The sequence below is a fragment of the Shewanella corallii genome, assembly GCF_023349125.1.
Taxonomy (GTDB): Bacteria; Pseudomonadota; Gammaproteobacteria; order Enterobacterales; family Shewanellaceae; genus Shewanella; species Shewanella corallii.
Map to the genome: position 1 here is coordinate 1 of NZ_JAKIKT010000016.1, position 54,972 is coordinate 54,972.

Genomic DNA, 54,972 nt, shown 5'->3' on the forward strand with positions numbered 1-54,972 from the left:
TTTCTCTTTTTTAGAGAGGCAAAGCAAGCTTTCGGCAGTTTCAGATTTCATAAGGCAATCATAAGTATTGAGTTGCCCAATATTAGATCAGACTTCAATGCGGATTGGTATTATTCAAAAAAGAGCTCGTTGCTGATGCAACGGGCTTTTTTGTTTTGGTGTTTATTAGGCCACTTGATCTTTCACTGTCTTGTTATCGTAGCTATCCAGTAGATCTATTTATCCCCCAATCTCCGACAATTGTTTGGATTTCCCGAGTGGCGTTGCTGTAACGTATGGGGTTTAGCTGTATAATCTTGCGCCTGTTTTTATCGGGTATCAGACTGAACAGAGGTTGTTATGCAGTGTAGATTGGGGTGTGGTGCCTGTTGTATCGCGCCATCTATCAGTAGCCCAATTCCGGGAATGCCTCAGGGCAAGCCTGCTGGCGAACGCTGTATTCAACTTTCTGCAGAGAATCTTTGCATGATTTTTGGCCGTAGTGACAGGCCTTTGGTTTGCAGTGAATTTGACGCGACGCCTGATGTTTGTGGTAAAACGAATCAGGAAGCCTTGTGGCTAATCACTTCCCTGGAACAAGCAACCGGACAGTAAAATGCAATTAACCCGATATACAGATTATGGCCTTAGAACCTTGATGTATGTGGCCATGTACCCTGAGAGAACTCAGTTGTTCCGTATTGCAGAAATTACAGAAGTGTTTGACCTGTCTGCCAATCACGTATCCAAGGTAGTGCATCATCTGGGCAAGCTGGGGTATCTGGAAACGATACGCGGCAAGAGTGGTGGTTTCAGGTTGGGCATGCCAGCTGACCAGATCAATGTTGGTAAGGTTGTGCGCCAGTTGGAGAATACGCTGGCACCGATTGATTGTAACAAGCCCTACTGTGTATTGACTCCTGGCTGTCAGCTTAAGGGTATTTTAAACGAGGCGGTTAAAGCCTATATGGCTGTGCTGGATAATTACACCCTGCAAGATGTCATTACCAACGCCCAAGAGCTGAGAACACTTATTCCCGGCGTTGCTGCTACAGTGGTATCTCTGGACTGATCCCCTGTTTTCTTGCCAACTCATAAGGCAGGAGTGATGAAGCCGGCACCAGGCTGATACCCTCCTGCTCCAATCTTGAAAGGTTTGCCCTCAAATAAGCAATAGTGTCCGGGTGAGGGTGGGCAATTGCCACTAAATGTCCCAATTGATGAGCTTTGGCAATCATACGATTAAATTGCTTTTCCAGTGCAGCTTCCCGGGTATCGTTGTCCAGAAACAACTGCCGCGTCAGAAGCGGTACACCGATAACATCCGCTTGTTTTCCTGCTCTGGTGTACTTGGTCGTTACACTGTCTACAAAATAAAGCTGGTGCTGCTTTAACGCTTCCATTACCCAGTTCATTGGCTGCTCTATCTGGGTCAACAGGCTCCCCATATGATTATTAGCGCCTTTGACATAGGGAATACTGGCCAGCGCAGATGAGATCTCTTGTTTGATCTTCACTTCATCCATCTGATTGGTTAATCCCCCGGGCCCCAGCTTTTTGCCATTAAGCGCCTGCATGGGCAGATGCAGCATAATCTCGTGGCCTTTCGCATGGGCTTGTTTCGCCAGCTCGGCACCTATGGGAGTGTGGGGAAGAACGGAGAGGGTTACGCCGGCGGGGAGAGAAAGCACCGCCTTATCGGTAGGCCTGTAGCCTATATCATCAATTATCAGGGCGACTTGAGCCCCAAAAGCAGATGCCATCCCTGACATCAGCAGAATCAGTATTAATATGTAGCGCACGGAACCCGGATATTAGTCTTGTTGTGTTATCCAGCTGATTGCCAACTGCAAATCGGAATCTACAGCATGCCCGGCATCAGCCGCTTGTGTTCCGATTATATGCACATTGTTTTGCTCAGCGACACCCTCAGCGGGAAATAATATGTCTGGCTGTATTCCTTTGGCGTGAATATCCTCACCTTTTGGGGTGGTATATCGGGCTATGGTGAGTTTAACTGCATTGCCTGAGTAGAGAGTTGGGATAAGGCTTTGGACTGTACCTTTTCCAAAACTCTGCTCACCCATAATGGTCGCTCTGGTATTGTCTTGCAGTGCGCCTGCCAGTACCTCTGCTGCAGATGCGGACCCTTTATTGATCAACACCAATATGGGTAGCTCTCCAAGATAGTGTTCGGGAGCGGCAAAGTAGTCAGAGTTGGCATCGAAGAAGCGGCCCTCTGTCGACACTATTCTGCCGCCATCGAGGAAGAGATCGGCAATCTGGATTGCCTGTTCCAACAAGCCTCCGGGGTTATTACGAAGGTCCAGCACTATCCCCTGCAAGGGCGTTGTCTGCCACTGCTGCACGACAGCTTTCATCTCTGCTGCTGAGGTATCCTGGAAGCTGGACAGTCGTATATAGCCAATCTGCTCATCCAATATTTCACTGCTTACCGATTGCACCTGGATGACTTCCGGCGTCAGTGTTACCTGATAAGCAGAACCGGTTCCCTGATGCTTAAGTTCCATATTTATGGTCCGTCTCTGTAGACTGGCGTCCCGGATCTCCTCCAGCAACCCATTAAGGTCCCCGGTGTTTCTTGGTTTGCTGTTGAGGCTGACTATAGTATCGCCCGCCTTGATTCCTGCACGTTCTGCAGGGGAGCTGGGGAAGGGGGTGACGATGCGGATGCTGTCATCCTCGGTGGCGATTTCGAAGCCGAAGCCGAAATATTCTCCCCGATTAGATTCCCGCAGAGTGACCAGATCCTGATGCTCAAGAAAGGTTGAGTAAGGATCCAGTTTGCTGAAAATGCCTTCTATGGCAGCGTCGATCAGCTCTTCTCTGTCTATCTGATCAACATAGTAAGTTTCAACCGTTTCAATAACATCCATCAGCAATGGGAAGTTATAGTGGTTGCTCGGGGTGGCGTGTTCCTTGCCAGCCAGGGTGATGGATAACCCCAGCATGAGTCCAAATACGATACAGCTGATATAGCGAAGTATTGGTAACATGCAGGCCCCCATTTGAGTGAAGGGGACCTGCAATCATCAGCGACAATATCTTGCCGGATTGATCGCTTGCCCCTTGTGCCTTATCTCAAAGTATAGGCCAGGCTCGGACTGTCCACCTGAACGCCCTACAAGCGCGATGGTGTCTCCCGTGTTGACTTGCTCTCCTACTGACTTGAGCAGAGCCTGGGCGTGACCGTAAAGGCTCATGTAACCTTTGCCGTGGTCAACTACCATCACCATACCAAAACCACGTAACCAGTCAGCATAGATAATCTTACCCGGAGCCACAGGTTTAACTTCGCGGCCTTCCGGCGCTGAGAGAATGACGCCCTTCCAGGTGATTCCCCCTGAGCGTTGGCTGCCGTATCTGTGGCGTACCTTGCCCTTGGTGGGCCAGCTGAGTTTACCCCGGCTTTTGGCCAGTCCATTAAGGGATGCGCTTTGTTTAACGGCGCGTTTGGCTTCGTCCAGCACGCGTTTCAGGCTGGCTTCTTCAATCTGCAACTGTTCCAGATGCGCGCCTTTATCCTGCAATACACGCTGCAACTGAGCCAGTGTCTGTTCTCTCTGGTCCTGCTCTTTTGCCAGCTCATCCGCCTGCTTTTGTTGATCCAGCATCAGCGCATTGAGCTTGGTCTTACGTTCCTGTTCCCTTTCCTCAAGCGAGGTCAGCTCTTCCATGGTGATCTTGAGGTTGGTGATCGCCTGGATTCTTGCGTCATTAAGGTACTGGTAATAGGCCAGCATACGTTCGATGGTGGCTGGGTTTTGCTGATTAAGCAGCATCTTGGTGTAGTCGTGGTTTCCCGCAAGGTAGGCACTGGCGAGCTGTTTGGACAGGGTGTCCTGCTGAGTATCTCTCAGCTTATTTAATTGGATTTTACGACTGGCGATATCTGCAAGTTCTTTGTCTATACCCTTCAGTGCTTTGCGGGTCTCATTGGCTTTTTGGGCAACCCGGGCGACAGCTTTTTCATCCTGTTTAAGCAAAGACAGTAATTGCTCTCTTTGTTTACTGGTACTTTGCAATGAGCTTTGTTGCTTGCTGATTTGTGATTGCAGACGCTTAAGCTCCGCCTGACGATCCTGCAGATCGGCGGCGTGCAGTCCAGATGAGAACATGAGAAAGCCTGCCATCAGGCAGGCTTTGGCTAACGTATGTTTTTGCACAGGTAACAGGTTACTCTTCAACTGTGATTAATGGGCGACCTGTCATTTCTGCCGGAACCGGTTGTCCCATCAGCGTCAACATAGTTGGCGCGATATCGCTGAGACGTCCACCGCTTTGAATGCTGGCATTACGGCCGACATAAATAAAGGGAACCAGTTCGCTGGTATGAGCGGTATGGGGCTGACCGGTAGAGGTGTCTACCATCTGCTCTGCGTTACCGTGGTCTGCAGTAATCAAACACTCACCGCCCACTTTCTGCAGCGCTTCAACCACTCTGCCAATGCTACTGTCTACCGCTTCACAGGCTTTGACTGCGGCATCAAAGTTGCCCGTATGCCCCACCATGTCGCCGTTGGGGTAGTTACAGATAATCACATCATACTTAGCCGATTCAATGGCTTTCACCAATTTGTCAGTCAGCTCTCCTGAACTCATCTCCGGCTGCAGGTCATAGGTGGCCACTTTGGGGGAGTTGATCAGGGTACGCTCTTCGCCCTCGAAGGTCTGTTCTTTACCGCCGTTGAAGAAGAAGGTGACGTGGGCGTACTTTTCTGTTTCTGAAATACGTAGCTGAGTTTTACCGCTGTTTTGCAGTACTTCACCCAGAGTGTTCACCAGCTGTGATGGCGGGAAAGCCACGGGCGCATCGATATCAGCGGCATACTCGGTCAACATGACGAACCTGGCCGACGGGTGAACCTTACGTTCGAAACCATCGAAGTCGCTATTGATAAAGGCGCGGGTAATCTGGCGGGCACGGTCGGCGCGGAAGTTCATAAAGATCAGCGTATCATTGTCCTGCAGTTGCGCACCCTCATTGTCACTATCAAGAATGGCTGATGCCGCCACGAACTCATCGTTTTCATCTCTGGCGTAGGCAGCTTCAAGGGCGTCGACAGCGTTGGTATAGCTGTACTTGCCGATGCCTTGAGTGATCAGCTCATAGGCTTGCTCAACGCGATCCCAGCGGTTGTCTCTGTCCATTGCGTAGTAGCGGCCAACAACAGAAGCGATTCGACCCTGGCCCAGTTCAGCAAACAGCTGATTAAAGTGCTCCAGGCTGCCTTTGGCGCTGCGGGGAGGCGTGTCGCGGCCATCGAGGAAGGCGTGCAGGTACACTTTGGAAGCACCGCGTTTTACCGCCAGCCGGCACATGGCTTCGATATGTTCCTCATGGCTGTGAACACCACCGGGAGACAGCAAGCCCATGATATGTACGGCGCCACCGGCGTTAACAGCGTCATCGACAGCTTTGGTCAGCGCCGGGTTGTCATCGAACTCACCATCCTGAATCGATTTGCCGATACGGGTCAGCTCCTGATAAACAATGCGACCTGAGCCAATATTGATATGACCCACTTCAGAGTTACCCATCTGACCATCAGGCAGACCTACATCCAGGCCGGAGCCAGAGATCAGTGAGTGCGGATACTCCTGATACAGTTTGTCCAATACCGGAGTGTTGGCATGATACACGGCGTTCTGATGAGTATCTTCGCGATAACCCCATCCATCCAGTATCAAAAGCGCCAGCGGACGTTTTGCTGTTGTCATTGAACTTCCTTACATAAGCTAAAGCGTGAAATTGAATCTGAAATTGCTCAAATACTACTATGGTTTGGCAGGTGGGAAAACGTCAGTCCCTGCGATTGCCGTTATCGCACCGGCCTGATAACTGATTTGCTGGCACCAGTGGGGGCAACCGGGTTTGTTGAGCATTATTCATAGCTGAAACAAAGCATTCGGCTGCAAAACCCTTAGTTTGCTGCATTCTGCCATATCAGTAGGTATACTCTGTGCCTTCGGAATGTCTCTCGCCCTTATTACAGGCACTGAATCATGCAAGAATACATCGAGTTTTTTAAAGCCAACCCAATGCTGAGTCTGGCGTGGGTAGGTTTGTTGGTGGCAGTTATTGTTACTACGGTTAAGGCCGCGGTCTCCGGCATCAAAAACATTGGTAATCAGGAGTTGTCCATTCTGGTCAACCGCGAAAACGCCAAGGTCGTTGATGTGCGCTCTAAAGAAGAGTTCAAGAAGGGCCATATCGTTGACGCGATCAACGTGCCAATGGCGGATATTAAAAACAACCAGCTGTCAGCGGTTGAAAAGTTTAAATCCACCCCCATTATCTTGGTATGCAACACTGGCATGACCTCGTCACAGGCTGCTCAGCTTTTGGCCAAGCAAGGTTTTGAGAACCTGCTGAATCTGAAAGGCGGTATGGGTGACTGGCAGGCAGCTAATTTGCCTGTTAAGAAAAGCAAGCGATAAGGTTGGCAGACGGCTCGCTGTAGCCGTCCAGCATAAATAACAGTCGATTAATATCCTTGGTGTGTTTTTTTGACTGATGTACCGTTATAACCGGGAAGGAATTGGGAGAATGACCTCCCTGAGCCCAATACGGCTTTAATCGCGAAGCCGCAACAAAGATAGGATAGGTAGGAAACTATGGCTGAAGCAGTAAATAACGAACAACAAGCCCCACAATTCAACATTCAGCGCATCTTCACCAAAGATGTGTCTTTTGAAACTCCAAACAGCCCAGGCGTTTTCCAGAAAGAGTGGAACCCAGAGGTGAAGCTGGATCTGGACACCCGCAGCAACAAGCTGGCTGATGATGTATATGAAGTTATCCTGTCTCTGACTGTAACCGCTCAAAACGGCGAAGAAACTGCTTTCCTGTGTGAAGTACAGCAAGCCGGTATCTTCTCTATCTCTGGCCTGAGCGAGCCTCAGCTGGCCCACTCTCTGGGTGCTTACTGCCCGAACGTACTGTTCCCATATGCCCGCGAACTGGTTGGCAGCCTGGTGAACCGTGGTACTTTCCCACAGCTGAACCTGGCTCCTGTCAACTTCGATGCCCTGTTTGCCCAGTATGTGCAGCAGCGTCAGGCCGAAGCTCAGGTAGCTCAATCTGAAGAAGCCAACGCGTAATTTTCTATGAACAACACTGCCGATATTACGGTACTGGGGGCGGGCTCATACGGCACCGCCCTGGCGATCTCTTTGGCCAGCAATGGTCACAAGACAGTGCTGTGGGGCCATGAGCCCGCACATATTGCCAATCTCAAGCGTGATGGTGAGAACCAGGAGTTCCTGCCGGGTATAAAGTTGCCTGAGCAACTGACTCCTGAAGCCGATCTGGCCACTGCACTGGCTGCCAGTCGCAATGTGCTTGTGGTGGTTCCCAGCCATGTGTTTGGACTGGTATTGAGCCAGGCCAAACCGCTGCTGCGTGAAGACGCGCGTATCGTCTGGGCCACTAAAGGCCTGGAGCCGGAAACCGGCCGTCTGCTGCAGGATGTCGCCCGCGATGAGCTGGGTGAAGGCTATCCATTGGCAGTGTTGTCCGGTCCTACCTTTGCCAAAGAACTGGCCGCCGGTTTGCCGACGGCTATTTCTGTCGCCGGTACTGACCAGCAATTTACCGATGATCTGGTTGAATTGCTGCACAGCCCCAAACGTTTGCGCGTATATGCCAACGATGACTTTATCGGTCTGCAGTTGGGTGGCGCGGTGAAGAACGTTATCGCTATTGGCGCCGGTATGTCCGATGGTATTGGCTTTGGTGCCAACGCCAGAACGGCATTGATTACCCGTGGTCTGGTTGAACTCTCCCGTTTGGGTGAGGCTCTGGGCGCCAAAGGCAGTACCTTTATGGGTATGGCAGGCTTGGGTGATCTGGTATTGACCTGTACTGATAACCAGTCCCGTAACCGTCGTTTCGGATTGGCGCTGGGTAAGGGTTGTGATGTGGATACTGCACAGGCTGAAATTGGCCAGGTGGTTGAAGGTTATCGCAACACCAAAGAGGTTTATACCCTGGCTGAGCGTTTGGGTGTTGAGATGCCGATTACCGAGCAGATCTACCAGGTGCTGTATGAGGACAAATCTCCGTTTGAAGCTGCAGCTCAGCTGTTGGCACGCGAGAAAAAGTCCGAAACATCAGGCAGTTAATACGGCTGAAAATTTCACGAAAAAGGGTGCTAAAATAGCACCCTTTTTTATTTCCAGAAGTAGGCGAAAGGCGCAATGCAGAAGTTTGATGTCATCATTATCGGAGCCGGTGCGGCAGGGATGATGTGTGCCCTGACGGCAGGATATCGGGGCCGTAGTGTGTTGTTGCTGGACAATGCCAAACAGCTGGGGCGCAAGATACTGATCAGTGGCGGTGGCCGCTGTAACTTCACCAACCAGAACATTGAAACCAGTGCTTACCTTTGCCGCAACAGCCATTTCGTCAAGTCCGCGCTGGCTCGTTATACCCAATGGGACTTTATTGGCATGGTGGAGCGCCATGGCATCGAGTTTCATGAAAAGACCCTGGGTCAGCTGTTCTGCAACGAATCCGCCAAGGATATCGTCAGCATGCTTACCACTGAATGCGACTGGGCGGGAGTAACTACTCAGCTGCGTACCGAAATCCTGAATATCGACAGGTTGGAGCAGGGCTTTGCGCTGGAAACCTCCGAGGGCCGTTATCAGTGTGACTCTTTGGTGATTGCTACTGGCGGACTGTCTATGCCGAAACTGGGGGCGACCCCATTTGGTTATAAGGTGGCAGAGCAGTTTGGCCTTAAGTTGCTGCCAACCACAGCAGGTTTGGTGCCCTTTACCCTGCAGCCGGAAGATAAAGAAAAGTATGAAGAGCTGTCGGGTATTGCCCTGCCCGTGACTGCTACTGCTGAATGCGGCAAGCAGTTCAAAGAGGCTATGCTGTTTACTCACAGAGGCCTCAGTGGTCCTGCAGTATTGCAGATCTCCTCCTACTGGAAGCCGGGTGAGAAGATCAGCTTTAACCTGCTGCCTGAACTGGATTTTGTTGAGTGGTGCAAAACAATCACTCATGAATCACCAAAACTGTCATTTAAGAATGCATTGAGTCGACTGCTGCCCAAGCGTTTAGTGGAACGTTTGATGGAGTTGGGCGCGCTGCCGGACAAGAATCTGAACCAGTTGGGGAAGGGCGAAGTTCAGCAGCTTGCAGACTATCTGCATCATTGGCAAATCGCTCCCAATGGTACCGAAGGCTACCGCACTGCCGAGGTCACTCTGGGTGGGGTGGACACCGACGAACTGTCTTCCAAAACCATGGAAGCCAAGAAGGTGCCCGGACTTTACTTTATCGGCGAAGTGATGGACGTCAGTGGCTGGTTGGGAGGCTATAATTTCCAATGGGCCTGGAGCTCAGGTTATGCGGCGGGTGAGATGGTGTAAATCTATCTCATCAAACCAAAGTTAGACCTGATGCTCGCTATGGAAGATAGTGCAGCACTAACACCCCCTAATAAAATGAATATTGACTGACCAGAAGTGAGTGCGAGTCCAATTACAGCCATCAAGATCAACAGAGTAAATGGGAGGCGGAAGTTTTTCCATGTCCCTGCCTCTGCGCGGCGAATTAATGCTTCGAAAACCTCTTTAGACTCAGCATTACGTACAAAAATTTTGAATGTGTTATTAATTAACTTCAGATCTATGTCATTAGCATCAAGGGCTATCAATCCTTTTTGTCCGAGTAAGCTGATTAAATGCTTATTTTGTGGGTTGATCTGTTTGCCCTGAGTAAGGTAGTAGAGCGCCAGCTTCTCTTTATCATTACAGTTTTCCCATTTGTATCTGTAAGTGGCTTCAAAACAGTGGAGCAGATAACTGTATGTATGTGCTGTTGAGCTTTTTGTCACTGTACCCTTAAATAGCTCAGTTTTGATATCAAGTGCGGCTAACTCAGGTAAGGCGTCCTGTTCGTCCTGAGCTATTTGTTTGTTTAGTCCATGGTAAAAACCTTCTATCCCTTCATCTAGTTCAAGGTTAAAGTCCATTAAACACTCAGACCATGCAAGCATATCATGATGCCCAACGGCGTTATCATATTCCGATGGAGCAGCACGTAATTGCTCGGTGAGCAGTTCATCGTACCATTTTAACTTGTGAAACGTGGAGCTTGAACAATGTAATACCACCTTAAGATTATATGTGTCGTTAAGTTCTTTAAGGTACTCGATCAGTGAAAGTAATTGATTACGATTCGGTTGGGTTTCTAAACAAATCTCCATATCCCACAAATCGAACTGGTGACTATCCTTTGTATAAGTTGCCTTAAGATTTGGAAGTGTTAAGCCTGTGACGTCCTTATGGTCATTGAGGTATTTAGCAATCAAATTATATGGATATGCCGTATTAGTTCTTAGTTTTACAGTAAGCAGTCCTCCATCTCGTTTGGTTAAACCTAATTTCAAGACTAGGCCATTACAGAGGTTTTGGGCCTTATTCTTCTCATGCTGGCTAGCGCCAGTATTTATTTGCTTTAGCGTGTGTAGATACTTCTTAATATCACGAGTTAGATGTAATCTAGGTCTGACCCAAGTTATAAATATTAACAACCAAAAGCCTATAATCCCAAGGCTAATTAAAATCTGCAGTAATGACCCGTAGCTTTTAGCAGTGTTATTGCCATTTGGACAGCTTTGAAATTTAATAAAACATACAAACTGCTTTATCGATGAGCTGAGCATGTTATCCAGATAATTTTTGTATAGGCTTAGTCTTGTATGTATCGTTAAATCGCCGGCTTCGGTTGGTGATTGCTGTTGAAGATCTTTTAACCATCCACAGTTATCTTGGCTGATACAGTGGGCTAAGCTGTTAGGATAGAACTCTCTGAAAAAGCCAAGAATTTCGGTTCTATTCTGTTGATTGTTCTGTACGGCTAGCGTCTCTTGATGGCCTTGAAAGATAATCTGTGAGCTTTTATAGCTTGGTAGAATAATAGCTGTAAATAATAAACAGGTTAAAACGAAAGAGGTGCCTGATATTTGTGAGGTTAAGTCTGACTTCAGGTTATCTAGTACTTGTTTTCCGCCTCTCTTCTTTATTGAAAAAGATAAGCAAATCATAATAAATATGATTGACATGAGAAAAAATGCTAACCAGACACCCCAATGAAGCTGGTAGAAAGCTTCAAGTAAAATAAAAAGTATTAAGCTGGTAATCACAGGTAACTGCACGAGGTAAAGCCAGCTATCACCATTAACTCGTTTAAGTAATTTATTACCTATAGTTGTATGCCCCATATTACAAAGTCTTAAAGCACTCAATTTTATTATCCAGGCAAGTAGTTGTGTCCCAACCACAAGGATAACAATAGATACTAACAGGTAGATATAATGGTTGGTGGCAAAGGCATTGACATTGGTATTCGGTAGGAAGGCTACCAAGGTAAAAGGGCTAGGGTATTTATTATCTTCAGATAATGCGAATTTATGTTGGAGGTAGTAACCACTATACCCATGGTAGTAACCAGCAAGCGGCTGTGGGTTTTGACCAGTCAACCAACTTGAGAATAGATGTGTAGTCGTATTGTTAAGGGTTAGCAGATTCTCTTTTAGACTGCGATTATTATCGCTGTGAAAAAGCACTTCGCCTGTATATTGGTTAACTAATATTATGCTGGCATCAGAGATAATACTATTGTTATCACTATTAAGGTTAAACGTAGTTGGCAGATATATATCGGCTCCTATAACATAGCCTGAGGTTTCTGCATTAGTGCTTATGGTCGTGCCTAAACTCCCATCGCCGATATTGTATAAGCGTTGCAAGTAGACTTTCTGTCCTTCGCTGGCAAGTTGCCAACCATTACCTCTCTGTATCTCTTTGAAATAATCTCGATGAGAAACAAAAATATTAGTTGTGAGTGGTTTTTCATGACGGTTTATGGATATCAGACTCTTTCCTTCATTATTAGCTAAAAAGCTAGTGATTAGTATGGGGTATTCTGAGAGGTGCCTTTTATTACTGTTTATGGATTTAAGACTCCTTCCTTCGTCATTATCAAAAAAACTATAGGTTAGTATGGGTTTTTCGTTGGACAACTTCTCAACATGTTTTGAAATGTATATAGTTTTATTTATTTCTTTATCATTGGTAGTTTCCTTAAGTGTGATTTCCTTTCCCACGAGTGCAATGCTTTTTTTATGTGAGTTTTTAATGCTATTCGAGATGTTATTTTGATCTTCTATTCTGTTTTTGTTGTCTCCTTGTACTCTATAAACTAACGGGTTGTAAGGGGTTTTACTATTTGGATCGTCATAAAAATCCTTGTCACTAAGTAATATCTCTATTGATTTAGATAACTCATTTCTGAGACCGTTATTTAAGCTTTCTAACAGTTTCTCAGCCTGCGATTGTCGCTGTTCAATGAGCCTTAACTTGGCGCTTTGGGTTAGTGTGAAGCACACAGAAGTGATGAGGAGTGAATACAATATAAAAGTTGCAGCTCTTCGTAATGGCTTAGGCATACTTTTGTTTATTTCATAGAGCCACAATTGAGTAAACACCCATATAGCTGCCAGAATAAATATTCCACTAATCATTAACGGAAGATTATGCTCCAAGGGGTCCCGACTTTTCAATTGGCTGTGGGTAAGTGTGGCGATTAAAAAGTACTTTTGCTCGCCTGAAATTTCACCTAATTTTACCGGGTGAAAAAAGACTCGAGTTTTTTGGCCGCCAAGAAGAGTATCGGTAAAACCTGTTTGCTCTATAGAGTAATCTTCTTCCCCTTTTTTTGATGGGGGGCTTGAAAATAGAGAAGCCAAGGAGCCAGTGTTATGGTTTTCTTCTTTCTGTTTTATTAAGTTAGAAAGAGCTACAATATTATGGACACCATAGCTATTGGAGTTGGCTAAAATTTGATTATTTCCCTTAGCCAGTAAAAGGTCATCAAAATTACTCTCTATTTGGTGTAGGATTTCACTTAATTCTATAAGGCTATATTTACCTTTTGAATTTCTTATGCAGACTTGGTTGTTAGCATTTATGGCTATTACAACACCAATCTCCCCTAATTTTGATGAGCTTATTATTGGCAACTCTCTAGGCTTGTTATGGATAGTTATTTTGCCAGCTTCTATGCTAGTGGTTGAACCTATATCTCCTGACTTTTGTGGTTCGTTATCCTGTGGTTTAGTAAAGGCTTCTTCGCATCCACTTTCTCCTTTATAACTATTAAATTGATTTTTTAGAGCTTGTGTATCTTCATACAGTGTGAGTGCCTTAATTCGGCTTAATTGCATGTTGAGACTATCTTCAGCCTCTGAAAGCTGGCGAAAGTAATCAATATTTATCTGGGTTTCTAGATTTTTTTTATAGGTGAGGTAGACATAGTATGAAAGCACTGCAGCAACAATGAGTACTATGTAAGCACTTAAATTATGGGGCTTTTTTGTGTTGCTGGAGGTATTCATGATAAGTGCTTTCTACTTAAGCATTTGCTTAACCTACTCCTTGGCTGGTTAAATATCAATTGTATAACTTTCCGTTTTCCAAATTAGGACTGTTTACTCCAGCTAAGCATAAGAACTTAATTTTTTACCATTGTCATAGGGCTATGGTCGCCATCTGAGTACGGATGAACATTATGGTCAACTAATTTTCATACACTTCGATACAAACTGTCCGGATTGAGCATCTCGTGAAATGTGCAGCCTGCTCACTATGCTTTGATGAGTAAGTCAACGTTCCCAATTTTTACTACATGTCGCTGATTACCGTCTTGCTGAGGGTATTGTGGTCATGTTTCGTCTTCTGACTGTAAATCAATGTAAAAAGCTTATTTATACTACAAATAAGTGTTAGGTTCGGATGTCAGTTACCTAAAGGGGATACTGATATGTTCTGTCCAAAGCGATCATTTTCACTCTTTCTTGTCTCAGGCATATTTCTGAGCGGCATGTCCTGTACCACTACTTCCAGCGCGGCTGATAAAGAGTGGGTTTTAGCCTCTGATGAGGTGAATACCACAAACTTGAACAGCAAAATTCAACAAGCAATCAGTTACTTGAAAGAGAACGGCAACAGCAATAGTACCGCAACGATTCTCCTGCCGGCGGGGCGTTTCGATCTGGATTCCAATACAGATCAAAAGGGAACCTTGATGTTCAATGGTCTTGAAACGGACAGTGATGGCAGCTTGGTACTTAAGGGCGCTGGCAGAGGGAAGACCACATTGGTTTTTACTGACTTCGAACAGTCTGCTGTGTACGGAAAGATGATTAAGGGGCTGACCCTGCAGGGATTACATTTTACCCGTGAGCATTATTCCGCCACTCAGGGAGAGGTGGTCAGCACGGCTCCGGGTGAGGTAGTGATAAAAATCCACCGTGGCTTTCCAAAGCCAGATTTTCTATGGCGATACAAGGATCTTGGCCACTATTTAAGAAGAGCGACCAATAGTACCACTGACCCTTTAATCATACTGACCGATAATGATCAGGTGAAGTATGGATACAGGGATGGGGCGCCTTATCCTCCCGAACATGTTAAGGGACGGCAGTGGAAGTTTTATCTGGCCAATAAGAAGCTGGATCTGGAGGGCAAGGGGTACAGCAAGGGAAGTTATGTGGCCATAAAAGCCAAAAAGTCAGGCTTTCCCTATGAGTTTCGCGGGGGTGAGCGGCTGACAATGGACGATATTAAATGGACGCACAGTACCAGAGGGATTATCAGAGGAACGACCCTGGCCGACGGCACTCGATATGCCTTTAACGATATCACTATCAGTAATTGCCTGATCGCCCGGGCCAAACCCAGGTTCGATCAAACCCCCATACTGTCAGCCAGTGGCGGTGGTATTCAACTGAATCAACCCGATGACCTGCCTGCCAATAACATTCTGGTGAAAAACTGCCGCCTGGAATCCACTGGCGATGACAATATCGCCCTGTTCAACGTGAACAATGTGAGACTGGAAAATCTCAAAAGCAACAATGCTTTTGCCCGCAGTATTCTGGTGACATCAAAGGCGCGAAACCTTTGTGGTTCCAATATCAGTGTAACCAACGGTGTGATTGAAAATGATAAGCAAGAGCCGGTGACGATAGCTGAGTGTGATTGAGCCAGTTAAATCAAATTGAAAGGGAACCCTGGATGAGAGTGTTGCTGGCGTGTCTTTTATTCTGTTTCTGTACGGGAAAGGGCTTTGCTTTGGAGGTGCTGGAGCTGGAGCCTGTTGCTGATGATATGACGCCGGTATTGCGCAAGGCGCTGGCGACGGTGACAGGTCCCCATGTACGCATAGTGCTTAAGCCGGGGCGTTATCAGTTTCTGCCGGACTATGCTGAGTCTTCGTACCGGGTCATTACCAATCATGGCAATGGCGTAAAGAAGGGGATTTTTACGCTGCAGGGTTTTGATTCTGTTGAGATAGAGGGCAATGGCGCTGAATTGATATTCCATGGTCAGGTCGCTCCTTTCCAGTTCTACCGGAACAACAAGGTGACAGTGCGAAATTTATCTATCGACTGGGATATTCCCTTCACTTTTACTGCTGAAGTGGTGGGTGTTGACTCCCGTCAGGGATGGGTTGATTTGAAGCCTCTGCCGGGAAACAGTTACAAGCTTGTCGGGGGAGAGTTGACGTTTCCCAATGTGGATGGGTTTAACTATCAATATCTTGGCTCAACTCTTTACTTCTACCCAGATAAGAAACGGGTTGTCCATGGTGCATGGGATTTCAAAAGTAAGCCTTCCCGGGTTGAAAAGCGTGGTAAGGGTGTTTTTCGGCTCCATGAAAAGTTGAAGCACTATCCTGAGGTGGGCATGTGGTGGAACTCAAAAGGAGACCGCCACAACGACAGATATGCACCGGCTTTTCAGGTACGTAACTCCAGTAATATTCTGATAGATGGCGTTAAAGTGCACCATGCTCTGGGAATGGGGTTTCTGTTTGAGCGGTCCAAAGATATCCAAATCCTCAACAGCGCCGTGGTACTGAAAGATGAGCAGCACGGAACCCGGGTGGTTTCCTCCACCGCAGATGCCACCCATTTTGCCAATTGTGGCGGTAATATTCTGATTGAAAACAGTCGTTTCGAGAACATGTTGGACGATGGCGTTAATGTCCACGGCACCTATGTGACCGTAAATAAGTTAACTGATAAACATACCCTTATCGCTGAATTGATGCATTTTGAGCAGCAGGGTTTTGAATTTGCCGCTGCAGGGGATGAGGTCTGGTTTATCCATCAGCCGGATATAGCACGGCAAACAATGAATCGTGTGATTGCCGTAAATCCCATCAATGAACAATTTGTTGAGCTTAGATTTGAGCAACCCCTGCCGGCGAACCTAAAAGTGGGAGATCTGCTGGAAAACAAAACCTGGAACCCTGCCTTTACCCTGCGTAACAGTGAAATTGGCGATCACAGAGCCAGAAGTATCGTACTGAAAACGCCTGAGCCAATCCTGGTTGAAGGCAATCGCTTTTACTCCATGATGTCCTGCATTTTCCTGCGCGGCGAGAGCTTCTACTGGTATGAATCCGGTGCGGTTGAGGATGTGACTATCCGCAATAACAGGTTCGAGCACTGTGCATACTCGGGTAAAGAGCATGCTGTGGTGTATATCACCCCGAGGCTGGGCAGAGGCTTCGACGCTACTCAGGCTTTTGACAGCAACATCCGGTTTATCGATAACGATATTCTGACCTTTGATAACAGAGTTGTTTGGGCCGACAGGGTTGATGGCATGACAGTCACGGGCAACCGGATAGTGAAGGTGTCAGATACAAACAGACCTCCGCTTCACCCGAATGCTCCAGTATTTGAATTCACCAACAGCCATCGGCTGACGATCAAGGATAATGACTATCAGGGACAGGTCGTGACTCTGTTGCAGCTGGATGAGACCAGTCAGGCAAGCCTTCAGCATTGAAGGATAGGAACGGATGAAGAGTAAGGCCCACTGTGCAGTGGGCCTTTTGATTATCAGCAAGCCGCGGATGACGGGATCAGTTAATCGCCATAGAGATGAAGTAACCTGTGGTTGTCGCCACAATCACCCCGATAAAGCCGGGCATCAGGAAGCTGTGATTCAAAATGTACTTACCGATACGTGTGGTACCGGTACGGTCAAAGCTGATAGCAGCCAGATCGCTTGGGTAGAAGGGGAAGAAGAAGTAAGCGTAACAGGCTGGCAGCACACCGATCAGCACGGCAGGTGGAATACCCAGCGAGAAACCCAATGGCAGCATAATGGTTAACACAGCAGCCTGACTCTTGAGGAAGGCCGACACCACAAACATCGCGATGGCAAAGGTCCAGGGATAGAGGTTAACCATATCGCTTATCTGGCTCACCAGATAGGATTTATGATGACCGATAATGGTGTCGCTGAGCCAGGCAATACCGAAGATGATCACCACGGCAGTCATCCCCGCGCTGAACACGTTGCTGCTGACAATCTTCTTGGGGTCGATATTGGTCACCAGCAGGATAATGCCACCTACCGCCAGCATCAGAAACTGAATGGCTTTGGACATACCCACCTTTTCCGGCAGTAACACGTCGCCAAACATGGCCACCACAATCACCATCAGAATACCCAGCAGGAACACGGTCAGACCGCGACTGGCGATAGGGTCTTTACCATCTTTATTGGTGTGTTCAATATCTGCATCCACCAAAGAAGCCTTAAACTCGGGGTCCTGCAGTCTGGCCTGGAATTCTGGGTCTTTATCCAGATCTTTACCCCGCTTGAGACTCCAGGCACAGGCAACCAGCACGCCGGTCAATGTAGCTGGAATGGTCACCAGCAGTACGCTGATAAGACTCAATTCAAGGCCGTTTTCCATCGAAGTGGCAATCACCACGGCGGCAGCTGCTGCAATCGGGCTGGCGGTGATACCCATCTGTGACGCCACAGTGGCAATAGCCATAGGGCGTTCCGGGCGAATGCCTTTTTTGTAGGCAACGTCATAGATAACAGGTAGCAGCGGATAAACTGAGTGGCCGGTACCCACTAACACGGTGAGGAAATAGGTACAAAGTGGGCCGAGGAATACAATATGGTCCGGGTGTTTGCGCAGCAGCTTTTCGGCAAATTTCACCAGCAGCTTGAGGCCACCGGTGGCTTCCAGCGTGGCGGATGCCGCGACCACAGCCAGAATAATCAGCATAACCGTGACCGGCGGTGACCCAGGGGCGATGCCGAATACAAACGCCATAATGGATACACCCAGGCCACCGAACAGGCCGAAGGCCACCCCTCCATAGCGGATACCGATAAAGATTACCGCCAATAACAACAGCATATGGACATAGAACATGGCTGATTCTCCCTGTTTCAGCTCAATATTGAAGACGGCTCTTCACCGCCTGCCATTAGCTGGTTATATCCAACCGGAGATCATGGAAACCTGCAGGTGATCACAGCTTGAGTTATCCAGCGATTGCTAAAAAATCGAAACGTGACAGTAGGTTAGCTTGTTGTCTGTTTTGTGAGCCAACGCAGGGTGCGATATCAGCTAAAGCGTATTGAATCCGCTGGCATCTTGGTATTTGCCACAGCAGAGTAAAAAGCCTCAGTGGCGCTCTATCGGCAAAGATCGACATTGGGTATGATTCCTCACATTCAACGAAAAACCAGTCAAAGGACAGCAATCATGGCTAAAGCCAAAATCGGTATTGTGACCGTCAGCGACCGCGCCAGCGCCGGTGTTTATGAGGATATTTCGGGTAAAGCTATTATCGATACCCTGAATGATTACCTGACGTCAGAGTGGGAACCTGTTTATGAGGTGATCCCGGATGAGCAGGATGTGATTGAAGCGACGCTGATCAAGATGGCCGATGAGCAAGAGTGCTGCCTGATTGTGACTACCGGTGGTACCGGTCCGGCCAAGCGTGATGTGACGCCTGAAGCGACCGAAGCTGTATGTGACCGTATGATGCCGGGCTTTGGTGAACTGATGCGCGCCGAGTCGCTGAAGTTTGTACCTACCGCCATTCTGTCCCGCCAGACTGCAGGCCTGCGTGACGATACCCTTATCGTTAACCTGCCTGGTAAGCCCAAGTCTATTCGTGAATGTTTGGATGCCGTATTCCCGGCCATTCCTTACTGCATCGACCTGATGGAAGGCCCGTTTTTGGAATGCGACGAAGAAGTGATTAAGCCATTCCGGCCTAAGGCTAAATAGCTGAATAGCGATCGATTTGATGGAAGGCCGCTGATCCAAGTACTGAGAATGCAACGAAGAAGTGATTAAGCCGTTCCGTCCAAAGGCTAAATAATCCCAGATGCCAGAAATGCCAAACCTCAGTCATTAAGCTGTCTGGTTCTGTGCAGCGACTTAGCTCAGGCATTTTACCTTTGCAGCCGAGACATAATCTAAAAGGGTTCCCTCACGAGGGAACCCTTTTGTTTTAGCCTGACACCAGTTGAATTCGATATTCCCCGTGTTTCTGGCGTAAGGCTTTCCATGACTCATAAGCGGCGCTTGAATAAAAGGCTTTGGCAGATTCAGGTGTTGGAAATTCAGCTATCAATAGCTGTTGCCACGGCTCATCTTCTCCTTCGACCAATTCAAGCTTTGTTGCCTTCAGAATGTATTGACCTCCGTATTCATGCATCAGACCGGGGACGTTGTTGAAGTAGTCCTTAGTCCAGCCAAGACTCCATACTCTCGCTTGAATCAGCAGTAACGTCTTCATTCACAACAGTGCTTGTTGTAGAAACGCCAGGCCGATACCCCAGTGCCCAGCATCAATACCGGAATCGCCACCATATGGGCGAACACATTAGGCTCGATGTTCATATGCAACCACAGCAACAGGCTCCAACTGATTGCCAGATAGCCCAACGATATTAACCCTCTTTGATATTTGCTCAGCATGTTTCACCTCCTGATGCCTGATGGAAACAGTATAGAAACTGGACAAACAGGCTGTGAGTGTCATTATTGACAATATTATGGTGAAAAGTGACAGGTGAAAGATGAAGACAGTGATGATTCTTGCTGCCGGTAATGTGGTTGCCAGCGGTATCAGTAGCTTTCTTGACGTATTCAGCTTCTGCAATGTGTATTGGAAACGTATTCATCCCGAGGCCGAAAATGATCTGTTTCATGTGCATGTGGTCAGTCCGGATGGTGAGCCAGCGCTGACCAATCAGGGATTTCAAATTCCGGCCACAGGTATAAAAGAGACGGATCTCAATCAGGCTGATGCGGTATTGCTGGCTTCAGCCTTTGTGACTGATGAATCCGAATTGATGGCGTTCCAGCGCGCCTTTGCACCTTTTGTGGTGCCCCTGACAGATTACGCCAAAACCGGTAAGCCGATAGCGGCCTATTGTTCCGGAACCTTGGTGCTGGCTTCCACCGGCTTGATGAATGGGGTTAAGACCACCACAGTCTGGTGGCTGACAGAGCTGTTTAAGCAGCGCTTTCCCCAAGCCCACTTGTGTATGGATTCGCTGGTGGTCAGTGACTGCCAGTTTCATACTGCCGGGGCGACCAGTTCCTGCCTGAGTCTGGCGCTGCATATGGTGGAACAATTGGCCGGGGTGCAGGTCGCACATCAGCTGTCCAAGGTACTGCTGGTGGCGCCCAACCGCAGCTCACAGCAACCTTTTATGACCATGTCATTTCAATTGGAGCAGCATCAGGACAGTCAGGTGCAGGCGGTGCAGGAGTGGATGCAGCAAAACCTGACCAGCCAGATAAATCTGGATGAGCTGGCCGGGCAGTTTGCCATGGGCAAGCGCACCCTGATCCGACGTTTTAAGAGTGCTCTGAATGAAACGCCGGGCAGCTATTGGCAAAAGCTGAGAATTGATGAAGCCAAGCGTCTGTTGGAGACCACAGATATGGCTTTAGAGCAGATTATCGACCGGGTTGGCTATGGCGACTCTGCTTCATTTCGGAAGCTGTTCCAGCAACAAACCTCATTATCCCCCAGAGCATACCGCGCCAAGTTTAACAGCCACACCTGTTGCTGACAGCGGCCTGGCTGACAACAAAAAGCGCAGTCAATGCTGCGCTTTTGATTCTTCTGGCTTAACAATAACCGTTACTTGAGGCTTTTTATCTCCTGATCCAGCTGATAAGCCGAGTCAGTGACAATTTTCTCCAGCGTGGCAATCCGCTCCTTAAGTTGAGCATTCTCTGTCGCCAGTTGCTCTACCTGTGACTTATCTGCCTTGCCAATGCTGGATGCAGTTTGCGTGGCGCGGCTTTTCATCCAGACTTTGAACATCTCGGACGCGGACACACAGATTACAAATACAGTGATAACCGCCATAAGTGCATAATCGTTTTCCATCATAACCTCCGAAACTCTTTTAAATTGATGGCCACTGCATCCCTGGCGCAGCGGCCAAAGGGATTACAGACCGAAGACCACCTTCTCGCTCTTCAGCATTCTTTCTAGTCCCAGTGCCATTACCAGGGCAATAAACAGTGTGGTGGCAGACGATACCAGCAGCTGCAGCATGGGGATTTCCCTGCCTTTCACCAGTGCCATCATGGCCTGTTGTTGACCAGATACCGGCAGCCATTGCAGTGTGTCCGGAGCGATTTCATATGTGGCCATCATGGAGATCCCCAGAGGCACAATCAGTACTATGGTGAGATAGGACTGAGCCTCTTTGAAGGTCTTGGCCATAAAGGAGACGAAGATCTGCAGGCTGGCCGCCATTAGGGCGACTGGGATACCCACCAACAGCATGGCAAGCATAAACTCTGGTGAGATATTGATGCTGAAACCCAGCTCCTGCCAGGGCACCAGGGTATAAGCGAACTTGGAAACCAGCAGGATTAACGCCAGACCCAGCAGCGCAAATACGCTGACCGCGATAATCTTGGAAATCACCAGTTCCCGGGTCGATACAGGGTGACTCAGCAGCAGTGCCAGTGAATTGCGTTCCCGCTCACCGGCGCTGGTGTCGATAGCCAGGTTCATGCCGGAAATAAACACGGCATAAATCATGGTGAAGATAGCCAGCCCCAGAATCACACCACCCCTGGAGGTCGCTGTGGACTGATCTTCCACCTTGAGCTTGATAGGCTGAACCACTCTTGGGTCAATACCCCGGGCAATCAGGCGCAAACTGCCCACTTCCATGCTGTAGGACTGCAGGTTCTGCTCCAGTCTGCGAATTGACTTTTGCAGTTTCTCGTTGGACTTGTCTGCTTGCAGAATCACTACCGCCTGCTGACCTTTGGCCATCTGTGCAGGATAGTCTTCCGAAATCGTCAGAGTGATCTCCTTGATGTCGGGATCGTCCGCTTCGCCGTGCAGCACACCTTCGTTACCCAGGTAACGCACCAGATCCGGCGCATAATCCTGATTATTGATGGTGATCTTAATATCTTCCGGGCTGGTCAGCTGGCCAATCAGCACCATAAACAAACCACACATCACCAGAGGTGTACCAATCGCATAGTAGAGACCGGCCATTACCGAGCGTTTATCGCGGGCGGCATCTTTCAGCTCTTTGCGAGCCAGAGTGATTATCTTGTTGATCATGCTGCAATCCCCTCATCTGTACCGATAAGTTGAATAAAGGCTTCTTCCAGTGAATCGTGGCCGGTTTGAGCACACAGTTCTGCCGGGCTGCCGGTGGCAACTACCTTGCCATTGGCCATCACTATCACCTGATCGCACAGGGCAGCGACTTCCTGCATCACATGACTGGAGAACAGCACACAGTGGCCCTGATCTCTCAGGTCTTTGAGCATGCCTCGAAGCACCCGGGTACTCATGACATCCAGGCCCCGGGTCGGTTCATCAAGAATGATGTTACGGGGGCGATGCACAATGGCCTGCGCCAGTGCCGTCTTCATACGTTGGCCCTGGGAGAAGCCTTTACAGCGACGGTCGGCAATATCATCCAGTCTCAGATCGTGAATCACTTTCTCTGCCGCAGCTTTGGCCTCTTTGCGGTTCAAGCCGTTGAGCTCGGCAAAAAAGCTGATGTACTCCCGTGGAGTCAAACGCTCATACAGGCCAAATGGGTCCGGGAACAGGCCCAGTTGTTGTTTGGCTTCCTGTGGTGAAACCGCCACATTGATGCCTTCAACTTCGGCGCTGCCGGAATCGGGCTTCAGCAGGCCAAATACAGTACGCAGACAAGTAGTCTTACCTGCACCATTGGGGCCCAGCAGGCCGGTGATCTGGCCATCTTCAGCGGTGAAACTCAGGCCGTCCAACGCCTGAACATCACCGATGCGCTTATAAAGGTCGTTTACGCTAATCATGGCGATTACTCCTCGTTGCTGGCGTTGGCCAGGGGTTCGACAGTGTTGGCATTGAGATAAAAGCTGCGGCTGGTGTCCCGCTCCATACACTCAGTGTCCAGGTTTTCCAGTGAGCCATCTTTTACCAATGTGGCTATAAGGCCATGGGCGCAGGTTTGTGCGGCTGTGCCATGACCTGCGTAGGGAGAGACAATGTGCTCAGCATTGGTCAGCTGTACTTTGGCCAGCTCGCCCCATGAGGGAGGGGTAGCCGGGTCCATCTCACCAGACAGCAGTAAAGTTGGAATGTTGCTGGTGACCGGCTGGTGGAAGTCAGCATTGACAGGGGGTACCTGCCAAATGGTGCAGATCTCTGAGAGTGCACGCAGCATCTCACCGCCCACAAAAGTGCGGTTGGCGACTTCTGCGGCTTTTTCATCGACAAAGGGAATGTCTTCGCCACAGACCACGCTGGCATGCATCCCCATGGCAATACCTGCACCGTCGGTAGTCAGGGCATACAGTCCCAGAATAGGCTGATAGTTGCCTTTAGCGGCCTGGCTAATGGCGTAGGGCAGCAGGCTGCGGGTATTGGGGGCATACAGGGCCATACGAATGGCACTGAGGAACTTGCTGCGGGTCAGTGTCAGGTCAGTCATTTCACCGGCTACCGGGTCATTGACCTGGGTTTGCAGTGGCTCCCTGGCCAGGCGATCACTCACAGTTTCAAGTTCAGCTCTCAGCTCGGGGAAGGCCTGATTACAGGCTTGGTTTTGCTCACAGTCCGACAGCATAATCTCGGTCGCACGGGCAATAGCATCACCGATATAGATGAGGTTTTGTTGCATGGGCACCACACCATCCAGGGTCACAGTGGCTGTGGTTTCCGGATACTGACGCATATACAGCTGCGCCATGCGGGTGCCATAGGAGATGCCGTAAACATCCAGTTGCTCATAACCAATGGCTTTGCGAACCGCCTCGAAATCAGTCACGGCGTTGAGGCTGCCATACTGGGTAATATCTGCATTCTGGGCGTCCATACACTCTTTGGTGAGTGCCACCATATCCTGGGCTTCATCATTGATAGCCAGGGCATCGACCGGAGACATATTGTCGCAGGCGAGGATGTTGGAGCTGCCGGTGCCGCGCTGATCGATCAGCAGAATATCTCTGAACTGGCGGGTCTTGGTGAGCAGCTTATCGAAGTAACCTGCGCTCTCAATGGCCGACTGACCGGGACCACCTGCTATCCCCAGCAGTGCTTTACCCGGCTCGGCATTTTTGATGGCCGGCAGAATCACATACTGAATATCAATCTTCCTGCCGTCCGGCTTATTTGGGTTCTCTGGCACAGTGACAGAACCACAACGCACTTTTTCGTCTATACCGTCTACATAACAGCTGTCGGTATTGGCGAAGATATCGGTGGCCTGAGCTGCTGCCATGGTGGCCAGCATCAGGGCACCTGCCTGAAACACCTGTCTCAGCGCCCGGGCGGGGAGGGCAAGTTGACTGCGTAGCCCCTTATTCTCTCTTGATTGTGGATAGCGCATAGCTTGATTTCCTTTTGGCAATCCAGACAAGTCTGTGTTAACTTGAGTGGTGTATCAGTGTATCAATGTATTAATACAGTGTAAGGCTAATGTTAGATTTATTGCGTGTCAACCCCAGCAGTGGTGAACCTATTTATCGCCAGCTCCAGGAGCAGGTGATAAGGCTTATCGTGGGTGGACAGATAGCACCGGGAGATACCCTGCCATCGGTGCGACAGATGGCTGACTTTCTTAAAGTTAATCCCATGACAGTCTCTCGCGCGGTACAAAATCTGGTGGAGCAGGGCTACCTTGAAAGAAGGCGTGGCCAACCCACTCAGGTGGCACAAAGAGAGTTCAGTGAAAAGGGGGAGGGAGCACAGCTGCTTGCCCCACAAGCCGATGCGCTGATAGAGCAGGCTAAGCAGCTGGGTGTGGATTTACCCTCACTGCAGGCCCTGATTAAGTCACGTTGGACGGATTCATAAAGGAAGCGAGATGACAGAGCCGGACACCCCATTGCTGAGTTTTAACAAGATAACCAAGCGATACGGAGATAAGCCGGCGCTGGACGATTTCAGCCTGGAGTTGTTGCCCGGCATGGTGGTGGGGTTACTGGGGCACAATGGTGCAGGTAAATCGACCCTGATGCGCGCAGCCATGGGGATTCTCGATATAGAGTTGGGTGAGCTCAAAACTCTGGGTGAGTCTCCTGCCGAGCTGAGCAGCAGTGCCAAAAGCCGTATTGGTTATGTGCCCCAACAGCCTGTTGGTTACGAAGGTTTTACCGTGGCCCAGGCACTTTCACTGCACTCCAGTTTCTATTCTGACTGGGATAAGGAGCTCGAATCCCAATGGTTGGTGCGATTCGGACTGGATAGCAAAGCCCGGGTGCAGCAACTCTCTATCGGGCAGCGGCAGTCACTGGCTTTGATCATGGCCATGGCATACCGGCCAAAACTGCTGTTACTGGATGAGCCTGTCGCCAGTCTGGACCCCATTTCCCGTCAGGCCTTTATGTCTGATCTGTTTGAGCTGGCACTCGAGTCCGGCTCTGGTGTGCTCTTCTCTACTCATATCACTTCAGATCTGGAACGTGTTGCCAGCCATGTCGCCTTGATACGCCAGGGTAAGCTGGTATTGATGCGGGAGCTGGATCTGCTGCGGGAACAGATAAGATTACTGCATTTCAGCGAAGGAGCTGAGCGCCATCAGTTGCCTGAGGGGCTGACTGTACTGGCGCAAAACCGATACTCGATATTGGTGGACGGTTATCAGGGACAGGCTATCAGCGATGCCCAGATAGAGACCGTCAATCTGGAGCGCCTCTATATGGAAATGAACAGAGGGGAAATGAATTTATGAGCAGCTGGACTCAGGGGATGAGTCAATGGTGGCTCAGAGATGTCAGCTGCAACAGCTTTGTGCAGGCCGCCTCAGTCGGTTGGCTGGTGGGGACTGTATTGCTGATCGCTGGCAAGCCTGAAGGTATGGGCCTTATGTATGCACTGGCGCTGATTTCGGTCTGGGCTGCCGGCGCACTTCAGCTGATCCGTCTGCGGGCGCAGGAAGGACTGCTGCTTATTCCCGGGGCCAGAGAGCACTATTTGCGGCAATTGGCTGTGGTACTTTCCCTGTCGTCTGTGGTGACCCTCCTGGTCCCGGCTGTATTCTACCCGGCGGCATTGAATACCCTGCTGTTGTCTATTTCATTGGCGGCCATGTTCCTGCTGTATTCAACCCAAACGCCAAGACTGTTTTACGCCTCATTTTTTCTCTACTTCCTGCTGGTTTTCATCGACGATGTAGTCTCCCTGTTGCCCAACTGGGTGCCGTCTCTGATCCTGATAGTGTCGCTGGTGATTCTGTGGCGTCATCTGTCCCGGCCTGATGCGCTCAAATGGCATCCTGCGGCCAGTGGTATTACTGTATCGGGTGCCGAGATGGGATGGATGTGGATTCCGGGTATTACCGATAATTCTCTGGTCATTCGACTGTCCCATAAGCTGTTTCCCCTGAGCTTTTTCAGTGGTCCCATGTTGGGCAGCTTCCTGATGACCTTAGGCCTGGTCGCCCTGCTATTGGGCTGGTTCCTGCCAGTTGCGGATATTAAATTTCCGGTGGAGTTTGTGCTGCTGCAGGGCGCGGGTATCACCTGTATGTTGGTGCACTGGACCCGGGTGCTGAGGCTGCGCAGTCAGGATACTTTGCTGGCTTTACCCGTGTTTGACGGCCGTCGCGGGCTGATGGAGGCCATGTTTCACTCACAGCTATGGTTATTACTGTTGCTGGCGATGAACAGTGCCTTTGTAATGATTCTGGTTGGATTCGTTTATGGCTTTGACTGGATGACACTGCTGCAGTTAATACTGCTGCAAACCGCAGGTTGTGCACTGTCGCTGGCGGTGGGCAGCCTTTGCTCCCGACCTTTACATCTCACCTTGTTAATGTTCTATCTCATTCTCTATTCTGCGCTGGGGGGCGTACTCTTCCGCCTGGCACTGGATGACGCTTTACCCCTGCTTTGGATTGGCTGGCAAATACTGGCGTTGGTACTGGCATTGCTGGCCCTTAAGTGGGCCAGTGGCAAAAGCGTGGTCAGTGCAGCCTGACTCATCGGATGAGTTCAGGTTTCTGTGAGAGGAAGCAAAATTAATCCAAAAAGGCTTAGCTTTCAAAAATTGTTCAGTTAGAATCCGCCCAAAACCGGAACACTTGTAAGCTAAAAGTGGATTTATACCCTATGTCCCTGAGCCAGTACCATGTAATTAAACTTCTTCAGCAGCAGGCCGAGGCTCGCCCCGATGCGACTGCACTGGAGGGATTCGAGCTGTCAGCCCCCTGGGCTAAGGTCAGCTGGCAGGCATTTGCGTCAATCAGTAACAAATTGGCACAAGTGTTAATTTCTTTGGGTGTGGCCGTGCAGGACAGAGTCGTGATTTTGTCCCAGAACGTGCCTCAGTGGACCTGTGCTGACGTGGCAACCTTGAAAGCCCGTGGCATCGTCGTACCTGTGTACCCAACCAGCACCCTGGAGCAGGCTGCTTATATCATTAACGATGCCGAAGCCAAGGTGCTGTTCGTTAACGATGCCGGACAGTACGCCATGGCGCAGCAACTGCTGCACCTGTGCCCGACTCTGACCCATATTGTGGTGTTCGATGCCTCTGTTGAGCTGATCGACACCGAGACACACTTCCATCTGGATAGCCTGTTGGCTTCACCTGAGTGTGATGCTGCCATTGCTGCAGAACTGCAGCAGCGTATTGATGATGCCAATCTGGATGACCTGCTGACCCTGATCTACACCTCAGGCACCACGGGCGATCCAAAGGGCGTAATGCTGGATTACCGCAATATCGCCTCAACTGTGCGTCAGCACGATGCCAAGCTGGCCTTTACCCCAGGCGATGTGTCTTTGGCGTTCCTGCCCCTGTCCCATGTATTTGAGCGTGGTTGGAGCTTCTATGCCCTGTGCCGTGGCGGCCATAACGTTTATTTGAGCGATACCAACAAGGTGAAAGAAGCGATTGCCGCTGTCCGTCCTCACACCATGTGTGTGGTGCCGCGTTTCTTGGAAAAGGTGTACAGCGCGGTAATGGACAAGGTGGGCAAGGCGCCAACCGGACGCCGCAAGCTGTTTAACTGGGCAGTAGCTGTTGGCGCACAGCAGTTTGAAGTGAATCAGGGCCGCACCAAAGGTTCAATGATGCAGTCACTGAAAGCTCAGATCGCCAATAAGCTGGTGTTTTCCAAGCTGCGTAATGTGCTCGGCGGTCGCTTGAAGTTTATGCCTTGTGGTGGCGCTGCGCTGGATCCAAAGGTCAGTGCCTTCTTCCAGTCTATCGATGTGCCTGTGCTGTGTGGTTACGGCATGACTGAAACCACCGCCACAGTGACCTGTAATACTCTGGATAATCGCGTACTGGGCTCCAATGGTCAGGTTCTGCCTGAGCTGGAAGTGAAGCTGGGTACAGATAATGAAATTCTGGTGCGTGGCGATACCGTGATGCGCGGCTACTACAAGCGCCCACAGGAAACCGCAGATACCTTCGAAAATGGTTGGTTGAAGACGGGTGATGCCGGTCGTTTGGATGCTCAGGGTAACCTGTACATTACTGACCGTATCAAGGAGCTGATGAAGACCTCCAACGGTAAGTACATCGCGCCGCAGCGTGTTGAAGGTACCGTGGGTTGCTGTCCTTACATTGAGCAGGTGGCCATTGTGGCCGATGCCCGCAACTATGTGACCGCGCTGATTGTGCCTGCGTTTGAGGCGCTGGAATCATGGGCCCGCGAAAAAGGTGTAGCCTATGAGTCGCCAATTGACCTGTTGCGCCACAATCACGTAGTGGAGCACTTTGAGCAGCGCTTGAAGATGATGCAACAAGGCCTGGCTGGCTTCGAGAAAATTAAGAAGTTCACCCTGTTGCCTGAAGCCTTCTCCATGGAAGCGGGTTTGATCACCCCAACCATGAAGTTGCGTCGCAAGATGATCTACCACAAGTACGCCCGCGAAATTAACGCCATGTACAACAACTGATATCGAGTTGATCAGAAAAAGGACGCCCAGGGCGTCCTTTTTTGTTTTCCGGAAATTGGTATTTTCAACTGCTGAATTCCATAAAAATCAGTTACTCAAACTGTGATCCTGTCCCCGATGGAGACAGATGCAGTGTATGTCAAAGGCGGTTATGCTGGGGTATCAGTCTATCTGTACCTACAACTTCGGATAAATAAAACCAATGAAAACTATCGGATTATTGGGGGGCATGAGCTGGGAGTCCACCGCCAGTTACTATGCCATGATCAATCAGGGCGTGAAGCAAGAGCTGGGCGGTTTGCACAGTGCCAAACTGGTGCTGAACAGTGTCGATTTTGCTGAAATTGAAAAGCTGCAGCACGAGGGCAATTGGGCCTGTACCGCCAAGATGCTGACCAAGGCGGCCGTCGGTGTGCAGGCGGCCGGAGCAGATTTTTTGCTGATCTGCACCAACACCATGCACAAAGTCGCGCCTCAGATTGAGTCGGTCATCAATATTCCTTTGCTGCACATTGCCGATGCCACAGCGGATAAATTGCTGGATAGCGGAATTGACTGTGTAGGTTTATTGGGGACCCGCTTTACCATGGAGCAGGACTTCTATGTCAGTCGTCTTGAGGCCAGAGGCATCAAGGTGCTGGTGCCCGATGAAGCCGGTCGTGAGCGTGTTCATCAGGTGATCTATCAGGAGCTGTGTCAGGGACAGATTTGGGATGACTCCCGTAATGACTATCTGGCGATTATGGACAAGCTGGTAGATCAGGGGGCTCAGGGAGTTATTCTGGGCTGCACTGAGATTGGCCTGTTGGTCAAACAGTCCGATACCCAAACACCTCTGTTTGATACTACTGCCATCCATGCCGAAGCCGCGGTGAAACTGGCACTGAGTTAACCTCCTTTGTTAGGCTGATATTTTATCCCTCTACTGAGATGATGAATGTCAGCCTTATCTTCGATCGACTTCTCCGGGTTCCAACGGCAAGGCTTTCAGCGTTTTGAGGCCTGTATTTCACAGTCGCAACTGATTGCTTTAAGACAGGTGGCACAGGCTTTTCACGCCAATTGGCAAAGGGATAATCTCGACTTTTACCAGTCCCAGGCGGTTAACAGCGCCTACCTGACCGCCCCTGATTATCTCGATAACACCCAAAGGGAGCTGTTATTTCAGTTCATCGGAAGCCAGCTGATAAAGGATATTATCTCGCCGCTGTTTGCTGATTGTTGCGGCTTTCTCAATACTCAGTTGTTCTTTAACCCGGTCAATCCTGATCAGCGCAATTACTGGCACCGGGATTGTCAGTATCATCTGTCGCTGGCGCAGCAACAGGCGGCGCTGACCGGTCCGCTGGGGTTGCATTTGCGACTGGCGTTATACGATGAACCCGGGCTGGAATTTATCCCCGGCTCCCACAAACGCTGGGATACTGAGATGCAGCTGGATGTGCGTCTTAGCCAGGCGGGTCATACTCCCAGTGATGATCTACCCGGTGGGATGCTGGTTCCTTTGCAGGCCGGTGACATGCTGCTGTTTGACGCCAATATGATTCACCGTGGCCTTTACGGCATGGACAGACTGGCGCTGGATATTTTGTTCTGTGACCCTGTGCCTGAGCTGCTGCAGTTTGCACGGGAAGATTGTTTGCCTGATACCCGCACCCTGGAAAGCCTGGTCTGGCCTGACGCTTTTACAGTTACTGCTAACATGCTGAAAAACTGTGGTAATAACTAAAAAGGATTTTGATATGGCGCTGAAAATACCCCCTTTACTGCTGGTGCTGCTGTTTGCCCTGGCAGGGTGGTTGCTGACCTGGTTTGGACTGGGGTGGCACTGGGATATGCCATTGCGTCTGGGCTGGCTGATTGGGTGGGGACTTGGTGGCTTGCTGTTCGCATTTGCCGGAGTGCTGTCGTTTCGTCGCGGCAATACCACGGTTGATCCTACCCGGCCTGATAAGGCGTCAAAACTGATTAATGGCGGTATCTATCAACGCACACGTAATCCTATGTATGTAGGCTTCGCCAGTGCGCTGGTTGGTTGGGGCGGATATCTGACCGACCCGCTGGCATTGTTGCTGGTGCCTGTGTTCATCTGGTATCTGACCGAGTTTCAAATCAAGCCTGAAGAGCAAGCACTGACAGAGCTGTTTGGCGAAGAGTACCAGGATTACTGCCATCAGGTGAGACGCTGGCTGTAGAGGTTTACAGCGAGGTAAATGCCAGTCATGTCGGCCAGCTTAACGACTTGAACAACTCGCTGTATATTGCAGGCGCACATCATCCAAAATCATCACAGCAAGGACAGGCATGCCATGACGGCTTTTAGTTTGGAACTCAACCCAAGATTCAACGAAACCGACGCCCTTGGGCACATCAACAACACAGTGATTCCTGGTTGGTTTGAGGCCGGTCGAACGCCGGTATTTGAGATCTTTAATCCACAACTGAACCTGCAACAGTGGAACCTGATCGTCGCCGGTTACAACATCAGCTTTAAAGCCCCTACTTTTTACGGTTCAAGCGTGACCATCACCACTGAAGTAGCCCGTATTGGCAATGCCAGTTTTGACCTGCGTCAGCGCTGTTGGCAGGGGGACAAGATGACTGCTGAGGCAATTACCACCATGGTGCATTATAACTATACCGACGAGCGAAGTGAGCCGATTCCTGACAGTGTTAAGGCTGAACTGGAACAGCATTTGATTGCATAACCAAAAGACCCGCCAACGCGGGTCTTTTTTGGCATCTTTAGAGGGAAGTTAAGCCTTGTCGCGACAGTGCTGTTGCAGTACTTCCAGTACATGATCAGGTAATGCCGCTTTTTGCCCCGTTTTAAAGTTAAACATCACCACCTTGGCACTGCCTGTGGTGGTCACAGCCTGCTGCGCTTTGCTGAAAGCTTGGTAATGCATCACAAACCTGTCTTCCTGAATATCTGTGATATAGGCGCCGATAATCAGGGTATCCGGAAAGGTGACCGGACGCTTGTATTTGGCTGTGGTTTCGCTCAATACCGGGCCAGTACTCTGATCCTGCAGCATGGAAATCAGTCCGGTTTGACGTAAAAAATCGATACGCGCGGTTTCAAAATAGCGGAAGTAAGCGACATTATTGACGTGTTGCAGGGCATCCATCTCGCCCCAGGCAACCGGGATTTCAGTGTGGACCGGGTACTGCTTGATAAAGTCTTCCATGTGCGGGACATCCTTGAAAATTCGGTTGTTAAACGCTCGTTTGAAAGCCAGAGTAGCAGTCGGGCAAAAAAGCGGCAAGCCTGTTTGCTTCCGTGCCGCCTGGCTCTGACTGCGAGGTTGCAATCCGCTGAAAACAAAAAGGAGACCCAGGGGTCTCCTAAATTTGGTATCTGTAATGACTGTTTTCCACCACTAATCAATCAATATTGATTAGAACTTATTGATCGAAGTTCAGCTCATCAAAACTGCGTACTGTGTTGAAATCACCGGTGCGCACGCCTTCTTCCCGTACCATCTGACAAACCTGCAGTCCGGCAGCAGAAGCTGCCTTAAGCTCTTCCAGCAGATCCGATACAAACAGAACCTGTTTGGCCTTAAGACTGATGGTGTTGAGTATGTTCAGGTAGGCCTGCTTATCCAGCTTGCTGCCGGTACGGGTATCAAAATGACCGTTGAACATTGGGTTCAGGTCACCACCATCGCTGTGACCAAACAGCATGGCCTGAGCTTCGGCAGAGCCGGAAGAGAAGCTGTAAACCCGGATGTTCTGGTTGGTGTAACGGCTGATAGCTTCGATAAAGTCCGGGTAGATATGGCCCTTAAACTCACCTTTGGCATAACCCTCTTTCCAGATCATTCCCTGCAGCGCCTTCAGCGGTGTGGCTTTGCGATCTTCGGCAACCCACTGCTGCAGAATTTCTGTGACCCTTTCCAGTGAGGCATCTGCTTCCAGCGCGATGTCGCGAACATCACATATGCAGTTATCGACCAACATATTGTTTTGGTTGCGCTCGAGGAATTCCGGCAGTGCCTTGACCGAATAAGGGAAGAGGACATTGTGAATAAAGTCCAGGTCTGTAGTGGTACCTGCAGTATCCACGACTATGGCTCTGATACCCATATGATTGTTACTCCATCATAGCTTGCTGTTTTATAGGTGAGTGAGCGACGCATTTGCTGCCCGGCCACACTTACCCGGAACTTCCTTAGAGGCAGGAACTACCCGATCCTAAAGTGAATTAGCTGTTTTGACCAGCGTTTCCCGGCATGAAAAAGGAGCAAAAACGAATGATTTTTTACCATTTTTCTGCAGTATTCCGGGGCGTCTGGTGCTAGGGTCTGTTAACCTTTCATGGTTGAATTTTGCTCGAGATAGACGCGCTTTAATCGCGACGCAAGGTGTGCCGCCTAGTGGGCCTAAGCAAATACCTTTTGATTGTACTCATATGGATGAAAAGGAGCTGAAAATGATAATAACCACTACCCCGTCAGTAGAGGGCAGACGCATTACCGCATACCGAGGTGTGGTTGCTGGAGAGGCTATTCTCGGTGCCAACCTGTTCAAAGATATGTTTGCCGGGATCCGGGACCTGGTGGGCGGTCGCTCCGGTACTTATGAGCGGGAACTGCAAAAAGCCCGTGAAATTGCGCTGCAGGAGTTACAGCAAAGGGCTGCTGAGCTGGGGGCTAATGCCGTTGTGGGTGTCGACCTGGACTATGAGGTAATGGGCCAGGCCAACGGTATGTTAATGGTGTCCGCCTCAGGTACGGCAGTTGTGGTGGAGTAGGCCCTGGTTTGCGGCCATAGCAGGCCCAGTTTTAATGGCTGGCCAGAGCCAATATAGCCTGCTTTGAAATGGCTGACTGCTAAGAGACCGGTTTGCCCCTTAGCGTGCGCACCATCCAGTAGAGAGTGGTCAGCACAAGCGCGAGCACTGGCAGCCATAACCAACCTCCCCGCAGTATTTCGGGAAACACCGGCTGCGCCAGAAACGCCATTAACGACAGGATCAGCGCAGTACACATGCGCCACAAATGGCGGGTGATACGCATTGCGTGGTGTCCACCACCACGCAGTAGTCGGCGCAGATCTCCCATCGCCGCCAGTGAAGCCACAGTGCCGAAAATAAGGAACATTTCGCTGGGTATATCTTTACCTGGTTTTACGCCTTCCAGCCCAAGAGTGATCAGCCCTAGCGCCAGGGTGGCACCGATCACCAGAATGACCACATCACTCCAGCCGGTATGACCCAAAGGCTTGCGCACGGTTTGCCAGCCACTGATGGCCAGATAGCCACTGAACACACCCATTACCGGCCAGTTGCCCTGATTAATATCCATAATGATGGCGCTGCTGGCAGTGAGCAGCATGGCGAGGGTAAATATCCGGCCAAGATTACGGTGCAGTGGGCTGCCTTTGGCCGAAAGCAGGGCGCCAAAGCCGCAAGCCAGTACCAGAGTACCGGCGAGAATATGTAGTGTCAGTGTCATGGTAGAGCTCCCCAATATGTGCGCAGCTTATCGGGTATCAATAATCATGCCATTGGCTAAGTTATTGAATCTGTGGGTTTATAAAATTTCACCCGCTGAAGATGTTGGGCGTTTTCCCCAACAGTCAGGTTATTTCGCTAACTGGTTGTTATTTCGTCGCCCCTTGGTTAGCTTGAGGGCTGCCCACTAAAAAAGCAAAAGCTGAAAAGCTGCTGCTAACGATAAAGGACATACAAATGAACAGGATGTTTTGCGTTGCCATCAGTTTGATACTGGCTCTGGTTAGTGCGCCGGTACTGGCCGATAAGGGAATAGTCACTGAACCTCTCTCCATTGAATCTCCCCTGCTTGGTGATAAGCCCGCGGTGTTTACCGTGACCCTGCCAGAGGGCTTTGATGCGGAATCTGAAAAAGGTTATGTAGTGATGTTTGAACAGCATCCTGCTGCTCAGGCATTGCTTGCGGGTATGCACCACTGGATGGGCCACAATGGTGGCTGGCCCTGGCTGCATACCATAGTGGTGACAGCGCCGGACGGACATCAAGGCCTGGGCAAGTTGAAAGGTGACGCCATAGAGCTGGAGGGCAACACGGCGTTGCTGGACTTCTATCAAGAGTCACTGTTGCCAGCCATTGACCAGAAGTATCCCACCAATGGCTTTCGCATTATGAATGGCTTTACCGGTAATGCCGGTCTGGTGCTTTACACCTTACTCAACCGGCCTGAGCTGTTTAATGCCTATATTGCCGCAAGTCCGGTATTGAGTAAGGACTTTGCTTATGTGCTGAAAGAGGGTGAGCAAAACCTTAAGCGCATTGCGCCAACATTAGCCAAACGGTCGGTATTTCTGCAGATATCCACCAGTGACAGTGAATATGAGCAGGGACAACTTGAGAGCTATGCGCAACTGGAAGCCATGCTTAAGGCCCATGCTCCCAAAGGGCTTAACTGGCGCAGCCAACGTTTTGATGGCAGTTATTACATGACCCAACTCGTGCTGGCCACGGCCCATGGCATTGAGTTTATTTTTAATGATATCCATCAGCCTCTGGCCGCAGATTCTGCCGTCAGTCAGCAGGGTGTTGAGGCAATCGTGAAGCATTACCAACATCTGTCACAGCAGGTTTATGGTTTTAAGGTCTCGCCTTCCTCATCCCTGATCGCGTTGGCCAAGTCTAACGATGATCCCACAGTGCAGCTGAAGGTGTATGCCGACAGTATTAACGCTGAGCCTGATTATCACTACCTGAGATTTAACTACGCTACGGCTCTGGCAAGTCAGGGACAACTGGATCAGGCCAAAGCCCAACTGGATAAGGCGGTGACGCTAACTGAACATCCTTTCTGGCTGAACAAGTACCAGGAGGCGTTGACCAAACTGGCCGGGGCCAACACAGGTGAGCGGATAAAACTTTAGGGGCAGGATATGAACACAGCGCAGAAATTGGCCGCCATAGCACTGGCGCTACTGATACCGGGTGAGACCTTAGCTCATGGGCATGACAGGTTTGCAAAAGTAGAGATTGTCGCTCAGGAGCTTAAGCCCGGCATCTATATGCTGACTGGCTCAGGTGGCAATATTGGGGTCAGTGCCGGTGAAGATGGAGTCTTGATTATCGACGACCAATTCGCGCCATTGGCGGAGAAAATCCAGGCTGCGCTTAACAAACTTGCACCTAACCAAAAGATTGCCAAGCCAAAATTCATAATCAACACCCATTACCACGGCGATCATGTAGGGGGGAATACCCACTTTGGTAAGGATGGCACCATTATGGCCCATGACAATGTCTATCGCCGACTCAGTACAGATGGCAAAACATCTGCCGGAGCTTTGCCTGTGGTGACCTGGGATGAAGGGATCAATCTGTACTTTAACGATGACAAGCTCAGAGTGATGCATATGGGCACAGGCCACACTGACGGTGATTCAGTGGTGTATTGGGATTCGGGCAATGTGGTGCATATGGGCGATCTTTTCTTTAATGGCATGTTTCCCTATGTTGACCTTAACGCTGGAGGCAGCGTGCAGAGCTATTTGGACTCAGTAAATCAGGTGATTGCTGCTGTGGATGACGACACGCAAATCATTCCCGGCCATGGTCCGTTGGCCAGCAAGGCTGACTTAAAGGCGTTTGCCGATATGATTGCCGCCAGTATTGAATGGGCCGATGCTCAAAAAGCGGCGGGAAAAACTCTTGAGCAAATGAAAGCTGAGGGCATGCCTGCAGAGTTCGAGCCTTGGAACTGGCGCTTTATCACGGAAGAGAAGTGGATTGATACTCTGGGTCGATGAATTGATGCGATAAAGTCATTGATCTTAGCTTAATATTCTGTTTTATGTATGGTTTTTGGTGTGTCTGGCTGACTGCTGAGCTGTGACTGGTTATCTTGGTGTGGCGTAATAATGCGCTATTTTAACCAAGAGGAGTCACTGTGAAAAAGATAACAATGATTTTGACAAGCGCGATGTTGCTGGTTGCTTCAGGGGCCGCAGAAGCGGGTGGCGTAAATCACGGAAAGCAGTGTGTAGATCGTCAGTACATCAGTGAAATGAGTTTTGGCCATATTACTGGTGGAGGAATCTCTCCTGACGGGGGAAATGCCTTGATTGTACATTTAAGTAATGGGGTCAATTTGCCATTGCATCCCCATTACAATGGTAACGATGCTGGTGGTCGCCACATTATCGAAGGTTTGCGGTTGGCGTTTGCCTATAATCGTCAGGTTTCCCTTTGGGACCATGCCGGTAATAACTGTGATGACTTTGATGCTGTCAGAGTACATAGTGATACCTATTAATTAGCTGTTTTGCAGCTTAATCTTGCAGCACAGGGATGTGTTGCTGTTAGTCATTTCCCGCCTTTCATTCCTCTGTCATGTCCTCAACTCAGGTGACAGTTATCCCTGGCAAGATCTTGCATTTTTATTATTGCAATATGGTAATAGTCATTTTGATTTTCTTGTATTGTTACTTTTGGTGGCGGAATTAAACTATGCCTCATTCCTTGAGAGTGGCCTTCATTCTCGAGCTCAAATCTTTCTAGTTTTATGATTTTTATGGAGATTGTTATGAGCAGCGTATTTTATATGCCCCCTGTAACCCTGATGGGTCAAAACGCTATTCTTTCCCTGGGCGCTGAACTGGCCGCCAAAGAGCTGACCAAAGCTTTGATTGTTACCGATAAGGTATTGGTTGAAATTGGTCTGGTGAACCGCCTGACCGAACAACTGAGTCAACACGGTATTGGCTTCGCTATCTATGACGGTGTTAAGCCAAACCCAACCGAAAAGAACATTGAAGATGGCCTGAATATGCTGGCGGAGCAGGGCTGTGACTTTGTTATCTCCTTTGGTGGTGGTTCATCCCACGATGCGGCCAAAGGTATCGCTCTGGTTGCTGCCAATGGCGGTCATATCCGCGATTACTCCAAGGGTGTTCATCTGTCCCGTAAGCCACAGTTACCTTTGGTTACGGTAAACACCACTGCAGGCACGGCTTCAGAAATGACGGTATTCGCGATCATCACCAACGAAGCTGATGAAACCAAATATCCTGTGGTTGATAAGCACTTTACCCCAATCATTGCGGTGAATGACTCTGAACTTATGGTTGCCATGCCAAAGTTCCTGACTGCTGCAACCGGTATGGATGCTTTGACTCACGCGGTAGAAGCCTATGTATCTACTGCGGCAACGCCGATTACTGATGCTTCAGCAATTAAAGCCATTGAGTTGATTTCCCGCAATCTGGAAACCGCAGTAAACAATGGCGAAGACCGTCAGGCCCGTGATGCCATGCAGTATGGTGAGTATCTGGCGGGTATGGCCTTCTCCAACGCATCTTTGGGTTATGTGCATTCAATGGCACACCAGCTTGGCGGTGTATACGACCTGGTGCATGGTCTGTGTAACGCAATTCTGCTGCCGGAAGTTTCCCGCTTTAATGCGAAAGTCGCTCCCGAACACTTTGTGGATATTGCCAAAGCCATGGGCGTTGATACTGCTGAAATGACTCAGGAGCAAGCGATTGAAGCTGGTATCCAGGCCATTGTAGAGCTGTCTGAAAAAGTTGGTACTGCACAACATTTGGCAGATCTGGGTGTGAAAGAAGAGAAACTGGCCTTTATGGCACAAAACGCTCTGGACGATGCGTGTTCTCTGACTAACCCTCGCAAAGCCAGCCTGGAAGAGATTATCGAAATCTACCGCGCCTGCCTGTAAAGCTTTACCCAACCTAACCTAATCTGCTGACAAAAAGCCCGCATAATGCGGGCTTTTTTATCAGGCTTAGACCGAAGTCTTTCGCAGAATAAAGAACTGGTACCCAAACTCGTTCAAATAGCTGTGATACATCCCTACTTCCTTCTCAATGGCAGCCAATGCCGCTGATTCCGGCATCTCTGGCCTTAACTCCTTTACTCTGGCTTCCAGTGGCTCAAAGTAAGCACGCCAGGAGTCTTCGCTCAGGACGAATGTATCCAGCAATTCATAGCCTGCAGCTTTAGCCTGTTTAATACGTGTGGCGACACTGCTCATATCCGGGTAATCCTGCTTCCAGAACGTCTGACTGGCTTCGCTGGGAGAGTCTGTCAGCCACACCAGATCACTGAGTACCAGAATGCCATCGTCAGTCAGCAAAGGCCGCCACTGCTGCAGAGCTTTTTCTACCCCCATAATATAGGCACAGCCTTCGGCCCAGAGAGTATCGAAGCTGGCGGGGGGGAATGGCATATCTGTCATGTCTCCATTCACTGTGGTGATGCATTCGGCGAAGCCTGCTTCGGTGGCCAGTTGCTGCAAACGTGCCAGCGCAGTGTCTTCGTTATCCAGCGCCGTTATTTCTGCTTGAGTGCTCGCCGCCAGTATGCGGGTTGCCAGGCCTTTGCCACTGCCGATCTCTAACAACTTTTTCGGGGCATGGGATACAGCGGCCAGCGCCTTGCGGGTATCGGATTCACTGCCGGGGCCCCAGCGATCCAGCTTCTCGAATACCTTCATAAAGTCGGCCATATACTGTTCGTGTTCATTCATATCTTTGGATATCCACTTGAGTCTTAAGGCTTCTTTGTGTGTGAAGCCCTGTTTCATTAACCATTCCAGATGCGCATCCGGCGCGACTTCGTCCACTGACTTATGCCACTCCTTGAGATTTCCCTGTCCCAACAAAGCGGCCAGCAGCTCTCTTGAGGCTTGTTTTTGTGCAATTTCCTCATCAAGTGCATTCAGCCTTTGTTGCAGCAGTTGCCTGTCCACCTTGGCTTCAAGGCAGGCCTGACACTCTTTTAATGTCAGGCCGCCGGCCTGAAGTTTCAGCATCAACCGTAATCTTTGCAGGTCTTTGTCTGAGTAGACCCGATAGCCATTGTTCAGGCGTTTGCCCTTTATCAATCCCTGCTTTTCGTAATAGAGCAGGGTTGAGCGGGAAAGGCCCACGGCGTTTGCCAGTTCGCTGATACGGTAATAAGTCATGGGCTTCCTCTGGTTTTGACCATAGGCTGGGAATTAACGGCCCGAAGGCGTTCGTCGTTACGTTGGAAAGATAAACTATGAAGCTGTAGACAGGTCAATGCCTGATTGAATTATTTGAGATGTGCAGCCCCGTGGCTCATGGAGGAGTTAATTGAATTCTAAAGTACTGAGACTATGCTTAGGTTTCCTGACTGATACTTCAAAGTATCGTTTTGTCAGTGACGTCGAATGGATGCGTTGTCCCGGATAAGGAATTAGGGAGTACCTATGCGAGTTGCTTTGCCTCAAACCATCAAAGGTAAGCTGACCAGTGTGGTCGTTGCCATTTTAGTGTCAGTGATTGGGTTTGCCATTATCTTTCAGCGCTCATTTTCCGAGTTGGCCACCCTGGATAGTGCCTCCTCAGAGATTCTGCAAAGTCAGACTTCTACCTTGATGCTCAGACGTCATGAGAAAGATTTTATGGCGCGTCATGACGTCAAATATCAGGAAAAATTTCAGAAAGATTACCAGCAACTGGTGCAGCGCTTGACTGAAGCTAAAGCCAAGTTGGTCGATCTCGATATGAATGGTGACACAATCATCGACACAACCCTGAGCCGCTTGAACAGATACCAGCAGGACTTTAATGCGCTGGTAGAGCAGCGAACTGTGATAGGTATGGCCAAAGACGACGGTATGATGGGGGAAGTCAGGGACGCTTCACATCGCATTGAGACCGATGTTCAGAGCATATTGAACACTGATATTTACAGCAATTTGTTGATGTTACGCCGCCATGAAAAAGATTTCCTGCTGCGCTCAGACCTTAAGTACGTAGAGAGATTTAATCAGCAGGTAGTGACCACCCAGACGATGATTGAGCAGAGTAATACTCCCCTCAACAGGCAGCTGAATATGATAGCTGACCTTGAAGACTATCAGCAGAAATTCAATGCGTTGGCGCAGAGCCTGCAGGAGTATGGATTAACGCCTACAGAAGGGTTACATGGTAGTTTACGAGCTTCGGTGCAGGCAGCTGAAAAGCAGATGCAAACATTGAGTACTGAGCTTCTGAGCGCGATTGATGCGCGCGAGTCGGCTTTGACTATGCGCCTGTCATTGGTTGGTAGTGTGTTGGCGCTGCTCCTTTGCTCTGCGTTGTGGCTGATTAGTCGTGCCACCACCGATAAGGTCGCTGTTGCCAATCGTCTGATGAAGAAAATTGCCGAAGGGGATAGCTCCTTACAAGTACGGATGGAGCTGCAGGGCAATGATGAACTCTCTGAGCTGGCTGGTCATTTCAACAGCTTTATCGGTAACTTGCAGACGACGATGGAGAAGATAGTCGGTATTTCGGCAGAGCTCTCCACTAACGCCAAGCAGGGGTTGACCATGGCGAGAGATACCTCGGGCAATGCTGAACAACAGCGGCAGGAGTCTGAGCAGGTTTCTGCGGCGATGAATGAGATGACCGCCACCAGCCGCGAGATCGCGCAAAGTGTATTAACCGCAGCCAATATTGCTCAGGAATTGCAGGATTCTGCCCGTGCAGGTGAGCAGGTTAATGCCGAAACAACACTGCAGATAACCGAACTGGACGGCAGTATGAGGTTGGCCAGTGACAACATAGATAAACTGAACGCAGAAAGTACCCGTATTGGTTCGGTTATTGATGTTATCCGCAATATTACAGAGCAGACTAATTTGTTGGCGCTGAACGCCGCTATTGAGGCCGCCCGGGCCGGAGAGCAGGGACGGGGCTTTGCCGTGGTGGCGGATCAAGTGCGGGAACTGGCGCTGAAAACCCATCAATCAACTGATGAAATTACCAAAATTATCGGCCAGTTGCGGCTCGACGTCGGTCAGAGTGTTTCACTGATTGCCGACTCCAACAGCCTGGCGAAAGTTTGTGTGGAAAAGGCGCAGGATGGCGCTGATTCGATGGCAAGGATAGTGGCTCAGATAGAGGATATCGCGCAGCAAAATATGATGATAGCCACGGCATCTGAAGAACAGACGACAGTCACAGAGAGTGTTGAAGCCAATATTCTCACCATTTCTGATTTGGCGGAGCATACCGCCATTGCTGCGCAAAACTCCAGTTCATCAACTCATTCCATTGAACAGCTGGCCAGCGAACTGGATGGTTTGGTCGGTAAGTTTACCGGTCGTCCAGGATTGGCAGGTTAAGATTCGAAGTCACTGATGTGCACTCATAAAAGCCACTCAGAAAGCCTTCTTATTTGAAGGCTTTTGTTTTTGTAACGTGTTGTTATCACATGGTTTACATATTCTGTTTCAGTTAAGAAGAACCTGTGTTAGCTTGGACTAAAACAAAAATAAGAAGAGTAAAGCTCATGGGTAAAAAACTCTCTACCAGTTTGATGCTGCTGGCGGCATTGCTGGTAACTGGTTGTCAGGTCAACAAAAGAGTGCTGTCTCCTATCTCATTGGAAGAGGCGCACACTGCCTTCAGCTCTCAGGCCGCTGTGCCTGTGTCCGAGACAGGCTTTTGTGACAATGCAGCAGATCTGACGTCGACGACCAATAAGCGTTTGGGCATGCTGCCGGGACAAACGCTGATGTTGGATTTTGGCGAGTATCAATCGCCGACCAGAGTAATGCGTGTTGGCGATGGTGTGCAGAATCTGGTGATAGAAAGCTATGTCAGTACCAAATCTGATCAGGCGTTTCTCTTCTACCCGGTGATCACAGCGCTGGATGAGAACAGACAGAATATTGGTCAACTCAAACCAAGATATGAGTTTGAGTTTGTCGATAATGTACTGAGCAATCACTTTACCCTGCCGGAAAATGCCCGTTACCTGCTTGTTCACACCAGCCCGGAATATGTGGGCATGTCTTTCAGCGAATCCAGCCCAAGAGTGATGCATACCTACTCAGAGCCCACTGGAATTGCCATGGGGTTGTCGATAGCGCTGGGACGATATTTTCCATCGTTGGGAACCTCTTTTAGCCATACCGCCGACTACGCCAACTTCCAGTTCAGTAATATAGGACATATCAAGCTTATGCTTTAGGGGGCGTATGGCCATTCCACTGATCGACTTTAAGCAGGGGATAGCCTCAGTACCTGAGGTTGAGGTTATCGAGCTATCCGAACTCTATACCAGAGCGTTTAAAGACCACGATCCCCAGGCTCCCCACAGGCTCTCTTTCTTTATGATGGTGCTGTTTGAAGAGGGGGAAGGGCTGCAAATGGTGGATTTTAACGAGTACCGCTTCCGGCCCGGCACAGTGATCAATTTGCAGCAGGATCAGGTGACCGCATTTGAGCTGACTGACCATCCCAGGGGAAAACTGCTGCTGTTTACCCAGACCTTTCTGGACAAGGTGCATACCAATATGCGCCTGCCCAACTATACCCCCACTCACCTTAACAACCGCTATTCTCCGGTGCTTGAGCTGGATACCTGTAATTTTGCCCGTACCAAAGCCCTGGTGGATGAGATACAAACGGAGTTGGCCTGTGATGATGGTGACCCCTTAATTGTCATGTATCTGTTTTCTGCCCTGACTTTGCTGCATCGAAGACTGAAAACTCTGGGGGAGGTGGACGATATCTCACCGACCCACAGTCGCCAGCTGGCAAAGTTTATTGCCCTGTTACAGCAGCATTATGAGCAGATACGTGATGCCAACTGGTATGCAGATCAGTTGGCAACCACCTATAAAACGCTGAACCTGATCACCAAAGCCGCAACATCGCTGACCGCCAAACAGATGATAGATGCCTATGCCATTACAGAGATTAAGCGCAGATTGGTGATCAGCAAGGTGACGACGCAACAGCTGGCCTGGGACTTTGGTTATGAGGATGCCAGCAACTTTGTGAAGTACTTTAAAAAAGAAACAGGTATGACCCCCAGCACGTTCAGAAATGACTATATAAAAAGCTGATAATTAGTAATTAAGTCCTATTCTTTGATTTTCCGGGTTCGAAATTGACTATTTTTCTGCCCATTTCCACTCTGCCGGATATCTCCCGGCTCCCCTAGCATTGATCCGGCACCAATCGCAACGAAAGGACGAGACAATGACTAACTCAACTCTGTCAAACAAAGACAAAGCCATCGCACTGATCACCAGTATCGAAACCGGAGATACTGCGCCGGTAGCCTTTATCAATCCCGATAAATATATCCAGCACAACCTGGCTGTGGCCGATGGCCTGCAGGGATTTGGTGAAGTATTGCAGGCATTGCCTGAGGGCAGCGCCAGAGCCAGGGTACAGCGAGCGTTTACCGATGGTGACTATGTTGTGCTGCACACCGAATATAACTTTTTCGGCCCGAAATCCGGCTTTGATGTATTCCGGTTTGAGGATGGCCAGATAGTGGAGCACTGGGACAATCTGCAGGAGCTGGCCGCCCCTAACCCAAGTGGTCGCACTATGGTGGACGGCACCACCCAGGTGACAGATCTGGATAAGACTCAGGCCAACAAAGAGATGGTGAGCGACTTCGTCAATGTGATTTTGATGGAGGGTGATATGAGCCGTATTGGTGAGTATGTCGATCCTGAGGAGTCCGCTTATCTGCAGCATAACCCCATGGTCGCGGATGGGCTGGCGGGGTTGGGTGTGGCATTGCAGGCATTGGCTGATAAGGGAATGCCCATGGTGTACACAGCAGTTCATAAGGTATTGGGGCAGGGCAACATGGTGCTGGCCATAAGTGAAGGCCAGTTCCTGGGGCAGCATGTCTCCTTCTACGACCTGTTCCGGGTGGCTGACGGCAAGGTTGTTGAGCACTGGGACACCATAGAAGTGATTCCACCTGAAAGTGAGTGGAAGAACAGCAATGGTAAGTTCGGCTATTAGCCTGCCGCCGCCCGCATAAGGGCAGCCTGTTATTCAATCTTCGGCCACATTTTAGTGGCCGTTGTTTTTATACCAATCCGCATAGAAGGTTGATCTCATCAGAGCCATGTCAGCCATTCGAGTACAAGCGAAATTGGTGACGACATAGTGGTTCTATGGCTAGACAATTCTGTGCCGTAATCGTGTGGCTGACAGGCTCCCGAAGGGCGAGTTTTAAAGGCGCGCATACTGCCCAGAGCACTCTTGATTTATCCCGATAGACCTTCGATTGCTCTGATTGTCTTCACACCTTTAAGTTCTCGCTGAGTGACTAAACTCCTATGCGGATTGGTATTAGAGGAGGTCATTATGAAGCCATTTTCCCTGACGAATTATGCAGGACATATCCAGTTGCACAGCCCATTTGTCCCCGGCACCGCTGCGGGGTTGAGTCAAACCTGCCTGGTGGACGCCCTGTTGGCCGAGTTACTTCACTCCTGCACAGCTGGCGACAACCAGAGTGAACGCCGAGCTCTGCTGGATTCACTGTTGACGCAATTGCCTCCTGATACTTTGAGCCAGCAAGGTACAGCTTTGCTCGATGCGCTGTTACAGGCCGAGGCAGCTGGCAGGCAGATTACCCGGGTGGAGGATTTGCCCCCATTTCTGACCATAGGCACTACCAAAGTGGTGTTGTGGCAGGGGGATATCACCACCCTGAAGGTCGGGGCCATAGTCAACGCGGCCAACAGCCAACTACTGGGCTGTTTTCTGCCCGGACATAAGTGCATAGACAATGCGATTCACAGCCGGGCCGGGGTTCAGTTGCGCAGAGATTGCGACACCATTATCCGCCTGCAGGGTCATGAGGAGGCAACAGGGCTGGCTAAAATCACCCGGGGCTACAACCTGCCGGCGGATTACGTGGTGCATACCGTGGGTCCTATAGTGCAGGGGGAGTTGACCCATTATCACAGCCAGCGGCTGGCAGACAGCTATAGAAATAGTCTGGAAATCACCAAAGAGGTTGAGGGGCTGCGCAGTCTGGCTTTGTGTTCAATATCTACCGGAGTATTCGGGTATCCCATAGAGCATGCCACTCCACTGGCTATCGCCACCGTGGCCAATTGGCTCAGGGAGAATCCGGGTCAGCTCGATGCTCTGGTATTCAATGTTTTCAGTGACCGGGACTACCGGACCTATCAGGCAGAACTGGAGGAGTACATATGCAACAACTGAACACCAACACCCTGCAAGCTGTGTCTGAACTGATCAAACAGGCCGATGCGGTATTAATCGGTGCCGGCGCAGGCCTGAGTGCAGCGGCCGGGCTGAACTACCTTGACCGGGATAAGTTTGCTGAGGTTTATCCGGGATGGAAACGCAAAGGCTTTAACGCCCAGTATGAACTGATGGGATACCCCTATTGGAACCAGCTGGAGCAGTGGGGCTACTACAAGGTGCATCTGGAGTATGTGTACTTCTCTCAGGGCGCCAATCCTCTGTATCAGAGCCTGTATGATCTGGTGAAAGAGAAAGATTACTTTGTGATGACCTCAAATGTGGATGGCCTGTTTTATAAGAGTGGCTTTGACCGGCAGAGGTTTTTTTCACCCCAGGGAGATTACGGCAAGATACAGTGCACCAAACCCTGCTCTGAGCAGGTGTGGGATATCGAACCGTTTTTGCAACGTATGACACCATTCTTCGACCCGGTAGAGCAGGTGCTGACATCTGAGCAGGGCGTGCCCAAATGTCCCAACTGTGGTGGCGATATGTTTATTCACGCCAGAGTCGATGGCTCCTTTATCGATGCTGTGCATGCGCCTCAGCGACAGGCATTTATGCAGTGGCTGGAACAGCAACGGGATAAAAAGCTGGTCCTGCTGGAGCTGGGGGCCGGGTTCAATACTCCTACGGTTATTCGCTTGCCTATGGAGCAGATCTGCTACAACTTTGATGACGCAGCGCTGGTCAGGGTGAATATGGATAATGCCAGTTTGCCACCTGAGCTGGGATTTAAGGCGACCTCGATAAAAGGGGATATCGGCGAGTTTATTAACGGGGTTTACACCGATAAAAATGGCCGCATTTAGCGGCCATTTTACTTTTGGTTGAGCCGTTTCGCGTTACAGCCAGATAAACAGCAGGCAGGACGCGGTCAATACTCCCATGGTTCGATTGAAATACACCCAACTGCGGTCACCGGACATCAATTTTCCCAGCCACACACCAAAGCCTGCCCACATAGATGTCAGGGGAAAACCCACCAACATAAACACCAACACGATCAGCAGGGCTGAACTCCAGTAGTCACTGCCCGCACTGGTAAATGAGCCTACGGCGGTAATCGCCATGGCCCAGGCTTTGGGATTCACGTACTGAAACATTGCCGCCTCAGTGGCAGTCATCGGCTGTCGGCCTGCTGAGGGCTTGTCCCCTGGCGGGGCGGCACTGGCTATACGCCAGGCCAGATAGAGCAGATAGGCGCTGGCAGCCACCTTCAATACCTGCTGGATCAGTGGGTACATTTGAAACAGTAAGCCCAGTCCGGCTGCCACCAGAGTAATCAGAGTGGCGACACCCAGCGTAATTCCAAACAGATGAGGGAGTGTTCGGCGATAACCGAAATTGGCCCCGGATGCGGTCAGCATCATGTTGTTTGGGCCCGGCGTACCAGTCATGGTAGCGGCGAACACAGCTAAGGTGAGTAGTAAAGATGGCTCTGTCACTGACGGGGTCCTTATGAATTGTATGGGTACAATTGGCTGATAATTGTCTGAATTTTGTACTTGTGTTAGTTTTTGACCGTATCAGGGAGCTGAATTCAGATCAAAAGGTTTATTGTCACCATGACAATTGAGAGCGTTGAGTTAAAAAGAGATGGTCGGCCCATTTACCGACAGATTGCCTCCGCCATTGAAGATATGGTGCAACAGCAGCAGTTGCTGCCCGGAGCCAGGCTACCTACCCACAGAGCCCTGGCTGACAGCTTGTCGGTGACCGTGGGGACAGTGACCAGGGCGTACGCCGAGGCGGAGCGTCGGGGGATTGTTGAGTCTAAAGTGGGTTCCGGCACCTTTATCTGTCGAAAAGACAGGCCAGCCTGGAGTTTTTCGCACCGCACCCGGCAAGATGAAATGAACTTTGGCTACAACGTACCGCCACAACTCGACCGGGCGGAACTCTTTACCCAGGCGGTTCAACAGATTGCCTCTCATCCGGCTGAACTCAATGAGCTGATGTTATACCAGCCTCCCTCCGGGGTGGTGCAGCACAGAGCCGTGCTGGCTGACTGGTTACAACAGCATGGCGTCAGCGCCAATGTCGACAGGTTGCTCTATTGCTCCGGAGCCCAGAACGCCATTCAACTTTGCCTCACGACACTGTGTCGGCAGGGCTATACTGTGCTGGTGGATAAGCTGACCTACCCCGGCCTGCTGAGCTTGGCGCGGCAGCTGCACATTACCGTAAAGCCGGTCGAAATGGATGAGCAGGGGATGATACCTGAAGCCTTGGTTGCGGCCTGTAAACAGTACTCGGCACGTATGGTTTATATGATGCCGACCCTGCAAAACCCCACTACCGTGACTATGGGTGAAGCGCGTCGCAGAGAGTTGATTGCGGTATGTCGTCAGCAACAACTGCTGATACTGGAAGATGACGTTAATGGCCTGCTGCCGCGTCACAGACCGGAACCCTTGGTGAATATGGCACCGGAGCAGGTTATCTACATAGGCGGCTTGTCCAAAAACCTGGCCCCGGGGCTCCGTCTTGGCTTTATGTTACTGCCCGAATCTCTTTATTCCCGCATCGTTCATGCGCTGCAAAATCACAGTTGGATGATCAGTCCTTTGTTGACCGCTATCGCCGCTATCCTGCTGGAAAATGGTGCTGCCAATAAGGTGTTGGACAGCATCAGAGAAGAGATGGAATCCCGTTGGCGCATGGTTGCGGAGAAACTGTCTGCAGTGGAACTGGTGTTTCATCCAAATGGGTTTCATGGCTGGATTTCATTACCTGACGACTGGTCACTCAGTGAATTTATGGCAGCGAGTAAAACCCGGGGACTGGAGCTGAAGTCTTCTGAGTTGTTTGTCCCCCCCGGATATCCAGCCCCTTCGTGTGTCAGGATTGCCGTCAGTGCGCCAACCAGCACAGCGGAATTGGAGCAGGGATGTATTCAGTTGGCAGACCTGTTGGCCAACCCGCCGTCGTCCGCCTTTTCACCCTAGGTAGAAGATCAAAATCTATAGGTGAGTGCCAGTTTGGGGCCAATAAAGCTGTAGTTGATATTAAAGTCGGCGACCTTGATGTTGTAGAAGGTCTCAGTCATATCAACAGAGACTCTGTAGTAGTTGTAGGAGACAGACAGGTTCCAGTTTTGGCTTAGCTCTGCACTGATACCGGCCCGAATATCTGTGAGCGCTCCCTTCATATCATCCAGCTCCAGATAGAAGTACTGGGCGTGGCCAGTAAGTTCCCAACCAGGCATTAACTGATAGCGGCCGATCAGCCCGATATCCGGAAGCGGTGCGGTGACCTCATGCTCAACCAATCTGGGAATAGGAGTCTGACCACACTGATTGCCCTCGATTTGGCCAGAAATACAGGCGCCTATGGCTCCTTCCAGGGCAACGCTGATAAACATGGTATGTAAGCCAACTGTCACACCCAGGGTATAGTTCTGGCCTTCAAACAGGTCATAACCATATCCGAGCCTGAGAATATCGATATCCAGCTCTGTATCCAGGCGAGCGCCGGTATCTACCTGATAAATGGTGTCGTCGATATTTATTTGAAACCCACGGCTGAGCCCAATCGTATCGCCCCTGCGATGGAGCTGTTTCCAGTCCAGATAGTAGTGATGCTTGTGACCATACGCATACTCAAGCTCGAAAAAGGGAAGAAACTGGTACTGATCCAATTCAAGGTCGCTTTCGAAATCCAGCTTGAAGTCCTCTCCCAGAATAGGGTCTGTCACATCGATGCTGGAATCAGACTCGGCATAAAATCCCCCGACCCGTATCTGCATATCCCCTGCGTTACATGTGACACTGCATAACAATGCCAATAACGGCCATCCTCTGCCCCACGTCCTCATTTATCCTCCCGTCTTCCCTGTTGAGCCCGTTCAGCATATCACTATGGTTTTGAATCTGTTGGATATTTGTTCGGTCTCTATACTGTTCTGTCTCAGCTTCGAGGGCTCTTTGCCTATTGGTTCGATGGCTGAGAGTGTTGTTGGAGTAAAATTGAAGTTAATTGACATTGTTAAAGACGGAACGTCTGAAAAGTCAGGGGTTTGTAGTTTAAATTATTGAATTTGATGCAAAGTGTCACAAAGTATTTCGAACTAACTTCGCCGCAATCCAGTCGGAAATTGGGTAACAGGCCATTTGGCAAAAATAGTTAACTATTCTTTGCGGAGGAAAAAGTGAAAAGAACTAAAAATCTTATATTGGCAATGGGGGTGATGTTATCTGTAGTTGGATGTAGTGACAGTGACAAAGAAGAACCCAAAAAACAGGTGGCGTATGTGCAGTACTACAATGCCTCACCTGACAGCACATCAACCAACCTGGTCCTGAAAAGTAAAAAGTACACCTCGGTCAATTTCGGACAGGCGATTCAGCGATTTGCGGTGACTACCGGAAGCAACGAGGTGAGTGTTACCGGCAAGAATGCTGAAAACAAAGATGTGAGCTTTCATAAGCAGGATGTCACTTTTGCGGCCGGTGACAACCATTTGTATGTGTTGGCCGGAGACTATGCCAAAACCGATTTTGTCGACATTAAGTTCACTACGGACAAGCTCGATAAAGAGAATGATAACCAAGACAAGAAAACTTATATGCAGGTGTTGGCAGCCCATGTCAGCAAGAGTACTGCAAAGTTGGGGATCTATATCGGCAAAAAGGAAGATGGTTTTAGTTCGGCCAAGTTTCTGGGGCAGGCCGAATACAAAGGAGTGACCGAATCGCAGATATTGGCAACCGGGAAGTATGTTGTTTACCTCACCAAGGCAGGCAGTAATGAGCCTTTCTATACTACGGCAGAGGTTAATCTGAATGCCAAGACTGTCTACAAGCTGCTGATTAGACCGGGGTTTGGCGCTGCAACAGAAGGTATCAAGCTGGATGCAGTGAGTGGCGGCAAGTCAGTATCTTCGTTACCGGATATCAATGAAAAGGTGCAGTTCAGGGTTTACAACGGTTTTGAAGAAACCGATAAGGTCAAAGCCGAACTCAAGGGCAAATCAGGTGAGTCCCATGAAGTTGAAGTGGCCAGGTGGGCGATCTCCAGCTTTACGCCAGCTAAATTTGGCGACTATGACGTGGAGATTAGCGATGCAGCAACGGGTAATACGCTGCTCAATAATCTGTTGGTGACCTACAATCAGAGCGACTCCAAGTCCATTCTGCTGTACCCGGACGCTGAAGATAAGCTCAAAGCCACAGTGATAGAGCACTCCCTGACACCCCGCAGCTATCAGTACAGTATCCAACTGTTGAACCTGGCCGCAGGCACCAAGGGACTGGAGGTTTACTTTGTTCGTGGCAATGAAACGGTAGAAACGGCCAAGTACAAGGTGACCAAGTGGGACTTCACCAAGAACCTGAGCATTACCCTGCCCAGAGACAGCTACACAGTAACTGTGATCAAGCGGGAAAATGACAACACTCTCAACTTGTTGCACCGTCAAGCTCTTCAATTGAAAGATAATCTCGACTTTACCCTGGTACTGACGCCCGACGAGAGTCAAACCTGGGGTTATCGACTGGTGGCATTCCAGTAGCTATTGCTGACCTTGCTGAACAGCGAGCTTGCCGCCAGTCCGGGGCAAGCTTTTCCCAGCTGTGGAGGAATAAAACTTCTGCACGGTTTGGATAATCTGACCTTTTACCTGTTGACTCGCTGAGACTTTCTATACTGAAAGGATACACACTGCGCTTGGGCGGCGGGAGTCATCAATGAAATTACGAAATGTACTCTTTGGGATCTTCGGATTGATCTCTTTGTTCACCATATTCACCGGCTTTTTGGTGGTAAGGGTTGAAGAGATCGTCAGCCAGTTGGAGCAAACCGCCAATATCCGTTACCAGAGCTATCAGGCTGCTGATGAGTTACGCCAAAGTTCAGATGATTTGACCCGGCTGGCGCGGACCTATGTGGTCACCGGAGACTCCAGATATGAGCAGATGTATCAGGCCGTGCTGGATATTCGCAATGGTGAACGCCCCAGACCGGAAAACTATCACCTTATCTATTGGGATCTGGTGTTGGAGCAGGGGGAAAAGCCCAAAGCGGATGGTGAACTGCAAGCCCTTAAGTCCCGCATGCAGCAGTTGGGCTTCAGCGATCGGGAGTTTGCACTGCTTACCCAGGCCCAGAATAACTCAGATGCTCTGGTGAATATGGAAGTGAAGGCGATGAACGCTGTTAAAGGCCGCTTTCAGGACCCCGCGACAGGTGCGTACAGTGTGCAGGGGCAACCGGACTTGCAGCTGGCCAGAGACTTGATGCACAACAGTGCCTACCACCGGGAGAAGGCAAGAATCATGGAGCCGGTGGATGAATTCTTTCAATCACTGGAGCAAAGAACTGCAGCGGCACAGCAACAAAGGCTGGAGCAGGTGATGGAATCAGTGACGTTTGCACTGATCATGGCGGTCAGCTCGCTGGTATTAATCATTCTGGGTTTCCTGATGATAAAGCGCTATGTTGCGCTGCCTATGGCCAGGCTCTACCAACAAGTCATTCAGCTGAAAGCTGGCAAAGCAGAGCAGGCGGACACAGATACCTTCCGTCTGGGCCAATTTGAAGAGTTACAGGAAAGTGCCCAGGAGACCCTGAGTTCGATCAGTTCTGCCCTGGTTCAGGTGAGTGAGGCTGCCGATATTTGTGCATCCGGCGCCGTGGAGATCGCCTCGGGTAATACCGATCTCAGCCAAAGGACAGAGTCTCAGGCCTCCAGCATAGTGGAAATTTCGGCATCTATATCCCAGATGCGCCGCTCTACCGAATCCAGTGCTACCGAGGCCAACAAGGCAAACGAGAGTGCCAAAGAGGCCAAGGTGCAGGCGGTCGAAGGGGGCGAAATTGTGACTGCTGCCATTAAGGCGATGGATGATATTGCTGTTTCCAGCAAGAAAATCACCAATATCCTGACTGTTATCGATGAGATTACCTTTCAGACCAATCTGTTGGCACTGAATGCTTCTGTGGAAGCTGCCCGGGCCGGTGAGCAGGGGCGGGGCTTTGGCGTGGTCGCCGGTGAAGTCAGGAGTCTGGCCCAGCGCAGCTCAGTGGCCGCCAAGAATATTAATGAGCTGATTCAGGACAGCATGGACAAGGTTCACGCGGGAACCCTACATGTCAACAAGGCGGGAGAGGCACTGATCAATATCAAGGCTCAGGTGTCTGAAGTAACCGAAGTGATTGAAACCCTTAATACCAACACTCGCGAGCAGGCTTCGGGGATTGCACAGATAGAGCAAGCCATCATGGACTTTGAAGACTCCAACCAACAAAACGCGGCTATGGTGCAGCAGGTGTCTACTGCCAGTGCCAATGTCGCCGAGATGGCGGGTCAGGTCGTAGAAATGATTACTGGGTTCCATGTGGCAGAACAGAAGCGCACTCAAGAGCGCCGTTCCGGTGAAGACAGAAGAAAGCTAACCAAAGGTGACTCGGGCATATGGGACGAGTTTTAAGGCGGTTAGCCTGAAGCACTGTTAATTTTTCCCGAACGCTACTTAGCGAAAGTATCTGATTTAGATAAATAGAGAGATATATCACGAAGGATTTTGCAAAACTCCTGTTAATTCATCTCAAACTAACAGATGATGCCGACATACAAAGGGGGGAGTTTAATGCAAAAAGGCTTCACGCTGATTGAACTGGTGGTTGTGATTATTATTTTGGGCGTTCTGGCGGTTACCGCTGCACCCAAGTTTTTGAACCTGAGCAGTGATGCTTATAAGGCTCAACTGGCCGCCAGTCTTGGCTCTATGAAATCAGCTGTTGGTTTGTTTAAAGCGGCCTCAGAGATTCGTGGTGCCGGAGATACCAGAGTGGTTTATGACGGCATCAGGGGAGAGAGAAATCAACCCTGGGCAGCCAGCAGCAATGGCTCCAGTCCAAGTACCGGTTACACCAACCCGCCAGAAATTTTCAAGGCCGCAGGCATGGATACTGCCGATTGGCGATATCGTATCTATATTGCCGCGGGTGTATATCAAGTGGCGGCAGCGCCAGCGGGAAAATTGAATGTAGCGCAGCCGACTCAGGCTCAGGTGCAGGCGACCAACTGCTATATCAACTACGCATGGCAGTTGGATGGCACGCCACTAATGCAGTTGGTGGATAGTGGGTGCTAAAAGCAGCTTATTCCCAGAGCGCTCTTATTTCTTAAGAGCGCAGGTTTTTCTGTATTATTAATCAGTGCTACTTAATAACGTTTATCACCTTAATGGTTTTAATGGTTTTGTTTGGCATTAACCAATTTAAAGTTTGCCCTTTTGACATGCCTATCAATGCGCTGCCTACCGGCGCTAAAATAGAAATGTCGTCGTAATTTTCTATATCAACTGGATAAACCAGTTTTTTAATATAAACTTTATTTTCGCCGACAAATTTAAATACCACGGTGGAGTTCATTGTGACCACCTGTTTCGGTATCGCTTCTTTGTCCACTACATTGGCGCGAACCAGCTCCTCTTCCAGAGCCGCTATGTTTGATGACAGCATTTTGGAGTCTTCCAGCAGAGATAGAATCCCATTTAAGTCACAGCTGGAGATGTGAATCTGACTATTCATTTGAAATTATTACCGTAATAAAATCAGTGATGTGATACCAATCCGCATTGAAGTCTGATCTAATATTGGGCAACTCAATACTTATGATTGCCTTATGAAATCTGAAACTGCCGAAAGCTTGCTTTGCCTCTCTAAAAAAGAGAAA

The 54,972-nt window shown here is 49.7% G+C and carries 52 protein-coding genes; 33 read left to right on the plus strand and 19 right to left on the minus strand.

Translation table 11 applies throughout. The annotated features are described in order from the left end of the window. The first annotated feature begins 339 nt into the window (after positions 1 to 339). Together L2725_RS22310 and L2725_RS22315 are read left to right on the plus strand one after the other, a co-directional pair. On the plus strand, positions 340 to 594 hold the full coding sequence (locus L2725_RS22310; RefSeq protein ID WP_249251006.1) for a YkgJ family cysteine cluster protein: 255 nt from the start codon (positions 340 to 342) through the stop codon (positions 592 to 594). A gap of 1 nt (position 595) precedes the next feature. Continuing rightward, positions 596 to 1,051 (plus strand): Rrf2 family transcriptional regulator, encoded by a 456-nt coding sequence (locus tag L2725_RS22315; protein ID WP_249251007.1) that lies wholly within the window; start codon positions 596 to 598, stop codon positions 1,049 to 1,051. Here the strand turns inward: L2725_RS22315 and L2725_RS22320 are convergent. The 4 genes from L2725_RS22320 to gpmM are packed head-to-tail and all read right to left on the minus strand — an operon-like array spanning position 1,029 to position 5,721. Continuing rightward, a complete protein-coding gene (locus L2725_RS22320; RefSeq protein WP_428985312.1) occupies positions 1,029 to 1,781 on the minus strand; it encodes a divergent polysaccharide deacetylase family protein in 753 nt (250 codons plus the stop codon). The genes L2725_RS22315 and L2725_RS22320 overlap by 23 nt on opposite strands. A 12-nt stretch (positions 1,782 to 1,793) precedes the next feature. Beyond that, positions 1,794 to 2,996 carry a S41 family peptidase gene (locus L2725_RS22325; RefSeq protein ID WP_249251011.1) on the minus strand — a complete coding sequence of 401 codons (1,203 nt, stop codon included), beginning with the start codon at positions 2,994 to 2,996 and terminating at the stop codon, positions 1,794 to 1,796. A 36-nt stretch (positions 2,997 to 3,032) separates the two neighbouring features. Beyond that, positions 3,033 to 4,166, minus strand: a complete 1,134-nt coding sequence (locus tag L2725_RS22330; RefSeq protein WP_428985313.1) for a murein hydrolase activator EnvC family protein — start codon at positions 4,164 to 4,166, stop codon at positions 3,033 to 3,035. Between the two features lie 10 nt (positions 4,167 to 4,176). Continuing rightward, positions 4,177 to 5,721 (minus strand): 2,3-bisphosphoglycerate-independent phosphoglycerate mutase, encoded by a 1,545-nt coding sequence (gene gpmM, locus L2725_RS22335; protein WP_249251014.1) that lies wholly within the window; start codon positions 5,719 to 5,721, stop codon positions 4,177 to 4,179. Positions 5,722 to 6,006: 285 nt separating this feature from the next. Between gpmM and L2725_RS22340 the strand changes: the two genes are divergently transcribed. The 4 genes from L2725_RS22340 (at position 6,007) to L2725_RS22355 (ending at position 9,387) form a co-directional block, all read left to right on the plus strand. Further along, positions 6,007 to 6,441, plus strand: coding sequence for a rhodanese-like domain-containing protein (locus tag L2725_RS22340; protein ID WP_115136663.1), 435 nt, complete (start codon positions 6,007 to 6,009; stop codon positions 6,439 to 6,441). Positions 6,442 to 6,618: 177 nt separating this feature from the next. Next, positions 6,619 to 7,104: a protein-export chaperone SecB gene (gene secB / locus L2725_RS22345; RefSeq protein ID WP_115136662.1), complete on the plus strand. Its 486-nt coding sequence runs from the start codon at positions 6,619 to 6,621 to the stop codon at positions 7,102 to 7,104. Positions 7,105 to 7,110: 6 nt separating this feature from the next. After that, on the plus strand, positions 7,111 to 8,127 hold the full coding sequence (gene gpsA, locus L2725_RS22350) for an NAD(P)H-dependent glycerol-3-phosphate dehydrogenase (RefSeq protein WP_115136661.1): 1,017 nt from the start codon (positions 7,111 to 7,113) through the stop codon (positions 8,125 to 8,127). A gap of 75 nt (positions 8,128 to 8,202) precedes the next feature. Then, positions 8,203 to 9,387 carry a BaiN/RdsA family NAD(P)/FAD-dependent oxidoreductase gene (locus L2725_RS22355; protein ID WP_249251015.1) on the plus strand — a complete coding sequence of 395 codons (1,185 nt, stop codon included), beginning with the start codon at positions 8,203 to 8,205 and terminating at the stop codon, positions 9,385 to 9,387. Positions 9,388 to 9,389: 2 nt separating this feature from the next. On the opposite strand, the gene L2725_RS22360 is transcribed toward L2725_RS22355, so the two are convergent. Beyond that, on the minus strand, positions 9,390 to 13,418 hold the full coding sequence (locus L2725_RS22360; protein ID WP_249251016.1) for a hypothetical protein: 4,029 nt from the start codon (positions 13,416 to 13,418) through the stop codon (positions 9,390 to 9,392). A gap of 560 nt (positions 13,419 to 13,978) precedes the next feature. Here L2725_RS22360 and L2725_RS22365 point away from each other — a divergent pair. Next, a complete protein-coding gene (locus tag L2725_RS22365; RefSeq protein ID WP_249251017.1) occupies positions 13,979 to 15,067 on the plus strand; it encodes a right-handed parallel beta-helix repeat-containing protein in 1,089 nt (362 codons plus the stop codon). A 32-nt stretch (positions 15,068 to 15,099) separates the two neighbouring features. Further along, entirely contained in the window at positions 15,100 to 16,884 is a 1,785-nt protein-coding gene (locus tag L2725_RS22370; protein ID WP_249251018.1) for an alpha-1,3-galactosidase-related protein, read from the plus strand. Between the two features lie 76 nt (positions 16,885 to 16,960). Here L2725_RS22370 and L2725_RS22375 read toward each other — a convergent pair whose 3' ends face one another. After that, positions 16,961 to 18,277 carry an anaerobic C4-dicarboxylate transporter gene (locus L2725_RS22375; RefSeq protein WP_249251019.1) on the minus strand — a complete coding sequence of 439 codons (1,317 nt, stop codon included), beginning with the start codon at positions 18,275 to 18,277 and terminating at the stop codon, positions 16,961 to 16,963. Positions 18,278 to 18,613: 336 nt separating this feature from the next. Here L2725_RS22375 and mog point away from each other — a divergent pair, with 336 nt between their 5' ends. Continuing rightward, a complete protein-coding gene (gene mog, locus L2725_RS22380) occupies positions 18,614 to 19,147 on the plus strand; it encodes a molybdopterin adenylyltransferase (protein ID WP_249251020.1) in 534 nt (177 codons plus the stop codon). Between the two features lie 226 nt (positions 19,148 to 19,373). Here the strand turns inward: mog and L2725_RS22385 are convergent, their stop codons facing one another. Both L2725_RS22385 and L2725_RS22390 read right to left on the minus strand, forming a co-directional pair. Then, positions 19,374 to 19,661: a DUF1330 domain-containing protein gene (locus tag L2725_RS22385; RefSeq protein ID WP_249251021.1), complete on the minus strand. Its 288-nt coding sequence runs from the start codon at positions 19,659 to 19,661 to the stop codon at positions 19,374 to 19,376. Beyond that, positions 19,658 to 19,843: a hypothetical protein gene (locus L2725_RS22390; protein WP_115136656.1), complete on the minus strand. Its 186-nt coding sequence runs from the start codon at positions 19,841 to 19,843 to the stop codon at positions 19,658 to 19,660. The genes L2725_RS22385 and L2725_RS22390 overlap by 4 nt, the downstream gene beginning before the upstream one ends. Positions 19,844 to 19,944: 101 nt before the next feature. Between L2725_RS22390 and L2725_RS22395 the strand changes: the two genes are divergently transcribed. Continuing rightward, a complete protein-coding gene (locus tag L2725_RS22395) occupies positions 19,945 to 20,949 on the plus strand; it encodes a GlxA family transcriptional regulator (protein WP_249251024.1) in 1,005 nt (334 codons plus the stop codon). 71 nt (positions 20,950 to 21,020) lie between these two features. Here L2725_RS22395 and L2725_RS22400 read toward each other — a convergent pair whose 3' ends face one another. The 4 genes from L2725_RS22400 to L2725_RS22415 all read right to left on the minus strand — a co-directional run bounded on the left by L2725_RS22400 (position 21,021) and on the right by L2725_RS22415 (position 24,744). After that, positions 21,021 to 21,272: a phage shock protein B gene (locus L2725_RS22400; RefSeq protein ID WP_249251026.1), complete on the minus strand. Its 252-nt coding sequence runs from the start codon at positions 21,270 to 21,272 to the stop codon at positions 21,021 to 21,023. 63 nt (positions 21,273 to 21,335) lie between these two features. Then, positions 21,336 to 22,475 carry an ABC transporter permease gene (locus L2725_RS22405; RefSeq protein ID WP_162807150.1) on the minus strand — a complete coding sequence of 380 codons (1,140 nt, stop codon included), beginning with the start codon at positions 22,473 to 22,475 and terminating at the stop codon, positions 21,336 to 21,338. Further along, a complete protein-coding gene (locus tag L2725_RS22410; protein WP_115136652.1) occupies positions 22,475 to 23,209 on the minus strand; it encodes an ABC transporter ATP-binding protein in 735 nt (244 codons plus the stop codon). Before L2725_RS22410 ends, L2725_RS22405 begins: the two co-directional genes overlap by 1 nt. 5 nt (positions 23,210 to 23,214) lie before the next feature. Then, complete coding sequence (locus L2725_RS22415) at positions 23,215 to 24,744, minus strand: alpha/beta hydrolase (RefSeq protein ID WP_249251028.1); 1,530 nt, start codon at positions 24,742 to 24,744, stop codon at positions 23,215 to 23,217. 89 nt (positions 24,745 to 24,833) lie between these two features. On the opposite strand from L2725_RS22415, the gene L2725_RS22420 reads away from it, so the two are divergent. The 8 genes from L2725_RS22420 to L2725_RS22455 all read left to right on the plus strand — a co-directional run bounded on the left by L2725_RS22420 (position 24,834) and on the right by L2725_RS22455 (position 31,974). Beyond that, positions 24,834 to 25,211 (plus strand): GntR family transcriptional regulator, encoded by a 378-nt coding sequence (locus tag L2725_RS22420; protein WP_248936731.1) that lies wholly within the window; start codon positions 24,834 to 24,836, stop codon positions 25,209 to 25,211. Positions 25,212 to 25,221: 10 nt separating this feature from the next. Beyond that, a complete protein-coding gene (locus L2725_RS22425) occupies positions 25,222 to 26,088 on the plus strand; it encodes an ABC transporter ATP-binding protein (protein ID WP_249251030.1) in 867 nt (288 codons plus the stop codon). Beyond that, a complete protein-coding gene (locus L2725_RS22430; RefSeq protein WP_249251032.1) occupies positions 26,085 to 27,335 on the plus strand; it encodes a hypothetical protein in 1,251 nt (416 codons plus the stop codon). Before L2725_RS22425 ends, L2725_RS22430 begins: the two co-directional genes overlap by 4 nt. 131 nt (positions 27,336 to 27,466) lie before the next feature. Continuing rightward, on the plus strand, positions 27,467 to 29,266 hold the full coding sequence (locus tag L2725_RS22435; protein ID WP_249251034.1) for an AMP-dependent synthetase/ligase: 1,800 nt from the start codon (positions 27,467 to 27,469) through the stop codon (positions 29,264 to 29,266). A gap of 202 nt (positions 29,267 to 29,468) precedes the next feature. Next, the gene (locus L2725_RS22440; RefSeq protein WP_249251036.1) at positions 29,469 to 30,158 is read left to right on the plus strand and encodes an aspartate/glutamate racemase family protein; all 690 of its coding nucleotides are present in this window, start codon (positions 29,469 to 29,471) and stop codon (positions 30,156 to 30,158) included. A 45-nt stretch (positions 30,159 to 30,203) separates the two neighbouring features. Next, positions 30,204 to 30,995, plus strand: a complete 792-nt coding sequence (locus L2725_RS22445) for a phytanoyl-CoA dioxygenase family protein (protein WP_249251038.1) — start codon at positions 30,204 to 30,206, stop codon at positions 30,993 to 30,995. 13 nt (positions 30,996 to 31,008) lie between these two features. Beyond that, positions 31,009 to 31,461, plus strand: a complete 453-nt coding sequence (locus L2725_RS22450; RefSeq protein ID WP_115136644.1) for a methyltransferase family protein — start codon at positions 31,009 to 31,011, stop codon at positions 31,459 to 31,461. 114 nt (positions 31,462 to 31,575) lie between these two features. Beyond that, positions 31,576 to 31,974 (plus strand): acyl-CoA thioesterase, encoded by a 399-nt coding sequence (locus L2725_RS22455; protein WP_249251039.1) that lies wholly within the window; start codon positions 31,576 to 31,578, stop codon positions 31,972 to 31,974. 48 nt (positions 31,975 to 32,022) lie between these two features. On the opposite strand, the gene L2725_RS22460 is transcribed toward L2725_RS22455, so the two are convergent. Together L2725_RS22460 and mtnC are read right to left on the minus strand one after the other, a co-directional pair. Continuing rightward, positions 32,023 to 32,457, minus strand: coding sequence for an acyl-CoA thioesterase (locus L2725_RS22460; RefSeq protein WP_249251040.1), 435 nt, complete (start codon positions 32,455 to 32,457; stop codon positions 32,023 to 32,025). Positions 32,458 to 32,674: 217 nt separating this feature from the next. Then, positions 32,675 to 33,358: an acireductone synthase gene (mtnC, locus tag L2725_RS22465; RefSeq protein WP_249251041.1), complete on the minus strand. Its 684-nt coding sequence runs from the start codon at positions 33,356 to 33,358 to the stop codon at positions 32,675 to 32,677. Between the two features lie 346 nt (positions 33,359 to 33,704). On the opposite strand from mtnC, the gene L2725_RS22470 reads away from it, so the two are divergent. Further along, positions 33,705 to 34,025: a heavy metal-binding domain-containing protein gene (locus L2725_RS22470; protein WP_115136640.1), complete on the plus strand. Its 321-nt coding sequence runs from the start codon at positions 33,705 to 33,707 to the stop codon at positions 34,023 to 34,025. 79 nt (positions 34,026 to 34,104) lie between these two features. Here the strand turns inward: L2725_RS22470 and L2725_RS22475 are convergent, their stop codons facing one another. Continuing rightward, complete coding sequence (locus tag L2725_RS22475; RefSeq protein ID WP_249251042.1) at positions 34,105 to 34,728, minus strand: DUF2306 domain-containing protein; 624 nt, start codon at positions 34,726 to 34,728, stop codon at positions 34,105 to 34,107. Between the two features lie 236 nt (positions 34,729 to 34,964). On the opposite strand from L2725_RS22475, the gene L2725_RS22480 reads away from it, so the two are divergent. The 4 genes from L2725_RS22480 (at position 34,965) to L2725_RS22495 (ending at position 38,953) form a co-directional block, all read left to right on the plus strand. Continuing rightward, a complete protein-coding gene (locus L2725_RS22480; protein ID WP_249251043.1) occupies positions 34,965 to 36,146 on the plus strand; it encodes an alpha/beta hydrolase-fold protein in 1,182 nt (393 codons plus the stop codon). A 9-nt stretch (positions 36,147 to 36,155) separates the two neighbouring features. Next, positions 36,156 to 37,025 (plus strand): MBL fold metallo-hydrolase, encoded by an 870-nt coding sequence (locus L2725_RS22485; RefSeq protein WP_249251044.1) that lies wholly within the window; start codon positions 36,156 to 36,158, stop codon positions 37,023 to 37,025. 140 nt (positions 37,026 to 37,165) lie between these two features. Further along, positions 37,166 to 37,531, plus strand: coding sequence for a hypothetical protein (locus L2725_RS22490; RefSeq protein ID WP_162807149.1), 366 nt, complete (start codon positions 37,166 to 37,168; stop codon positions 37,529 to 37,531). Between the two features lie 270 nt (positions 37,532 to 37,801). Beyond that, on the plus strand, positions 37,802 to 38,953 hold the full coding sequence (locus tag L2725_RS22495) for an iron-containing alcohol dehydrogenase (protein WP_249251045.1): 1,152 nt from the start codon (positions 37,802 to 37,804) through the stop codon (positions 38,951 to 38,953). Positions 38,954 to 39,019: 66 nt separating this feature from the next. Here the strand turns inward: L2725_RS22495 and L2725_RS22500 are convergent, their stop codons facing one another. Next, positions 39,020 to 40,201, minus strand: coding sequence for a MerR family transcriptional regulator (locus tag L2725_RS22500; RefSeq protein ID WP_249251046.1), 1,182 nt, complete (start codon positions 40,199 to 40,201; stop codon positions 39,020 to 39,022). A 267-nt stretch (positions 40,202 to 40,468) separates the two neighbouring features. Between L2725_RS22500 and L2725_RS22505 the strand changes: the two genes are divergently transcribed. The 6 genes from L2725_RS22505 (at position 40,469) to L2725_RS22530 (ending at position 47,101) form a co-directional block, all read left to right on the plus strand. Beyond that, positions 40,469 to 42,373: a methyl-accepting chemotaxis protein gene (locus L2725_RS22505; protein WP_249251048.1), complete on the plus strand. Its 1,905-nt coding sequence runs from the start codon at positions 40,469 to 40,471 to the stop codon at positions 42,371 to 42,373. Between the two features lie 167 nt (positions 42,374 to 42,540). Continuing rightward, a complete protein-coding gene (locus L2725_RS22510; RefSeq protein WP_249251050.1) occupies positions 42,541 to 43,224 on the plus strand; it encodes a hypothetical protein in 684 nt (227 codons plus the stop codon). Between the two features lie 7 nt (positions 43,225 to 43,231). Further along, complete coding sequence (locus L2725_RS22515; protein WP_249251052.1) at positions 43,232 to 44,104, plus strand: helix-turn-helix domain-containing protein; 873 nt, start codon at positions 43,232 to 43,234, stop codon at positions 44,102 to 44,104. 136 nt (positions 44,105 to 44,240) lie between these two features. Continuing rightward, the gene (locus L2725_RS22520) at positions 44,241 to 45,026 is read left to right on the plus strand and encodes a nuclear transport factor 2 family protein (RefSeq protein ID WP_249251054.1); all 786 of its coding nucleotides are present in this window, start codon (positions 44,241 to 44,243) and stop codon (positions 45,024 to 45,026) included. Between the two features lie 348 nt (positions 45,027 to 45,374). Further along, positions 45,375 to 46,244, plus strand: a complete 870-nt coding sequence (locus tag L2725_RS22525) for a protein-ADP-ribose hydrolase (RefSeq protein ID WP_249251055.1) — start codon at positions 45,375 to 45,377, stop codon at positions 46,242 to 46,244. Beyond that, positions 46,232 to 47,101 (plus strand): SIR2 family NAD-dependent protein deacylase, encoded by an 870-nt coding sequence (locus L2725_RS22530; RefSeq protein WP_249251056.1) that lies wholly within the window; start codon positions 46,232 to 46,234, stop codon positions 47,099 to 47,101. The genes L2725_RS22525 and L2725_RS22530 overlap by 13 nt, the downstream gene beginning before the upstream one ends. 33 nt (positions 47,102 to 47,134) lie before the next feature. Here L2725_RS22530 and L2725_RS22535 read toward each other — a convergent pair whose 3' ends face one another. Beyond that, positions 47,135 to 47,737, minus strand: coding sequence for a LysE family translocator (locus tag L2725_RS22535; protein ID WP_248936748.1), 603 nt, complete (start codon positions 47,735 to 47,737; stop codon positions 47,135 to 47,137). A gap of 120 nt (positions 47,738 to 47,857) precedes the next feature. Here L2725_RS22535 and L2725_RS22540 point away from each other — a divergent pair, with 120 nt between their 5' ends. After that, the gene (locus L2725_RS22540; protein ID WP_249251057.1) at positions 47,858 to 49,240 is read left to right on the plus strand and encodes an aminotransferase-like domain-containing protein; all 1,383 of its coding nucleotides are present in this window, start codon (positions 47,858 to 47,860) and stop codon (positions 49,238 to 49,240) included. A gap of 8 nt (positions 49,241 to 49,248) precedes the next feature. On the opposite strand, the gene L2725_RS22545 is transcribed toward L2725_RS22540, so the two are convergent. Further along, positions 49,249 to 50,040 (minus strand): hypothetical protein, encoded by a 792-nt coding sequence (locus L2725_RS22545; protein WP_249251058.1) that lies wholly within the window; start codon positions 50,038 to 50,040, stop codon positions 49,249 to 49,251. Positions 50,041 to 50,442: 402 nt separating this feature from the next. On the opposite strand from L2725_RS22545, the gene L2725_RS22550 reads away from it, so the two are divergent. The 3 genes from L2725_RS22550 (at position 50,443) to L2725_RS22560 (ending at position 54,388) form a co-directional block, all read left to right on the plus strand. Continuing rightward, complete coding sequence (locus L2725_RS22550; RefSeq protein WP_249251059.1) at positions 50,443 to 51,804, plus strand: DUF4397 domain-containing protein; 1,362 nt, start codon at positions 50,443 to 50,445, stop codon at positions 51,802 to 51,804. Between the two features lie 175 nt (positions 51,805 to 51,979). Beyond that, on the plus strand, positions 51,980 to 53,722 hold the full coding sequence (locus tag L2725_RS22555) for a methyl-accepting chemotaxis protein (protein ID WP_249251060.1): 1,743 nt from the start codon (positions 51,980 to 51,982) through the stop codon (positions 53,720 to 53,722). A 159-nt stretch (positions 53,723 to 53,881) separates the two neighbouring features. Continuing rightward, the gene (locus tag L2725_RS22560) at positions 53,882 to 54,388 is read left to right on the plus strand and encodes a prepilin-type N-terminal cleavage/methylation domain-containing protein (RefSeq protein WP_249251061.1); all 507 of its coding nucleotides are present in this window, start codon (positions 53,882 to 53,884) and stop codon (positions 54,386 to 54,388) included. A gap of 67 nt (positions 54,389 to 54,455) precedes the next feature. Here L2725_RS22560 and rnk read toward each other — a convergent pair whose 3' ends face one another. Further along, positions 54,456 to 54,827 (minus strand): nucleoside diphosphate kinase regulator, encoded by a 372-nt coding sequence (gene rnk, locus L2725_RS22565; protein WP_115136621.1) that lies wholly within the window; start codon positions 54,825 to 54,827, stop codon positions 54,456 to 54,458. Between the last annotated feature and the right edge of the window lie 145 nt (positions 54,828 to 54,972).

What these genes read in the sequence shown, in the direction of transcription:
- L2725_RS22470 (WP_115136640.1), top strand. Translation starts at nt 33,705, where the DNA reads ATGATAATAACCACTACCCCGTCAGTAGAGGGCAGACGCATTACCGCA.
- L2725_RS22455 (WP_249251039.1), top strand. Translation starts at nt 31,576, where the DNA reads ATGACGGCTTTTAGTTTGGAACTCAACCCAAGATTCAACGAAACCGAC.
- L2725_RS22450 (WP_115136644.1), top strand. Translation starts at nt 31,009, where the DNA reads ATGGCGCTGAAAATACCCCCTTTACTGCTGGTGCTGCTGTTTGCCCTG.
- L2725_RS22440 (WP_249251036.1), top strand. Translation starts at nt 29,469, where the DNA reads ATGAAAACTATCGGATTATTGGGGGGCATGAGCTGGGAGTCCACCGCC.
- L2725_RS22510 (WP_249251050.1), top strand. Translation starts at nt 42,541, where the DNA reads ATGGGTAAAAAACTCTCTACCAGTTTGATGCTGCTGGCGGCATTGCTG.
- gpsA (WP_115136661.1), top strand. Translation starts at nt 7,111, where the DNA reads ATGAACAACACTGCCGATATTACGGTACTGGGGGCGGGCTCATACGGC.
- L2725_RS22410 (WP_115136652.1), bottom strand. Translation starts at nt 23,209, where the DNA reads ATGATTAGCGTAAACGACCTTTATAAGCGCATCGGTGATGTTCAGGCG.
- L2725_RS22325 (WP_249251011.1), bottom strand. Translation starts at nt 2,996, where the DNA reads ATGTTACCAATACTTCGCTATATCAGCTGTATCGTATTTGGACTCATG.
- L2725_RS22390 (WP_115136656.1), bottom strand. Translation starts at nt 19,843, where the DNA reads ATGCTGAGCAAATATCAAAGAGGGTTAATATCGTTGGGCTATCTGGCA.
- L2725_RS22370 (WP_249251018.1), top strand. Translation starts at nt 15,100, where the DNA reads ATGAGAGTGTTGCTGGCGTGTCTTTTATTCTGTTTCTGTACGGGAAAG.
- mog (WP_249251020.1), top strand. Translation starts at nt 18,614, where the DNA reads ATGGCTAAAGCCAAAATCGGTATTGTGACCGTCAGCGACCGCGCCAGC.
- L2725_RS22395 (WP_249251024.1), top strand. Translation starts at nt 19,945, where the DNA reads ATGAAGACAGTGATGATTCTTGCTGCCGGTAATGTGGTTGCCAGCGGT.
- L2725_RS22360 (WP_249251016.1), bottom strand. Translation starts at nt 13,418, where the DNA reads ATGAATACCTCCAGCAACACAAAAAAGCCCCATAATTTAAGTGCTTAC.
- L2725_RS22425 (WP_249251030.1), top strand. Translation starts at nt 25,222, where the DNA reads ATGACAGAGCCGGACACCCCATTGCTGAGTTTTAACAAGATAACCAAG.
- L2725_RS22500 (WP_249251046.1), bottom strand. Translation starts at nt 40,201, where the DNA reads ATGACTTATTACCGTATCAGCGAACTGGCAAACGCCGTGGGCCTTTCC.
- gpmM (WP_249251014.1), bottom strand. Translation starts at nt 5,721, where the DNA reads ATGACAACAGCAAAACGTCCGCTGGCGCTTTTGATACTGGATGGATGG.
- L2725_RS22505 (WP_249251048.1), top strand. Translation starts at nt 40,469, where the DNA reads ATGCGAGTTGCTTTGCCTCAAACCATCAAAGGTAAGCTGACCAGTGTG.
- L2725_RS22540 (WP_249251057.1), top strand. Translation starts at nt 47,858, where the DNA reads ATGACAATTGAGAGCGTTGAGTTAAAAAGAGATGGTCGGCCCATTTAC.
- L2725_RS22400 (WP_249251026.1), bottom strand. Translation starts at nt 21,272, where the DNA reads ATGGAAAACGATTATGCACTTATGGCGGTTATCACTGTATTTGTAATC.
- L2725_RS22545 (WP_249251058.1), bottom strand. Translation starts at nt 50,040, where the DNA reads ATGCAGATACGGGTCGGGGGATTTTATGCCGAGTCTGATTCCAGCATC.
- rnk (WP_115136621.1), bottom strand. Translation starts at nt 54,827, where the DNA reads ATGAATAGTCAGATTCACATCTCCAGCTGTGACTTAAATGGGATTCTA.
- L2725_RS22445 (WP_249251038.1), top strand. Translation starts at nt 30,204, where the DNA reads ATGTCAGCCTTATCTTCGATCGACTTCTCCGGGTTCCAACGGCAAGGC.
- L2725_RS22460 (WP_249251040.1), bottom strand. Translation starts at nt 32,457, where the DNA reads ATGGAAGACTTTATCAAGCAGTACCCGGTCCACACTGAAATCCCGGTT.
- secB (WP_115136662.1), top strand. Translation starts at nt 6,619, where the DNA reads ATGGCTGAAGCAGTAAATAACGAACAACAAGCCCCACAATTCAACATT.
- L2725_RS22495 (WP_249251045.1), top strand. Translation starts at nt 37,802, where the DNA reads ATGAGCAGCGTATTTTATATGCCCCCTGTAACCCTGATGGGTCAAAAC.
- L2725_RS22310 (WP_249251006.1), top strand. Translation starts at nt 340, where the DNA reads ATGCAGTGTAGATTGGGGTGTGGTGCCTGTTGTATCGCGCCATCTATC.
- L2725_RS22375 (WP_249251019.1), bottom strand. Translation starts at nt 18,277, where the DNA reads ATGTTCTATGTCCATATGCTGTTGTTATTGGCGGTAATCTTTATCGGT.
- L2725_RS22340 (WP_115136663.1), top strand. Translation starts at nt 6,007, where the DNA reads ATGCAAGAATACATCGAGTTTTTTAAAGCCAACCCAATGCTGAGTCTG.
- L2725_RS22515 (WP_249251052.1), top strand. Translation starts at nt 43,232, where the DNA reads ATGGCCATTCCACTGATCGACTTTAAGCAGGGGATAGCCTCAGTACCT.
- L2725_RS22555 (WP_249251060.1), top strand. Translation starts at nt 51,980, where the DNA reads ATGAAATTACGAAATGTACTCTTTGGGATCTTCGGATTGATCTCTTTG.
- mtnC (WP_249251041.1), bottom strand. Translation starts at nt 33,358, where the DNA reads ATGGGTATCAGAGCCATAGTCGTGGATACTGCAGGTACCACTACAGAC.
- L2725_RS22480 (WP_249251043.1), top strand. Translation starts at nt 34,965, where the DNA reads ATGAACAGGATGTTTTGCGTTGCCATCAGTTTGATACTGGCTCTGGTT.
- L2725_RS22560 (WP_249251061.1), top strand. Translation starts at nt 53,882, where the DNA reads ATGCAAAAAGGCTTCACGCTGATTGAACTGGTGGTTGTGATTATTATT.
- L2725_RS22485 (WP_249251044.1), top strand. Translation starts at nt 36,156, where the DNA reads ATGAACACAGCGCAGAAATTGGCCGCCATAGCACTGGCGCTACTGATA.
- L2725_RS22420 (WP_248936731.1), top strand. Translation starts at nt 24,834, where the DNA reads ATGTTAGATTTATTGCGTGTCAACCCCAGCAGTGGTGAACCTATTTAT.
- L2725_RS22435 (WP_249251034.1), top strand. Translation starts at nt 27,467, where the DNA reads ATGTCCCTGAGCCAGTACCATGTAATTAAACTTCTTCAGCAGCAGGCC.
- L2725_RS22430 (WP_249251032.1), top strand. Translation starts at nt 26,085, where the DNA reads ATGAGCAGCTGGACTCAGGGGATGAGTCAATGGTGGCTCAGAGATGTC.
- L2725_RS22475 (WP_249251042.1), bottom strand. Translation starts at nt 34,728, where the DNA reads ATGACACTGACACTACATATTCTCGCCGGTACTCTGGTACTGGCTTGC.
- L2725_RS22525 (WP_249251055.1), top strand. Translation starts at nt 45,375, where the DNA reads ATGAAGCCATTTTCCCTGACGAATTATGCAGGACATATCCAGTTGCAC.
- L2725_RS22385 (WP_249251021.1), bottom strand. Translation starts at nt 19,661, where the DNA reads ATGAAGACGTTACTGCTGATTCAAGCGAGAGTATGGAGTCTTGGCTGG.
- L2725_RS22315 (WP_249251007.1), top strand. Translation starts at nt 596, where the DNA reads ATGCAATTAACCCGATATACAGATTATGGCCTTAGAACCTTGATGTAT.
- L2725_RS22530 (WP_249251056.1), top strand. Translation starts at nt 46,232, where the DNA reads ATGCAACAACTGAACACCAACACCCTGCAAGCTGTGTCTGAACTGATC.
- L2725_RS22415 (WP_249251028.1), bottom strand. Translation starts at nt 24,744, where the DNA reads ATGCGCTATCCACAATCAAGAGAGAATAAGGGGCTACGCAGTCAACTT.
- L2725_RS22520 (WP_249251054.1), top strand. Translation starts at nt 44,241, where the DNA reads ATGACTAACTCAACTCTGTCAAACAAAGACAAAGCCATCGCACTGATC.
- L2725_RS22355 (WP_249251015.1), top strand. Translation starts at nt 8,203, where the DNA reads ATGCAGAAGTTTGATGTCATCATTATCGGAGCCGGTGCGGCAGGGATG.